This window comes from Lysobacter sp. KIS68-7 (assembly GCF_021284745.1).
Lineage (GTDB): Bacteria > Pseudomonadota > Gammaproteobacteria > Xanthomonadales > Xanthomonadaceae > Noviluteimonas.
In genome coordinates, this window is record NZ_CP089925.1 from 1704663 (window position 1) to 1760478 (window position 55816).

At 67.7% G+C, this 55816-nt stretch carries 56 protein-coding genes (2 of these 56 only partly in view); 39 read left to right on the forward strand and 17 right to left on the reverse strand.

The features are described from left to right. Positions 1-115, forward strand: partial view of a DUF748 domain-containing protein gene (locus tag LVB87_RS08190; protein WP_232897500.1) — the final stretch only. 3002 nt of this gene lie to the left of the window's left edge; the window shows 115 of its 3117 coding nt (coding positions 3003-3117); its start codon lies beyond the left edge, outside the window; the stop codon is at positions 113-115. A 3-nt stretch (positions 116-118) separates the two neighbouring features. On the opposite strand, the gene LVB87_RS08195 is transcribed toward LVB87_RS08190, so the two are convergent. Further along, positions 119-1933 carry a DUF885 domain-containing protein gene (locus LVB87_RS08195; RefSeq protein WP_232897501.1) on the reverse strand — a complete coding sequence of 605 codons (1815 nt, stop codon included), beginning with the start codon at positions 1931-1933 and terminating at the stop codon, positions 119-121. Between the two features lie 101 nt (positions 1934-2034). Here LVB87_RS08195 and LVB87_RS08200 point away from each other — a divergent pair, with 101 nt between their 5' ends. Beyond that, on the forward strand, positions 2035-2928 hold the full coding sequence (locus LVB87_RS08200) for a DUF2785 domain-containing protein (protein ID WP_232897502.1): 894 nt from the start codon (positions 2035-2037) through the stop codon (positions 2926-2928). 33 nt (positions 2929-2961) lie between these two features. On the opposite strand, the gene LVB87_RS08205 is transcribed toward LVB87_RS08200, so the two are convergent. From LVB87_RS08205 to LVB87_RS08220, 4 genes are all read right to left on the reverse strand, one after another. Further along, on the reverse strand, positions 2962-3261 hold the full coding sequence (locus tag LVB87_RS08205; RefSeq protein WP_232897503.1) for a hypothetical protein: 300 nt from the start codon (positions 3259-3261) through the stop codon (positions 2962-2964). A gap of 101 nt (positions 3262-3362) precedes the next feature. Then, positions 3363-4181: a peptidylprolyl isomerase gene (locus tag LVB87_RS08210; protein ID WP_232900515.1), complete on the reverse strand. Its 819-nt coding sequence runs from the start codon at positions 4179-4181 to the stop codon at positions 3363-3365. Positions 4182-4329: 148 nt separating this feature from the next. Beyond that, a complete protein-coding gene (locus LVB87_RS08215) occupies positions 4330-6831 on the reverse strand; it encodes an FtsX-like permease family protein (protein ID WP_232897504.1) in 2502 nt (833 codons plus the stop codon). Beyond that, positions 6828-7541, reverse strand: coding sequence for an ABC transporter ATP-binding protein (locus LVB87_RS08220; RefSeq protein ID WP_232897505.1), 714 nt, complete (start codon positions 7539-7541; stop codon positions 6828-6830). The genes LVB87_RS08215 and LVB87_RS08220 overlap by 4 nt, the downstream gene beginning before the upstream one ends. Before the next feature lie 93 nt (positions 7542-7634). Here LVB87_RS08220 and LVB87_RS08225 point away from each other — a divergent pair, with 93 nt between their 5' ends. From LVB87_RS08225 to LVB87_RS08235, 3 genes are all read left to right on the forward strand, one after another. Then, positions 7635-8273: an arylesterase gene (locus LVB87_RS08225; RefSeq protein ID WP_232897506.1), complete on the forward strand. Its 639-nt coding sequence runs from the start codon at positions 7635-7637 to the stop codon at positions 8271-8273. A 124-nt stretch (positions 8274-8397) separates the two neighbouring features. After that, on the forward strand, positions 8398-8769 hold the full coding sequence (locus tag LVB87_RS08230; protein WP_232897507.1) for a PadR family transcriptional regulator: 372 nt from the start codon (positions 8398-8400) through the stop codon (positions 8767-8769). Then, on the forward strand, positions 8766-9689 hold the full coding sequence (locus LVB87_RS08235) for a sensor domain-containing protein (protein WP_232897508.1): 924 nt from the start codon (positions 8766-8768) through the stop codon (positions 9687-9689). Before LVB87_RS08230 ends, LVB87_RS08235 begins: the two co-directional genes overlap by 4 nt. Positions 9690-9710: 21 nt before the next feature. On the opposite strand, the gene LVB87_RS08240 is transcribed toward LVB87_RS08235, so the two are convergent. Further along, a complete protein-coding gene (locus LVB87_RS08240; RefSeq protein ID WP_232897509.1) occupies positions 9711-10136 on the reverse strand; it encodes a CopD family protein in 426 nt (141 codons plus the stop codon). A gap of 44 nt (positions 10137-10180) precedes the next feature. Between LVB87_RS08240 and LVB87_RS08245 the strand changes: the two genes are divergently transcribed. Continuing rightward, a complete protein-coding gene (locus tag LVB87_RS08245) occupies positions 10181-10771 on the forward strand; it encodes a class I SAM-dependent methyltransferase (RefSeq protein WP_232897510.1) in 591 nt (196 codons plus the stop codon). On the opposite strand, the gene LVB87_RS08250 is transcribed toward LVB87_RS08245, so the two are convergent. Then, a complete protein-coding gene (locus LVB87_RS08250) occupies positions 10768-12396 on the reverse strand; it encodes an alkaline phosphatase (protein ID WP_232897511.1) in 1629 nt (542 codons plus the stop codon). The two genes, LVB87_RS08245 and LVB87_RS08250, sit on opposite strands and share 4 nt — an antisense overlap. A 162-nt stretch (positions 12397-12558) precedes the next feature. Between LVB87_RS08250 and LVB87_RS08255 the strand changes: the two genes are divergently transcribed. Together LVB87_RS08255 and LVB87_RS08260 are read left to right on the forward strand one after the other, a co-directional pair. After that, positions 12559-13887 carry a dicarboxylate/amino acid:cation symporter gene (locus LVB87_RS08255; protein ID WP_232897512.1) on the forward strand — a complete coding sequence of 443 codons (1329 nt, stop codon included), beginning with the start codon at positions 12559-12561 and terminating at the stop codon, positions 13885-13887. Next, complete coding sequence (locus tag LVB87_RS08260; RefSeq protein WP_232897513.1) at positions 13884-14336, forward strand: GNAT family N-acetyltransferase; 453 nt, start codon at positions 13884-13886, stop codon at positions 14334-14336. Before LVB87_RS08255 ends, LVB87_RS08260 begins: the two co-directional genes overlap by 4 nt. A 3-nt stretch (positions 14337-14339) precedes the next feature. Here LVB87_RS08260 and bla read toward each other — a convergent pair whose 3' ends face one another. Beyond that, a complete protein-coding gene (gene bla, locus LVB87_RS08265; RefSeq protein WP_232897514.1) occupies positions 14340-15236 on the reverse strand; it encodes a subclass B3 metallo-beta-lactamase in 897 nt (298 codons plus the stop codon). 11 nt (positions 15237-15247) lie between these two features. Beyond that, positions 15248-15679: a hypothetical protein gene (locus LVB87_RS08270; protein ID WP_232897515.1), complete on the reverse strand. Its 432-nt coding sequence runs from the start codon at positions 15677-15679 to the stop codon at positions 15248-15250. A 110-nt stretch (positions 15680-15789) separates the two neighbouring features. On the opposite strand from LVB87_RS08270, the gene LVB87_RS08275 reads away from it, so the two are divergent. Beyond that, the gene (locus tag LVB87_RS08275) at positions 15790-16281 is read left to right on the forward strand and encodes an acyl-CoA thioesterase (RefSeq protein WP_232897516.1); all 492 of its coding nucleotides are present in this window, start codon (positions 15790-15792) and stop codon (positions 16279-16281) included. Positions 16282-16335: 54 nt separating this feature from the next. On the opposite strand, the gene LVB87_RS08280 is transcribed toward LVB87_RS08275, so the two are convergent. Next, a complete protein-coding gene (locus LVB87_RS08280; RefSeq protein ID WP_232897517.1) occupies positions 16336-17025 on the reverse strand; it encodes a C40 family peptidase in 690 nt (229 codons plus the stop codon). Positions 17026-17178: 153 nt separating this feature from the next. Then, a complete protein-coding gene (locus tag LVB87_RS08285; protein WP_232900516.1) occupies positions 17179-17673 on the reverse strand; it encodes a C40 family peptidase in 495 nt (164 codons plus the stop codon). 171 nt (positions 17674-17844) lie between these two features. Here LVB87_RS08285 and LVB87_RS08290 point away from each other — a divergent pair, with 171 nt between their 5' ends. Next, on the forward strand, positions 17845-18339 hold the full coding sequence (locus tag LVB87_RS08290) for a peptidylprolyl isomerase (protein WP_232897518.1): 495 nt from the start codon (positions 17845-17847) through the stop codon (positions 18337-18339). 160 nt (positions 18340-18499) lie between these two features. Next, positions 18500-19969, forward strand: a complete 1470-nt coding sequence (locus tag LVB87_RS08295) for a DUF418 domain-containing protein (protein ID WP_232897519.1) — start codon at positions 18500-18502, stop codon at positions 19967-19969. Positions 19970-20023: 54 nt separating this feature from the next. On the opposite strand, the gene LVB87_RS08300 is transcribed toward LVB87_RS08295, so the two are convergent. Next, positions 20024-21625: a M4 family metallopeptidase gene (locus LVB87_RS08300; protein WP_232897520.1), complete on the reverse strand. Its 1602-nt coding sequence runs from the start codon at positions 21623-21625 to the stop codon at positions 20024-20026. A 224-nt stretch (positions 21626-21849) separates the two neighbouring features. Here LVB87_RS08300 and LVB87_RS08305 point away from each other — a divergent pair, with 224 nt between their 5' ends. The 3 genes from LVB87_RS08305 to LVB87_RS08315 are packed head-to-tail and all read left to right on the forward strand — an operon-like array spanning position 21850 to position 24090. Continuing rightward, a complete protein-coding gene (locus tag LVB87_RS08305; protein ID WP_232897521.1) occupies positions 21850-23115 on the forward strand; it encodes an FAD-dependent oxidoreductase in 1266 nt (421 codons plus the stop codon). A 10-nt stretch (positions 23116-23125) separates the two neighbouring features. Then, a complete protein-coding gene (gene hutG / locus LVB87_RS08310; protein WP_232897522.1) occupies positions 23126-23908 on the forward strand; it encodes an N-formylglutamate deformylase in 783 nt (260 codons plus the stop codon). Next, a complete protein-coding gene (locus LVB87_RS08315) occupies positions 23905-24090 on the forward strand; it encodes a hypothetical protein (RefSeq protein WP_232897523.1) in 186 nt (61 codons plus the stop codon). Before hutG ends, LVB87_RS08315 begins: the two co-directional genes overlap by 4 nt. A 65-nt stretch (positions 24091-24155) precedes the next feature. Here the strand turns inward: LVB87_RS08315 and LVB87_RS08320 are convergent, their stop codons facing one another. Then, entirely contained in the window at positions 24156-26126 is a 1971-nt protein-coding gene (locus LVB87_RS08320; RefSeq protein ID WP_232897524.1) for a prolyl oligopeptidase family serine peptidase, read from the reverse strand. 108 nt (positions 26127-26234) lie between these two features. Next, entirely contained in the window at positions 26235-28133 is a 1899-nt protein-coding gene (gene parE, locus LVB87_RS08325) for a DNA topoisomerase IV subunit B (protein WP_232897525.1), read from the reverse strand. A 142-nt stretch (positions 28134-28275) separates the two neighbouring features. Here parE and LVB87_RS08330 point away from each other — a divergent pair, with 142 nt between their 5' ends. Genes LVB87_RS08330 through truD form a run of 7 tightly spaced genes read left to right on the forward strand, consistent with a single transcriptional unit; the run spans position 28276 to position 34627 of the window. Then, a complete protein-coding gene (locus LVB87_RS08330; protein ID WP_232897526.1) occupies positions 28276-29961 on the forward strand; it encodes a CTP synthase in 1686 nt (561 codons plus the stop codon). Beyond that, positions 29958-30788 carry a 3-deoxy-8-phosphooctulonate synthase gene (kdsA, locus tag LVB87_RS08335; RefSeq protein WP_232897527.1) on the forward strand — a complete coding sequence of 277 codons (831 nt, stop codon included), beginning with the start codon at positions 29958-29960 and terminating at the stop codon, positions 30786-30788. The genes LVB87_RS08330 and kdsA overlap by 4 nt, the downstream gene beginning before the upstream one ends. A 2-nt stretch (positions 30789-30790) precedes the next feature. Beyond that, positions 30791-32074 carry a phosphopyruvate hydratase gene (eno, locus tag LVB87_RS08340; protein ID WP_232897528.1) on the forward strand — a complete coding sequence of 428 codons (1284 nt, stop codon included), beginning with the start codon at positions 30791-30793 and terminating at the stop codon, positions 32072-32074. 6 nt (positions 32075-32080) lie between these two features. Next, positions 32081-32419: a cell division protein FtsB gene (ftsB, locus tag LVB87_RS08345; protein ID WP_232897529.1), complete on the forward strand. Its 339-nt coding sequence runs from the start codon at positions 32081-32083 to the stop codon at positions 32417-32419. After that, positions 32416-33126 (forward strand): 2-C-methyl-D-erythritol 4-phosphate cytidylyltransferase, encoded by a 711-nt coding sequence (gene ispD / locus LVB87_RS08350; RefSeq protein WP_232897530.1) that lies wholly within the window; start codon positions 32416-32418, stop codon positions 33124-33126. The genes ftsB and ispD overlap by 4 nt, the downstream gene beginning before the upstream one ends. Beyond that, positions 33123-33602 carry a 2-C-methyl-D-erythritol 2,4-cyclodiphosphate synthase gene (ispF, locus tag LVB87_RS08355; protein ID WP_232897531.1) on the forward strand — a complete coding sequence of 160 codons (480 nt, stop codon included), beginning with the start codon at positions 33123-33125 and terminating at the stop codon, positions 33600-33602. Before ispD ends, ispF begins: the two co-directional genes overlap by 4 nt. Then, on the forward strand, positions 33599-34627 hold the full coding sequence (truD, locus tag LVB87_RS08360) for a tRNA pseudouridine(13) synthase TruD (protein ID WP_232897532.1): 1029 nt from the start codon (positions 33599-33601) through the stop codon (positions 34625-34627). The genes ispF and truD overlap by 4 nt, the downstream gene beginning before the upstream one ends. Here truD and LVB87_RS08365 read toward each other — a convergent pair. Beyond that, positions 34624-35196: a Smr/MutS family protein gene (locus tag LVB87_RS08365; RefSeq protein WP_232897533.1), complete on the reverse strand. Its 573-nt coding sequence runs from the start codon at positions 35194-35196 to the stop codon at positions 34624-34626. The genes truD and LVB87_RS08365 overlap by 4 nt on opposite strands. Positions 35197-35256: 60 nt before the next feature. Between LVB87_RS08365 and surE the strand changes: the two genes are divergently transcribed. Genes surE through LVB87_RS08385 form a run of 4 tightly spaced genes read left to right on the forward strand, consistent with a single transcriptional unit; the run spans position 35257 to position 38130 of the window. Then, complete coding sequence (gene surE, locus LVB87_RS08370; RefSeq protein WP_232897534.1) at positions 35257-36039, forward strand: 5'/3'-nucleotidase SurE; 783 nt, start codon at positions 35257-35259, stop codon at positions 36037-36039. Continuing rightward, on the forward strand, positions 36036-36731 hold the full coding sequence (locus tag LVB87_RS08375) for a protein-L-isoaspartate(D-aspartate) O-methyltransferase (protein WP_232897535.1): 696 nt from the start codon (positions 36036-36038) through the stop codon (positions 36729-36731). Before surE ends, LVB87_RS08375 begins: the two co-directional genes overlap by 4 nt. A 2-nt stretch (positions 36732-36733) precedes the next feature. Further along, positions 36734-37348 carry a YqaA family protein gene (locus tag LVB87_RS08380; protein WP_232897536.1) on the forward strand — a complete coding sequence of 205 codons (615 nt, stop codon included), beginning with the start codon at positions 36734-36736 and terminating at the stop codon, positions 37346-37348. Then, positions 37345-38130, forward strand: a complete 786-nt coding sequence (locus LVB87_RS08385; protein ID WP_232897537.1) for a peptidoglycan DD-metalloendopeptidase family protein — start codon at positions 37345-37347, stop codon at positions 38128-38130. Before LVB87_RS08380 ends, LVB87_RS08385 begins: the two co-directional genes overlap by 4 nt. A 15-nt stretch (positions 38131-38145) precedes the next feature. On the opposite strand, the gene LVB87_RS08390 is transcribed toward LVB87_RS08385, so the two are convergent. Then, positions 38146-38520: an Mth938-like domain-containing protein gene (locus tag LVB87_RS08390; RefSeq protein WP_232897538.1), complete on the reverse strand. Its 375-nt coding sequence runs from the start codon at positions 38518-38520 to the stop codon at positions 38146-38148. A gap of 17 nt (positions 38521-38537) precedes the next feature. After that, positions 38538-38873 carry a ribosome assembly RNA-binding protein YhbY gene (yhbY, locus tag LVB87_RS08395; protein ID WP_232897539.1) on the reverse strand — a complete coding sequence of 112 codons (336 nt, stop codon included), beginning with the start codon at positions 38871-38873 and terminating at the stop codon, positions 38538-38540. Between the two features lie 67 nt (positions 38874-38940). Here yhbY and rlmE point away from each other — a divergent pair, with 67 nt between their 5' ends. From rlmE to LVB87_RS08465, 14 genes are all read left to right on the forward strand, one after another. Next, positions 38941-39585: a 23S rRNA (uridine(2552)-2'-O)-methyltransferase RlmE gene (rlmE, locus tag LVB87_RS08400; protein WP_232900517.1), complete on the forward strand. Its 645-nt coding sequence runs from the start codon at positions 38941-38943 to the stop codon at positions 39583-39585. Between the two features lie 19 nt (positions 39586-39604). Continuing rightward, positions 39605-41497: an ATP-dependent zinc metalloprotease FtsH gene (ftsH, locus tag LVB87_RS08405; protein WP_232897540.1), complete on the forward strand. Its 1893-nt coding sequence runs from the start codon at positions 39605-39607 to the stop codon at positions 41495-41497. 95 nt (positions 41498-41592) lie between these two features. Beyond that, a complete protein-coding gene (locus LVB87_RS08410; protein WP_232897541.1) occupies positions 41593-43242 on the forward strand; it encodes a tetratricopeptide repeat protein in 1650 nt (549 codons plus the stop codon). A gap of 4 nt (positions 43243-43246) precedes the next feature. After that, the gene (locus tag LVB87_RS08415; protein WP_232897542.1) at positions 43247-44851 is read left to right on the forward strand and encodes a tetratricopeptide repeat protein; all 1605 of its coding nucleotides are present in this window, start codon (positions 43247-43249) and stop codon (positions 44849-44851) included. A gap of 45 nt (positions 44852-44896) precedes the next feature. Further along, positions 44897-45796 carry a dihydropteroate synthase gene (gene folP, locus LVB87_RS08420; RefSeq protein WP_232897543.1) on the forward strand — a complete coding sequence of 300 codons (900 nt, stop codon included), beginning with the start codon at positions 44897-44899 and terminating at the stop codon, positions 45794-45796. 52 nt (positions 45797-45848) lie between these two features. Further along, positions 45849-47354, forward strand: coding sequence for a sodium/proline symporter PutP (gene putP / locus LVB87_RS08425; RefSeq protein WP_232897544.1), 1506 nt, complete (start codon positions 45849-45851; stop codon positions 47352-47354). Continuing rightward, a complete protein-coding gene (gene miaA, locus LVB87_RS08430; protein ID WP_232897545.1) occupies positions 47344-48306 on the forward strand; it encodes a tRNA (adenosine(37)-N6)-dimethylallyltransferase MiaA in 963 nt (320 codons plus the stop codon). Before putP ends, miaA begins: the two co-directional genes overlap by 11 nt. A 119-nt stretch (positions 48307-48425) precedes the next feature. Then, positions 48426-48707: an RNA chaperone Hfq gene (gene hfq / locus LVB87_RS08435; RefSeq protein ID WP_232897546.1), complete on the forward strand. Its 282-nt coding sequence runs from the start codon at positions 48426-48428 to the stop codon at positions 48705-48707. A gap of 31 nt (positions 48708-48738) precedes the next feature. After that, the gene (gene hflX, locus LVB87_RS08440) at positions 48739-50073 is read left to right on the forward strand and encodes a ribosome rescue GTPase HflX (RefSeq protein WP_232897547.1); all 1335 of its coding nucleotides are present in this window, start codon (positions 48739-48741) and stop codon (positions 50071-50073) included. Between the two features lie 53 nt (positions 50074-50126). Beyond that, entirely contained in the window at positions 50127-51224 is a 1098-nt protein-coding gene (hflK, locus tag LVB87_RS08445; protein ID WP_232897548.1) for an FtsH protease activity modulator HflK, read from the forward strand. Then, positions 51221-52084, forward strand: coding sequence for a protease modulator HflC (hflC, locus tag LVB87_RS08450; RefSeq protein WP_232897549.1), 864 nt, complete (start codon positions 51221-51223; stop codon positions 52082-52084). The genes hflK and hflC overlap by 4 nt, the downstream gene beginning before the upstream one ends. Positions 52085-52216: 132 nt before the next feature. After that, complete coding sequence (locus LVB87_RS08455) at positions 52217-53509, forward strand: adenylosuccinate synthase (RefSeq protein WP_232897550.1); 1293 nt, start codon at positions 52217-52219, stop codon at positions 53507-53509. Positions 53510-53518: 9 nt separating this feature from the next. Continuing rightward, entirely contained in the window at positions 53519-53866 is a 348-nt protein-coding gene (locus LVB87_RS08460) for a hypothetical protein (protein ID WP_232897551.1), read from the forward strand. A 190-nt stretch (positions 53867-54056) separates the two neighbouring features. Then, positions 54057-55816 carry the 5' portion of a M1 family metallopeptidase gene (locus LVB87_RS08465; RefSeq protein ID WP_232897552.1) on the forward strand. Its footprint extends 901 nt past the window's final position, so the window shows 1760 of its 2661 coding nt (coding positions 1-1760); it begins with the start codon at positions 54057-54059; its stop codon lies off the right edge, out of view.

Consider the following 55816-nt stretch of genomic DNA (forward strand, 5'->3'; position numbering starts at 1 on the left):
GCAGGACGCGCTGCTCTCCAGCGGCAAGGTCGATCCCACGCGCGTCTTCGTCGACACGACGAAGACCACGCAGGAGAAGGACGACAAGATCCGGATGGAGCTGGCGCTGGAGTGAGGGTTACTTGATCTCTTCGCCCAACATCATCTCCCGCACGAACCGCACCGGCGGCGCGCCATAGCTCAACACCTGGTCGTGGTAGGCCTTCGCGTTGAACTTGTCGCCTTCCTTCGCTTCCATCGCCTTGCGCAGGTCCAGGTGTTCCGACACGCCGACGAAGTAGGTCGGCAACTGCGCCGACGTGAGCTGCGCGCGCACCCACTTGCCCGCCGCTTCGCGCTCCTGCTGGAAGGTCTGGCGCGTCATCAGGTCCATCGCCTGCTCGCGCGACCAGTGGTCGACATGCACGCCCTGGTCGAGGATCGCATTGCCGATGGTGCGCAGGTAGAACTTGAGCTGCACCAGGCGGAAGAGCGGGTCGTTGTTCATGTAGCCCGCGTCGGCCATCATCCGCTCGCTGTACACGCCCCAGCCTTCGGCGAACAGGCCCGAGCGCAGCACGCCCCGCAACACGTCCTTGTTCTCCGCCGAGTGCGCGCCTTCCAGGTAATGCCCCGGCATCGCTTCGTGGATCGAGAGCAGGTGGATCATGCGCGTGTTGTATTCGCGCAGGAATGAATCGACCTGCTTGTCGTCCCAATCGTCGGGGATCGGCGAGATCGCATAGTAGGTGTCCTGGCCCTTGTCGAGCGGACCCGGCGAATCGCAGTACGCCACCGACACGCCGCGCTGGAACTCCGGCATCAGGATGATCTTGACCGGCGTGTCGGGCACGGTGACCAGGTCCTTTTCGCGCACGAACTTCGTCGCATCGGCCAGCGTCTGCTTGGCGAAGGCCACGACGTCCTCGCGCTTGGGCTTGTCGGCATACGCCAGTTCCAGCGCCGCTTCGATCGCCTTCTGCTGTTCGTCGTCGGTCGGCTTGTCGGGCATCGAGGCCGGCGCGTTCGGCTTGTCCTTCAACACCTGGCGCGCGATGTCGTACATCTGCGCACGCACGCGGGTGAGTTCGGATTCGGCGCGCGTCTTGATCTCCGCGCGCGAGAGCGAGGACATCAGCGCGAACTGCAGCTTTTCGTCGTACAGCTTCTGGCCGATGCGGAAGTCGCCCTTCGCGTTGGGCACGAGCGTCTTGTCGAGCCAGACCTGCTGTTCGGCGACGGCCTGCTTCAGGCCTGCGATGGCGGCATCGAGCTGCTTGCGGTCTTCGCCCGTCAGCTGGTCGGCGTTCGGCGTGATGAACGTGTCCACCAGACTGAGCACGCCGGCGTTCTGCTTCGCCACGGTCTGCGCGTGGATCAGCGGCACGCGCGCGGGGTCGAGGTTGGCGCGCGCTTGTGCGAACAGAGCGGGGATCTTCTGCATGCGCAAGGTCGCCGATTTCAGGCGCTGCGGCATCGGTGCGTAGTCGCGCGCCATGAGGTTGTACAGCGCGCCGCCGGCGAGGCTGTTGTAGACCTGCGGATCCCAGGCCCACGATTGCAGCGTTTCGATGGTCCAGATGTCCGATTGCGCCTGGTTCCGAAGGAGGAGGGCATCGATCTGGTTTTCGCGCGAGAGCGATTTCATGTCGATTGCATCGAGTCGCTTCAGCACGTCCTTGCTGAAGTTCACGAAGCTGCCGCGCCCCGCCTCGCTGAGGTCATCGATCTCGCCGTCGAAACGGTGATCACCGATCTGCGTGGCGCTGACCGGACTGAATTGCATCCAGCCTTCGAGCCAGAACTTCGAAAGCTCGGCGAACTGCGCATCGGCCTGGGACGCTGCAGGGGCGGCGGCCGGTGTCGATTCGGCCGGCGTCGTGGATGCCTGCTGCCCCTGGCACGCGGCGAGGGTGGCGACGAGGAGGGCAGCGGCGAGCATGTTGCGGCGCATCGGGACGGTCCTGGGCGGAAAGGCGCCGAGCATACGCGGGGTGAACGCCGTCGCGCACGGGCCCCTGTTAGGCTGCCCGCCAGCAACCCGGAGACCAGGCCATGCGCAGGACGCTCGCAGTCGTGGCGTTGTTGCTCGGATCGTGTGTCGCCTTGCAAGCGCAGGCCGCCTGTCCACCGGAAGGCCAGACGCGCGAATCGCTGGAGGCGCTGAAAGCCGCGAAGTTCGCGATGGACGATGCTGCGGCGCGGCAGAAGCTCGCGTTGGGGCTGGTGGATTGCCTGGGCGATCCGGATCCCGCGCTGCGCGACGGCCTGGCATTCGAGGCGTTTTCGCACTGGATGCGCGAGGGCGCGTTGAGCGAAGCCACGCTGCGCACCCTGCGCGATCGCTTGTATGAAGGCCTGAAGGCCGACGATCCGGAAGGCTTCCGTCATCCGTTTTCAGCGCTCGTGTTGTCCGAAGTCGCGCGCACCGATCGCGTCAAGCCATGGATGAAGCCGAAGGAGCGCAGCAAGATGGTGGAGATCGCCACGCGTTACCTCGCGTCGGTGGACGACTATCGCGGCTTCGACAACAAGGACGGCTGGCGCCACGGGGTCGCGCACGGCAGCGACTGGCTGCTGCAGCTCGCGCTCATGCCCTCGCTCAACGGCAAGCAGCTCGATCGCATCCTCGACGCGGTGGCGATGCAGGTCGTGCCGGAGAAGCCGCATGCCTACGTGTTCGGCGAACCGGGACGGCTCGGACGCCCGGTGCTGGCCATCGCAAAGCGCGGCATGTACACGCCCGCGCAGTGGGAAACGTGGCTGACGGCGCTGACCCCGAAGCTTGGCGACGAAAAGCTCGCCTACAATGATGAAGCGTGGCTTGCGCGACGCCACGACCTGCTTGCGTTCCTCACCGGGCTGTACCTGGAAGCCGATCGCAGCGAGGACCCTGCGCTGCAGGCGCTGGAAGCGCCCATCGTTGCGGCGCTGAAGACGGTGCCCTGATTCAGGCCAGCGTCGTTCAAACCAGCGTCGCGATCACTCGTCCTCGTCGTCGCCGAATTCCGCGAGCACGTCGAGGTCGAACGCCAGCGCTTCCACCGCCTCACGCACCTTGCGTGCAGTGGAATCGTTGGGCGCTTCGATCTCGACCTCGTGGATGTCCCCGCCGCTGCGCAGGTCGCTGAGGCCGGCCGAACTGGAGTCGAAATCATCCATGTGCGGCATGAGGTCGGCGACTTCCTCGACGTGCTCGATGCCGTCGAGGCTTTGCAGCAGGTTCATGATCGCGCGCGTGTCGTCGTCGCTGCCGGTAACACGCAGTCGCAGGGTAGGCATCGCGGATCTCTCGGAAGTCGGAGGACGGTTCCGAGGCTAGGCAGCGGCAAGCTAACAACGCGTGATGGCGCGCGCCTGGCGGACGCGCGCCATCGCAGCCCTCACTTCGGCGCGCGCACCGGCAGCGGCACGTTGCACAGGTCGATGTGGCCGGCGGGACGCTTGTACCACTCGTCGCGGCGGTTGCGGCGCGATTCCACGACGGTCTCGAAGGTCTTGCTGTCCGTGCGCAGCAGTTGGAGTTGCGTGCGCTCTGCCTCCGGCACCTGGCTCGCGAGTTTCGCCGACACGATCGGCACGTATTGTTCCGGCTTCTCGTAGAACCCGAGCGGGCCCGTGCCGCGCGGCAGCACGCTCAGCAATTCGATGCCTTGCACCACGCGGCCGACCAGCGTGATGTTGCGGTCCAGCATGCGCGGCGATTGCCCCGTGACCGCATACAGCGACGTGCCGTCGCTGCTGTCTGCGGCGACATCGCGCCCCGCGCCGACCATGCCGTAGCAATGCGTGAGCCAGGCCTTGCCGGCCTTCGGATCGCGCGCGGCGGGGAAGCCACCGGAGAAACCGACTTCCGGCGCCCAGCCGTCGACGTCGGGGAGCTTCACGAACGGCACGCCCTTTGCGTCGCGCTCGAATTCCGCCGGCAGGTGCGGCTTCGCGGTGCCGATCTTTTTCTTCTTCGCTTCGTCTTCTTCCGGGTCGCCCCACTGCGCGACGTAGTTGTCCTGCGAACGGATGACGAACAGCCCGTCCCAATAGCCTTCCTTCGCGAGCGTGGCGATGTTGGCGACGTGTTCGAGCGCGAAGTCAGGCGCGAGCTCGATCACCACGCGACCGGTGGGCAACTGGAGATACAGCGTGCGGGCCGGGTCGAGCGTGCGCCAGTCGGAGGCGGGCGAGGCGTCGAGGATGTCCTGCATCGACGCGACCTTGGGCTTCTCCTTCGGCGGATCGGCCGCAAGCGCCGAACCGGTGAGCAGGGTCAGGGCGAGGGCAAGGACCAGGGGACGCTTCGACATCGGGACGGCTCCGGCGAATGGATGCGCCGGAGTCTAGCCCGCCGGCCGGTCAGTTCTGCAATTCGCGCAAGGTGACCGAGGGCGGTGCATCGAGCACGCGGCGCGTGGCGAACAGGCCCGTGGCGAGCGCCGCGAGCATGCCGACTGCACCGCCCACCGCGGCGAGCGTCCAGTTCGGCGACCAGGGGAGGTCGAACACGCGCGTGGCCACGACGCCCGCGAGCAGCGAAGCCGCGATGGCCGCGACCAGCCCCGACAACAAGCCAAGCGCCGCGAACTCCGACGCCTGCGCCAGCCGCAACTGCCGCCGGCTGCCGCCGAGCACGCGCATCACGCCGCCTTCGAGCAATCGTTCGTCCTGGCTCGCGCTGATCGCGGCGAGCAACACCAGCACGCCCGCGGCGAGCGAGAACCAGAAGACCACCTGCACCACCTTCGACACCCGATCCGCCGTGCTGCGCACCTGCTTGAGCACTTCGTCGATGTCGATGACCGTCAGGTTGGGGAACGCGGCCACGGTGTCGGCGGTGAAGCGCGGCGTCTTCGACGTCGGCACGTTCACGGAGGTGATCCAGCTCGCCGGGTACTGCTCAAGCGAACCGGGCGAGGCGATGACGAAGAAGTTCGGCTGGAAGCTGTCCCAGCTCACGTCGCGCAGGCTGGTGATCGTGCCCGCGAAGCGTTGCCCGGCGATATCGAAGACCAGGTGGTCGCCGAGTTTCCAGCCGAAGGAGTCGGCGAATTTCTGTTCGACCGACAACTCGGGCGACTTCGGCGTCGTGTTTCCCCAGAAGCGGCCTTCGACGATGCGGTTGTCGTCGCGCAGCGTGCTCGCGAAGGAGAGGTTGAACTCGCGTTCCGCGCGACGTTGCATGTCCGGATCGTCGGGGAAGCTCGCGCGCGTGATGGCCTTGCCGTTGCGCGCCTGCAGGCGCCCGCGGACCATCGGATACATCGTGGGCGCCTGCAGGCCCTGGCGCGCCATGAAATCGCGCACGGGCTGCAACTGGTCCTGCTGCACGTTGATGATGAAGCGATTGGGTGCACTCGAAGCGAGCGAGACCTGCCAGCGATCGAGCAGGTCGGTGCGCACGAACGTCAGCAGGAGCAGCGCCATCAATCCGATGCCGAGCGCTGAGATCTGCGCCACGGCGGTGCCCGCACGGCGACCGACGTTCGCCAACCCGTAACGCAAACTGCCGCGCAAACGCCCGCGCACGCCGCGCACGCCGAGGATCAGCGCCCATGCCAGGAAGGCAAGGACGGCGAACGTGACGCCGATGCCTCCGAGCATCGCGGTGGCGAGCGCCGGCGAACCGGCCTTCCACCACAGCAACGCAGCCAGACCTGCCAGTCCGGCGATACCGACCAGCCAAGCACTCGGCTCGGTGGGATCCAGGTCGCGACGCAAGACGCGCAAGGCCGGCACGCGGCGCAAGGCGAGCACCGGCGGTGCACCGAAGGCGAACAGCACGACGAGCCCGACCGCGTAGCCCTGCAGGGCCGGAACGATGCCCGCTGGCGGGATCGCGACATCGAGCGTGCGCGCGAGCCACGCGCCGACGCCCCATTGCAGCGCGAACGCGATTGCAACGCCCGCCGTGCAAGCGAACAAGCCGAGCCACAACAACTCGCCGAGGTGCACCAGCACCAGCGTGCGCTGGCTCGCACCCAGGCAACGCATCACCGCGCTGCCGTCGAGGTGGCGCGCACTGTGGCGACGCGCGGCCATCGCGACGGCAATGGAGGCGAGGATGACCGACACGAGCGCGGCGAGCCCGAGGAAGCGGCCTGCGCGGTCGAGCGCCGAGCGCACTTCGGGTCGCGCATCCTCGATGGTTTCCAGGCGTTGGCCGCGCTCGAGGTTCGCACGCGCCAGCGTGGTGAAGTCTTTGACCGCCGAAGGATCGCCTGCGACGACGAGGCGATAGCGCACGCGGCTGCCTTCCTGCACGAGGCCGGTCGCAGGCACGTCGGCGAGCGTGATGGCGACGCGCGGTGCGGCGTCGAAGTAGTCGAAGGCGACGTCGGGCTCCTGCGCGATGAGCGCCGCGATCCGGAATTGCGCGTCGCCGATCGCGATGGTGTCGCCGGTTTTCGCACCGAGCGTCTGCGCGCCGGACACGCTCATCCACGCCGTGCCGCGTGCCGGACCGCCGCGGACGCTGCGTTCCGGGCCGCCGATGCGATCGACGAGCTGGAATTCGCCACGCAAGGGGTACTGCGCGTCGAGTGCGCGCAATTCGCCGAGCTGCAGGTTGTCGCCGACGCGCAGCATGCTGCGGAACTCGAGGGTTTCGGCGTGCTGCAGGCCGGAGGCGTTGGAGGCCTTGCGCACGACGCCCGCGATGGGGGCATCGCCCCGCACCGCTGCGTCGCCGCCGAGCAGGCGGTTCGATTCCTGCGCGAGTGCGCGTTCGGCGCGGTCGGTCACGAAGCCGACCGAGGTGATCGCGACCACGGCGAGCACCACCGCCACGAACAGGATGCGCACGTCGCCCGACGCGAAATCGCGCCGCAACTGGCGCCAGGCGAGCGACCAGGGATTCACGCGTCCACCCGGCGCCCGCTGTCGAGGCGGATCGCGTGGCGGCAGCGCGCGGCGAGGTGTTCGTCGTGGGTGACGAGCACGAGCGTCGTGCCCGCGTCTGCGTTCAACGAAAAGAGCAGGTCGATGATCGCCTGGCCCGTGTGCGTGTCGAGGTTGCCGGTGGGTTCGTCGGCGAACAGCAGCGACGGCCGGGTGACGAAGGCGCGCGCGAGCGCAACGCGCTGTTGTTCGCCGCCGGAGAGCTGGCGCGGATAGTGGCCGAGGCGCGCGCCGAGTCCGACCTTTTCGAGGATGCGGCGGGCCGGGCCCATCGCATCGGGATCGCCGCGCAGTTCGAGCGGCAACATGACGTTCTCCAGTGCGGTCAGCGTGGGCAGCAACTGGAAGCTCTGGAACACGAAGCCGACTTTTTCGCCACGCACCTTCGCACGCCCGTCTTCATCCAGCGTCGACAGCGGCGCGCCGTCGAGCAGCACGGTGCCGGTGGTCGGCGTATCGAGCCCGGCGAGCAGGGAGAGCAGGGTGCTCTTGCCCGACCCCGAGGCGCCGACGATCGCGATGGCGTCGCCGCGTTCGACCGTGAAGTCCACGTCTTCGAGGATGGTCAGCTCGCCGTCGGGCAGCGCGACGCGCTTGCCGAGGCCGCGGACCTCGAGGGCGAGGGGTGTGTGCACGCGCGTTTCAGCGCCGGGTCTGCTTGAATCGGCCATGCTGTGATCGACACCGGAGTGTCGTACCTCGGGAAGGCTGAGATGACGTCGACTTATGCGGCACGCGTTACAGGGATTCAATGGCGGATGGTCATGGCGGCCGCGCTCGCATGGCTTGCGTTGGCCTTGCTCGTTACTACTCCGGTGCGCGCATCAGGCCCCGTGAAGGCCGCACCCGCGACGACGAAGACCGTGCTGGTGATGGGCGATTCGCTGTCCGCGGGCTTCGGCATCGCGGCCTCCCAGAGTTGGGTATCGCTCACCGGCGTGCGCATGGCGAAGACGAATCCGGACTGGCGCGTGGTGAATGCGAGCATCAGCGGAGAAACGACGTCGGGCGGCGCGGCACGCATCGATGCGGAACTCAAGCGCCTTCATCCCCAAATCGTCGTGATTGCCCTCGGGGCGAACGACGGCCTGCGCGGCCTCCCGCTCGCGCAGACGAAAGCCAACCTCGATCGCATGATCCAGGCGTCCAAGGCCGCGAAGGCCCGCGTCCTCCTCGTCGGCATGCACATGCCGCCGAACTACGGGCGCGATTACACGCAGGGCTTCGCCGCGAACTACACCGCGCTCGCGAAGCAGCACGCGGTGCCGCTGGTCCCGTTCCTGCTGGAGCCGATCGTGGCCGACCGCGCCAACTTTCAGGAAGACAACATGCATCCGGTCGCGAGCGCCCAGCCCGCGATCCGCGACCATGTGTGGAAGGCGCTGGCCCCGCTGCTGAAGTAGGCCCGGGGGGCCTCTGACCCGGACCCATTACTGCGGACCCATTACTGCGGACCCATTACTACCGGCACATCCGCTATACCGAACCAGACACTAGTCTGCGCTTCAACCTAGTGGACCTGCCCCCATGGACCGCGAAACCCTCGACCTGGCCCTGCGCAAATTCCAGCGGGAACTGAGTGCCGGCACTGTCTCGCTGGCGCTGCTGGCCGTGCTGGCCGCCGCGCCGGGCCCGATGTACGGCTACCAGATCGCCAAGACCCTGGAACGCAGCGGCGAAGGCGTGCTCAGCGGCAAGCAGAGCGCGCTGTACCCGGTGCTGCGCAACCTGGAATCGGCCGGCTTCCTGCGCAGCCATGTCGAACCCTCCGTCGCCGGTCCGCCGCGGCGTTACTACGAAATCACCGAGCCGGGCCGCACCGCGCTTTCCGAATGGGCCGCTGCCTGGCGCGCCACCCGCACATCCGTCGACTCCGTCCTCGAAGGACTCCTGCCATGAATGCCCCGTCCAACGGCCTGCCGCTGCCGCATTCCATCCCCGAATACCTCGACCAGTTGCGCGCCGCGCTGTCGGGCGCCGATCCGGCGCTCGTGCAGGACGCGCTCTACGACGCCGAGGAGTACCTGCGCTCGGAACTCGGCGAACACCCCGAGCAATCGGAAGCGGAAGTGATCGCGTCGGTGGCGAGCAGCTACGGCGCACCGCATGAAGTCGCGGAGATCTATCGCGACACCGAAGTGCGCGTGCAGACTGCATTGCGCGCGCCGAAGCCCGCGCCGCGTTCGACCCCGCTGGGGCGCTTCTTCGGCGTCGCCGCCGATCCGCGCACCTACGGCGCGTTGTTCTACTCGGTGCTCGCGTTGGCCACCGGCATCTTCTATTTCACCTGGGTGGTCACGGGCCTCTCGCTGTCGGCGGGCCTGGCGGTGCTGATCGTCGGCATCCCGTTCGCGATCCTGTTCCTCGGCTCGGTGCGCCTGCTCTCGCTGGTGGAAGGCCGCATCGTGGAAGCGATGCTCGGCGAACGCATGCCGCGCCGCCCGCTCTACACCTCGCGCGGCAAGACGTGGATGGAACGCATCAAGGACATGTTCACCGACCCGCGCACGTGGTCGACGGTGCTCTACATGGTCGCGATGCTGCCGCTGGGCATCCTGTACTTCACGCTCAGCGTGACGCTGCTCACCACTGCCGTGTCGTGCATCGTCGCGCCCGTACTGCTGGGGTTCGGCGCCTTCGACAACTGGTACCTCGACGACCACCTGGTCTCGTCGACGCTGGGTTGGTGGGAATACCCGATCGTGTTCGTCTTCGGCGTGGCGCTGCTGTTCGGCACGCTGCACCTGGTGCGCGGCATGGGCAAGATGCACGGCCTGTTCGCCAAGCACCTGCTGGTGAAGTCGGCGCAGTACGCCTGACCCGGTGCATCGCTCGCGAAGTCAGAACGCTGGCTTCGCGAGCACCAGGTAGACGATGAAGACGAGCAGGAGCACGGGGATCTCGTTGAACCAGCGCAGCGCTTTCGACGAGGGCAGGGGCTTGCCCTTCTCCACGCCCTTCAGCCAGCGCCCGCCCACCGTGTAGTGCACGAGCATCAGCACGACGAGCCCGAGCTTCGCGTGCAACCACGGCCCCTTGATGCCGAAGTACAGCCACAGCATCAGGCCCATCGCGAAGGCGAAGCCGAACATCATGTGGCCGAAGCGATACAGGCGCTTGCCCATCAGCACCAGGCGATCGCGCACGGCGGGCACGTCGCCGGCCTCGGCGATGTTCACCAGGATGCGCGGCAGGTAGAACACGCCGCCCAGCCAGGCCATGACGAACACGACGTGGGCGGTCTTGATCCAGAAGTAGGCAGCCATCGGCGACTCGGGGGCAGGTGGGCGATGCGCGGTAGGATCGCACGATGCACAAACAATACGATCAGGCTTACTTCGACCGCTGGTACCGCCTGGGCGGCATCGGCGACCGAGCGCGGCTCGCGCGCAAGGTGGCGCTCGCCGTGGCGGCCGCCGAATACCACCTCGAACGCCCCATCCGCACGGTGCTGGACATCGGCGCGGGCGAAGCGGTGTGGCGCGCGCCGCTGCTGAAGCTGCGGCCGGGGCTGCGCTACCTCGGCTTTGATTCCAGCGAGTACGCGGTGCGGCGCTATGGCCGCAGCCGCCAGTTGCACCTGGCACGCTTCGGCGACTTCGAACACCTGCGCCCCTGCGCGCCGGTGGACCTGCTGGTGTGCAGCGACGTGCTGCATTACCTGTCGACGAAGGAACTGGATCGCGGGTTGCCGGGCCTGGCCGAACTGTGCGGCGGCGTCGCATTCCTGGAAACCTTCGCGCGCGAGGACAAGGCCGTCGGCGACGAGCATGACTTCCAGCAGCGGCCTGCGTCCTTCTATCGCAAGCGTTTCGACGCAGTGGGCTTTGCGCAGGTGGGTTCGCACCTGTGGCTGTCGCCCGCGCTGCGCGAGCGGGCGACGGCGCTCGAGATTTCCTAAGGCTTGAACGCAGCCGGCGTCGGCAATTCGACCGGCACGCCGTCTGCGTTGCAGGTGCCGGCTTTGCAGAGGCGTTCGCGCAACGCGGGCGTCGCCTGCACGAGGAAATGGAAGAGCACGTTCTGCTCGACGCTGCCGCGCACCGCGCTCGCACCGGGCCCCTTCGCCCACACGCCGACATCGTCGCCGCCGTGCGTTTCCGCGCCGAGCGGGATGAGGGATTCCTGCAGGTAGTCCTCTTCGTCCGTCGCCACGTGCGTGAGGTCGGGACGCGGCTGGCCAGGCTTCGGCGCAACGTAACCCGGGCCATTCGCATAGCCGAGCGTCGTGTAAGGCAGGCCGAGTTTGTCGAGCGCGTACTCGCCGCCCTTGCTGTCCTCGCCGCTGATGCCACGGACCTTGTCGAGGATCGGATTGCCGCGCTTGGGATAGCCGGCGAAGAACATCGTGTGCGCGTGGTCGGCGGTGACCAGGATGAGCGTGTCGTCATCCGAGGTCGCTTCGTCGGCGGCGCGGATCGCATCGGAGAAGGCGATGGTTTCCTCCAGCGCGCGACGTGCGTTGCCGTCGTGGTGGGCGTGGTCGATGCGGCCGCCTTCGACGACGAGCACGAAGCCCTTGTCCTTGCGCTGGAGCAGGCGCAATGCGGCGGTGGTCAACTGTGCGAGCGTCGGGTCTCCGGCCTTGCGGTCCGCGTCGTAGGGCAGGTGCTGCGGCGCGAACAGGCCGAGGACTTGCGGCGCGTTCGTCTGTTCGAGCTGCGATTCGTTCCAGACATACGCGCCGTTCGGATGCCGTGCCTGCCATTCGGCGACGAGATTGCGGCCGTCCTTGCGCAGGCCCTTCACCGAAGGATCGGCGATGTCGGCGAGCGTGTTCGGCGTGAACTTCGCTCGGCCGCCGGCGAGCGCGACATCGATGCCGTCGCCGAAACCGAACTCGAGGAACTGCCGCGCGAGATCGTGGCATCCCGCTGCGGCGGCTGCGGGAGGCAGGTAACTGTCGTCCTCCCAATTGCGATCGGGGCCGTGCGCGAACACGGAGGCAGGCGTTGCATGCGTGAGGCGCGTGGTGGTGACCACACCGGTCGACAGGCCCGCGCTCTCCGCGAGTTCGACGATGCTCAACAGCGGATTCGCATCCGCTTCCGCGCAATTGCCGCGACGTGCCGCCGGGCCGATGCCGATCACGCCCAGGCGCGTCTTCACGCCCGTGGCGATCGCCGTCATCGTGCCCGCCGAATCCGGCGTCTGGTAATCGGTGTTGTACGTGCGGCTCAGCGCGGTGTTCGGGAAGGTTTCGAAGGAGAGTTGGTTCTCTTCGCCCGGATGCCCGTGGCGCTGGCCTTCCAGGATGCGCGCGGCGGCGACCGTCGGCAGGCTCATGCCATCGCCCAGGAAAATGATCACGTTGCGCGCGCGTCCGGCCATCGCGCCGTTGCCCGCGGCGCGCGCGGCGCCCGAGCGATACCACCAAGCGGCTGTTTCGCCGTCGGGATGGGCGACGGTGGGGACGTCGACTGCGAGGACATCGCCGGTGTGCGCGGCCATCGATGCGGGGACCGGCGCCTGCGTGGCGCACGCGGCGAGGAAGGAGGCACAGGTCGCGAGGGCAAATGCGCGCATGCGTTCAGGAAACTGCGAAGGGCCGCCGATGATAACGGCGCAAACGTTGCGAAATGACGCACCGTTGCGCATTGCGGCACACCGGTGTTCTGCCTGTGCGGTCGAACCCGCCGTCCCGGGCCGGTATGGTCGCTCCTTCGTGTTTCCGGATGGCGTGGTGTGATGGCCCTTGTGTCGGCGTGGTTGAGGATTCCCTTCTGGCAGCGCGTGCTCGGCGGCTTCGCCCTGGGCGCGCTGGCCGGCTGGCTGCTGGGGCCGCAGGCCGCGACGTGGTTCGAGCCGCTGGGCGATGTCTACGTCAACCTGATCAAGATGATCGCGATCCCGCTGGTGTTGTTCGCGGTGATCAATGCGGTCGGTGCGTTGCACGGTCAGAAGTCGATCGCGGCGCTCGCCGGGCGCACCTTCGCGTGGTTCGCCGTCACTGCGGTGCTCGCGGTCTGCGTGGGCCTGGCGGTGGGCTGGATCGTGAAGCCAGGCTTCGGTGTCGGTGCCTTGCAGGTCGCGTCGGATTACACGCCGAAGGAGGTGCCCGGGCCGCTCGACGTGTTGTTCAACATCGTGCCGCAGAATCCTTTCCGCGCGTTGTCGGCGACCACGGCGGCGAAGACCGCGGACGGTACGAGCGTGATCGTGCCGAGCAACGGCACGATCCTGCAGGTGATCTTCTTCGCGGCGCTGATCGGCTTCGCCTTCGTCAGGCTCGGCGAGAAGACCGCAGGCCTGCGCAAGCTCGCGGGCGAAGCGAACGAGATGATGATCCAGGTCACGCGCTTCGTCCTGGAATTCACGCCGCTGGGCACCTTCGGTTTGATCGCGGGGCTGGTCGGCGCGTACGGCTTCGAAAAGCTGTTGCCGCTGGGCAACTTCGTGATCGCGTTGTTCATCGCGTGCATCGTGCAGATCGTGGTCGTGTACGGCAGCCTGTTGCTGGTGCACGGATTGAATCCGTGGAAGTTCTTCCGCGGCGCGGCGCCGGCGATGCAAGTCGGCTTCGTCGCGTCGAGCAGCTTCGGTGCCTTGCCGGTCTCGCTGCGCAGCGTCGTGGGCAACCATGGCGTGGACAAGGACTACGCCGCATTCGCCGTGCCGCTGGGCGCGAGCATCAAGATGGATGGCTGCGGCGCGATCTATCCGGCACTCGCGGCAGTGTTCATCGCGCAGTACTCGGGCATCGAACTGGGGCCGGGCACGTACGTGACCATCGCGCTTGCGTCGGTGCTCGGCAGTTTCGGAACTGCGGGCGTGCCGGGCACGGCGGTGATCATGGCCACCGTGGTGCTGAGCGCCGCGGGCCTGCCGCTGGAAGCGATCGGGTACCTGTACGCGATCGACCGCGTGCTCGACATGATGCGCACGATGACCAACGTCACCGGGCAAATGGTGGTGCCGGTGCTGGTGGCGCAGGAAACCGGACTGCTGGATCGCAAGGTGTACGATGGTCCGCCGCGCGATTTCGCGCTCGAGGATGCGGCGGAAGAACCGGCATGACCGATGACATCGTCCTCGTCGAACGCTTTCCGGACGTCGACGACTACCTGCGCCTGCGTGCCGCCGCCGGCATGCACGAAAAGACCCGCGAGGCCGCGGCGCGCGCGTTGCCGAACACCCTCTACGGCGTCCGCCTGGAGCGCGATGGCCAGATCGTCGCCATGGGGCGCGTGATCGGCGACAACGGGTGTTTCTTCACCGTCGTCGACATCGCCGTTGTGCCGGATCTGCAGGGGCGCGGGCTCGGCAAGCGCATCGTGGCCGCGCTCGACGCGTGGCTGCAGCGCAACGTGCCGCCGTCGGCCTACGTCACGCTGGTGGCCGACGGCGATGCGAAGCACCTGTATGCGAAGTTCGGCTTCGTCGAAAGCGCGCCCGTCGCGGTCAACATGGAATACGTGATGGAAGCCGGCGGGGTGCGCAGCACGGCGCACCTCCAGCCGAAGTAGGGATCAGCGCGCCGCGCGTTGTTTCGCGAGTTCCGCGTCGAAGTTTTTTTCCGCCTTGTCCGCGTAGGCCGTGCACGTCATCGGCCGGGGATGCGCGTTCTTCGCGCCCGGCGTCCAGCCGCTCGCATCCGGGTGCGGTGTGAGCAGCACGTCGCACGGCAGGCCGCGCACGGTCGCGAAGCTCACCTTGTACATATCCACGATGCGCGGGATGCGCGGATTGTCGACGAGCTTGTAGCCCGGTGTGCTCAGGCTGTCGACGTAGGCGATGCGCACCGGCTTGCCGTCGCGCGTGTCGGTCCACGTCCAGCTCAGGCTGCCCGGCGTGTGGCCCGGCGTGAAATGCGCGACGAGCGCGATGTCGCCGATCTGCACCGCCTCGCCATCCTGCAGGAAGCGATCGGTCTGCACGGGCGGGAAGGTGAGGCTGTCGCCGAAGTGGATGTCGTCGGTGCCGCCGCGCGCGAGGATCGCGGCGGACTCGGCGTTGGTGGCCACGCGCGCGCCGGTCGCGCGCTTGAGTGCGGCGAGTGCGCCCGCGTGGTCGGCATGCGCGTGCGAATGCAGGAGCCAGCGGATCTTGTCCGGCGCCACGCCAACCGTGCGTGCGTGCGCGAGCAGCATGTCGGCGGCTTGCGCCAGGCCCCCGTCGATCACCACGGCGCCTTGCGGCGTGTCGATCAGCAACGCACTCAAGCCTTCGGTGCCGATGTACCAGGTGTGGTCGGCGATGCGGAACGGCGCGACGGGCTGGCGCCACGCGTCGTCGGTTTCGTAACGGCCGGATGGCGGAAGCAGGGGCGCCTTGTTCGCATCGGCGGCGAACGCGGAGACGCAGGCGAGCACGGAAATCGCGAAGGCGAAAGCGGGGACGCGCTGCGTCCCGAAGCGATGGCGCATGGGGGAGCCCTTCAGGGGGAAGACGAGGCGCGACGCGGCCTTGCGAGCCACGCGCCGAGCAATGCAGACGGAACGGGAAGGATCAGGCCGAGCGCAGCCATCCACGTCGGATGGCCCGGCATCATCAGGATCATGCCCACGACACCGATGAGCACCACGAGCGAGACCACGATCGCCGCCGACCTCGGCCAGGTGCGCGAGATCCACGCAGCGACGGCGCCACCGGCGAACGCGCCCAGCACCCACGCGACGACGATCGCGACGAGCGCCCCCATCGGGGCGGTGGCGATCAGCGTCGCCATGTCGTTGGTGTTGGCCGGGTCGAGGCCCGGCGGCGGGGGATAGATCCGGTGCCCCATCCATTCGACGCCCATGATCACGAGGAAGGTCACGACCGCGCCTGCCAGCACGCCGAGCAACCAACGCAGGATGGCCTGGAGCATCGATCCGTTCCGCCGTGGAATGCAGCCAGCATGCGGCGCCGTCGCGGGGTCCGCAAGCGGGCGCCCGCATGAAACCGGCGTTGATCCGGCGCAGGCGTAGACTCGCCGCCATGGCCGGCCACGCGCGCTCCCTGACGCTCCGATTCCTCGCCGAACCCACCGACGTCAACTACGGCGGCAAGGTGCATGGCGGGGTGGTGATGAAGTGGATCGACCAGGCCGGATACGCCGCGGCGGTCGGATGGAGCGGGCGCTATTGCGTGACGGTGGCGGTGGGCGGCATCCGCTTCGTCGCGCCGGTGCGCATCTCCGACCTCGTCACCGTGTCGGCGACGCTCGTGCGCACCGGCACCACCTCGATGAACTTCCTGGTGGAGGTGCGCGCGCGCGATCCCATGGGCGGCGACTCGCGCCTGTGCACGCACTGCATCATCGTGTTCGTCGCGCTCGATGGGGTGGAAGGCAAGGCGGTCGCCGTGCCGTCGTGGAAAGCCGACAGCGATTCCGACCGCCGCTTGTCGGACTACGCCGAGAAGGTCATGACCCTGAGCAAGGGCATCGAGGAAACGGTCGCGCGCATCACGCCCGAAGACCTGCCCTGAAACGCAGAAGGCCGCCTTGCGGCGGCCTTCGGAAGAGCGGCGTTGCGACGACGATTACATCGCCACGCGGCGGGCCGAGAGGTAACGGCCACTCCAGTAAGAGGAATACAGGCTGTCCACGCGGACGTCCTTGCCGCGGCTCGGCGCGTGCAGGAAGCGGCCTTCGCCGACATAGATGCCGACATGGCTCACGCGGCCACGCAGGCCGAAGAACACCAGGTCGCCCGGGGCGAGCGCGGCACGGTCGTTGACCGCTTCGCCGCTCTGCGCCATCTGGCGCGACACGCGCGGCAGGTCCATGCCGAGCACGGTGCGGTAGACGTAACCAACCAGGCCGCTGCAGTCGAAGCCGTCGGTGGATTCACCGCCCCAGCGATACGGCGTGCCGAGCAGCGTCATCGCCTTGGTGAGGACGTTCTGGATGCGATCGGTCAGGCGCGGCTTGCCGAGGCTGTCCAACTGCACCGTCGAACCCGGCTCCGCATCGGCGAGGTCGGACAGGTCGCCGAAGATCGGGCGGACGTGCGTGGTGCGGTTGGCGGCGGCCGGCGCAGCGGCAATGGCGGTGGCCGCCACGGCCTGCGTCGAGACATCGGCGGACGGCGCGGTCTGTGCGAAAGCAACGGAAGTGCCACCGGCGCAAAGCGCCGCGCAGCAAAGCAAACGAAGCGCGCCAACGCGGACGCGCTGGCGGAATGCACGGGTGGCGGCGGGCTGGCCTGCGGTCAGGTCGTCGGTCGTCACGAGGTCATCACGGTTTGAAGACCGAGCGACCTTACCGTTTGATGAGGGGGTGAAGGTTCAGATTTCGTTAGGGCGCTGTGAACAAGTGCCCGTTTTTGCTCGACTTTGTGCATTCAGCGACGATCGGCCGCGACCGCTTTCACATGAATGCGCTCAGTGCAGGACCCGTCGGGCGCCGCTGTAGTGGTCCCGCCAGTACGGGCCATCGAGGTGGTCCAGGCGCACCGTGCCGCCGGTGCTCGGCGCATGCACGAAGCGGCCTTCGCCGACATAGATGCCCACGTGCGTGACCGCGCCGCCGCTGGCGAAGAACACCAGGTCGGCGGCCGCAAGGCGTTCGGGCGCGATGCGCGGACCCTGCGAGGCCGCCAGGTCGCGCGCGGTGCGCGGCAACTTCACGTTGGCCATGTCGCGGAAGACATAGTTGACCAGGCCGCTGCAGTCGAAGCCGCCCTCCGGCGTATTGCCGCCGTAACGGTAGGGCGTGCCGACCAGGCCGATGGCGCGCATCAGCACCGCGTTCGCGTGTTCGGGATCTTCCGGCGGCACCACCGGCCAGGTGCGCGGCATCGCCACCGACTTCGGGGGCGCGTTCGAACGCACGGCTTCGCCACCACCGCATGCCGTGAGCAGCGCACACACCGACAGGAGAAGAAGGAAAGCGAGAGGCCCCCGCGCTGGCGCGGGCCGGGCCTTGCCGGGATAATGCGCGGCCCCGCAGGCCGCACGCTGTTCTGGCTTCATCGCCGAGGAGTGTGGCCGCTTTCACGCGGCGCTAGCAAGCGCCCCCTGCCGCCCGATGCTGGGCCCGGACCCCCAATGAAGATCGAAAAAGACCGCGTCGTCCGTTTCCATTACACCGTCAACGAACGCAATGCCCACGAGGCCGGCGAAACGCCGATCGAATCGTCGAAGGACCGCGAGCCGCTCGCCATCCTGTTCGGCCACGGCAACATCATCCCGGGCCTGGAGAAGGCGATGGAAGGCAAGGAAGCGGGCGATTCGTTCGCCGCCGACGTCGCCGCCGCCGATGCCTACGGCGAAGTGCGCGAAGGCCTGAGCCAGCGCATCCCCAAGAAGCACTTCGGCGAACAGCGCCTGGCGCCGGGCATGCAGGTCGTGCTCAACACCAACTTCGGTCCTCGCGCGGTGACGATCCAGAAGGTCGGCATGAGCGTGGTCGATGTCGACCTCAACCATCCGATGGCCGGCAAGGACCTGCACTTCGACGTCGACATCGTCGACGTGCGCGAGGCGAGCGAAGAAGAACTCCAGCACGGCCACGTGCATGGCGAAGGCGGCCACGAGCACTGATCGGCCCCGCAAGGCGACACCTCCGGACGGCCCGCGCATGCGGGCCGTTCGCGTTGATGGGCTGCGCGTCGGGGCAGGGGTGCCGCCGGTTCAGTGACTTCCGGCCGCTGACGGCCGCTCCCGTGCGTGCGCTAATGCGGCCACTCGCGCAGGAGTTTCCATGTCGGACGCACGCTTCACGCCGGTGGCCGTCAACGAACGCATCACGACGCTCGATGTCATCCGCGGCGTCGCCCTGCTCGGCATCTTCCTGATGAACATCGAGTGGTTCAACCGCCCGATCTCCGAACTCGACGTCGGACTTCCGCAAGGCGTCACCGGCATCGACTACTGGGCCGGCTGGTTCGTCCACGTGTTCATCCGCAGCAAGTTCTGGACGATGTTCTCGCTGCTGTTCGGCATGGGCTTTGCGGTGATGCTCTCGCGCGCGCATGCGGCGGGGCGTCCGTTCCTGGGGCCTTACGTGCGCCGCACGCTCGCGCTGGCGCTGTTCGGTTTCCTGCATGCCGTGCTGGTGTGGAACGGCGACATCCTGTTCGACTACGCGATGGGCGCGGCCTTCCTGCTGATCGTCTTCCATGCGAAGCCGAAGGCGATGTTGTGGGTTGCGGGCGTGGCGTTGTTGGGTGCCGCGGTGTTCGGTGGCGCGAAGCTCGCAGGGTACGACCAGGTGGTTTGGGCGCCGTTGCTCGGCATCGGCGTGCCGGTCCTGACGCTGGGACTGGTGGCCTGGGCGATCCGCAAGTGGCCCGCGAACGGCTTGCGCAACGCAGGCCTGACGCTGTTCCTGTTGCCGTGCATGGGCATGATGATCGGTGGCCTCGTCACGCCGCAGACAACCCAGGTCGAACGCGATCGCATCGCCTTGAAGGACGCGCACACGCCGGCCGAAAAGGCGCAGGTGCGCAAGGACCTCGCCGAAGCCGCGAAAGCACGCAAGGAACACGCGGACAAGGTTGCCGAAGAAACGCGCATCACTTCGCGCGGCACCTATGCTGAAAACGTTGCGTTCCGCCTCCAGGAATTTCCGCAGACGGCAGGACAGCACGTCTTCTTCGCGCTGTTCTTCGTGCTCGGCATGTTCCTGCTAGGCGCGTGGTTCATCCGCTCCGGCCTGATGACCCAGCCCGGCATGCACCTCGACCTGTATCGCAAGCTCGCGATGTTCGGCATTCCCTTCGGCATCGGCCTGACCATCGTGGCGGCCGCGATCGCCACGACGCACGTCAAGGGTGTCAACGACGCGCTGTACACCTTCTCGATGGGCCTGGGCATGGTGGCCGCGTTGCCTGCATGCCTCGGCTACGTGGCGGCGATCGTGCTGCTGTTCCATTCGCCGCGCTTCACCCGCTTCATGGCGCTTTTCGCGCCGGCCGGGCGCATGGCGCTGACCGTGTACCTGACGATGTCGGTGATCGGCACGACGGTGTTCTACGGCTACGGGCTGGGGTGGTACGGCATGGGGCGCGCGATGCAACTGGTGTTCTGCGTCGTGGTGTTCGCCGTGCTGCTGGCCGCATGCCACCTGTGGCTCTCGCGCTTCCGCTACGGCCCGATGGAGTGGGTGTGGCGGGCGATCACCTACCTGCGCGCGCCGTCGATGCGGCTGGAGCGATTGCAGCCGGCGTGACCCCGCAAAAGAAAACGGCCCGCATGCGGGCCGTTTCCTGTCGCTCCCTCCCGGTCAGTTCACCGACACGGCGCTCCATGCACGCGCGACCGCGGCGTATTCCGCCGAGCCGCTGCCGTACAGGTCCGCCGCCGCCGACAGCGTGGCCGCGCGCGCCTGCGGATAGTTCGTGCTCGAGGTGAAGTACAGGTCGAGCGCGCGATACCAGATGCGCTGGGCCTTGTCGCGGCCGATGCCGGTCACGCCGGTGTCGCCGTTGCACACGAGCTGGCCTGGGGTGAAGTTGAAACCGGATGGCGAGACGGCGCCCTCTGCGAGCAGGTAGAAGAAGTGGTTCGCCGGGCCCGACGAGTAATGCGGATCGACGCCGCCCAAGCCACCGGCCGGATAGCAATCGTAGGAGGCACCGTTGTCCGCCGCGCTCGGCTTGAACATGTAGCGCAGCGCCTTGGTGTTGTTCGGGTTCGAGGCGTAGATCTTTTCGCCGATCTCGTAGTCCGGCGTATCGAAGGCGTTGTTCGCGAAGAACTCGACCATCGTGCCGAAGATGTCCGAGGTCGCTTCGTTCAGGCCGCCCGAGTCGCCGGAGTAGGCCAGACCCGAAGTCGCCTGCGTCACGCCATGGCTCATCTCGTGGCCGGCGACGTCGATCGCCACCAGCGGGACGTAGCTGCCGCCGCCGTCGCCGTAGTACATCGCATTGGCGTACCACGCGGCGTTGACCCAGCCGTTGCCGACGTGCACGTAGCTCTTCACGCCCTTGCCGTCGTTGAAGATGCCGTTCCGGCCGAAGGTCGTCTTGTAGTAGTCCCACGTGGTCGCGACACCGAAATGCGCATCGGCCGCGACCGTCGCGCGATCGGACAGGGCGTTGTTGCCCCAGGTGTTGTCGCTGTCGGTGAACAGCACCGCGCGGCGCGCCGCCGTCTGGTAGCCGACGTTGTTGCCGTCGTAGGTGGCGCCACCGCCGCGCGTGGTGTCGGTCATGTTGAAGCTGTTGCCCGAGCCCGCGGTGTTCAGCGTGACGTTGCCGTAAATCAGCGAGCGACCGGTGCCGACCGCAGGCGTGCCGCCACCGCCGCCGCCACCCCCGGGTTTCGCCGTATGCACCATGTCCCACTTGTCGAGGATGCGGCCGTTGGCGGCATCGATGAAATAGTGCATCTCGGTCGGCGTCTGGTCCTTCTTCGTGCCGGTGAACACCACTTCATAGGCCAGGCGCGGCGTGGTGTTGCGGGCATAGATGACCTTGCTCGCGGCACGCATGCCGTCGAAGCCGGTGCCGAAGTCGGCGCCCGCGGCGATCGTCGCGTCGTCGCCGGAAATGCGCGCGGCCAGGCCCGGGCGGACCGCGGTCTTCAGGGTCTGGCTGGTCGACTTGAGGACGCCGTTGCGCGAATGCACGACGAAGTCGCCGCCGATCACCGGCATGCCGCGATAGGTGCGTTCGAAGCGAACGTGTTCGGTGCCGTTGGCGTCGACCACGACATCCTTGACGGCGAAAGCGTCGGAGGCGTTGCGGTTGAAGGCGGCGGCGTGGCCGTCGATCAGGCCGAGCGCGCGGCCGACGGCGGGATGGTCGGCCTTCCCGGCCGCGGCAGTTCCCGAGACGAGCGCCAGGGTGATGGCGAAGGTGAGCGTGCGAGTCCGTGACATGCGAAACCCTCGAAATGTGGCAAAGGAAAGGAAGGGCGCCCTCCGGGGCGCCCGACCCGAGAGTCGGACCAATCTGTGACGGACGTCACGCTGCACTGCGACAATCGGCGCTGCGCTGCGGGGCTGGCGGGCGGGGCGCCGGGGGAAGGCGGCCCGGTTGCGCAGGTCGCCCGGAAAGCTCTGCAATGTCATGCTTCTCCGGAGATCACGAATTCAGCGCGTTCATGCAGAGCACGACGGAAGTCGAAACCCTCATCGTCGGAGGCGGTGCCGTGGGTCTGGCCTGCGCGCTTGCCTTGCGCGAGGCCGGCCGCCAGGTGCGCGTGATCGAAGCCACCCGCGTCGGCGCCGGTGCCTCGCACGGCAACTGCGGGACCATCACGCCGAGCCACGCCCCGCCGCTGGCCGCGCCGGGCATGGTGCAGACCGCGTTGCGCTGGATGCTGCAGCCCGACGCGCCGCTGTACATCCAACCGCGCGTGGATCCGCGCCTGTGGCGTTGGCTGCTCACCTTCGCGGGGCGTTGCAACGCGCGCGATTGGGAAACGAGCGCACGCGCGAAGTCGCGGCTCCTCAATGACTCGCGCACGCGCCTGGCCGACTGGATCCGCGACTACGCACTCGACTGCGAATTCGTCGAATCCGGCGAGGACTACGTGTTCCGCGACCCGCGCCGTCGCGACAAGGACCTGCACGAAGTGCCGTTCCTGCGCCAACTCGGCGTGCCGGTGGAAACCTTCGATGGACCCACCTACCAGGCATCGGAGCCGGCGCTCAAGCCCGGCGTCGTCGGCGCGATCCGCTTCACGGGCGATGCCGCGCTGCGGCCGGACAAGTACGTTGCCGAGCTCGCACGCACGCTGCGCGCGCGCGGTGGCGAAATCGCCGAAGGCTGTGCATTCGAAAGCCTCGAACGCCTGCGCGACGGCCGCATGTGCGTGCAGACCACGCAAGGCGCGATCGAAGCGCGCGACGTGGTCATTGCAGCCGGGGCATGGTCGCCGCAACTCGCGCGCGCGATCGGCTTTCCCGCGTTGCGCAACGCGATGCAACCGGGCAAGGGCTACTCGATCACCTACGACCCGCCGTCGCGCGTGCCTTCGCGGCCTTTGATCCTGCGCGAGCGTTCGGTCTGCGTGACGGCCTGGGCGAGCGGCTACCGCCTGGGCAGCACGATGGAGTTCTCCGGCTACGACACCACGCTCAACGAGCGCCGCCTCGCCGCACTGGAGCGCGGCGCCGCCGAATACCTGCACGAGCCCGTCGGCCCGCGCGTGCGCGAACGGTGGTACGGCTGGCGACCGATGAGCTGCGACGACATCCCGATCATCGGCGCGGTGCCGGGCCAGGCGAACCTGTGGCTGGCCACCGGGCACGGAATGATGGGCATCGGCATGAGCACCGGAACGGGCCAGCTCATCGCGGATCTCGTCGCGGGCCGCGCACCGTCGGTCGATCCTGCCCCCTATTCGCCGGCACGCTTCGCCTAGACTCCGCGCCATGGCCGATCTCTTCACCCTGCATCGCGGCACCGCGCCCCTGCTGGTCAGCGTGCCGCACGACGGCAGCGAGATCCCGGCGGAACTTGCCGCGCGCATGACGCCACGCGCACGCATCGCACCCGACACCGACTGGCATGTCGCGCGCCTGTACGAAGTGGCGCTTGCGCTCGGCGCATCGATCCTGCGTCCGCGCTATTCGCGCTACGTCGTCGACCTCAATCGGCCGCCGGACGATGTGTCGCTGTATCCCGGCCAGAACACGACGGGCCTGTGCCCCGCGGTGCAGTTCACCGGCGAGCCCGTGTACGTCGATGGGCAGGCGCCCGACGAAGCGGAAGTCGCAGCGCGCGTCGACACCTACTGGCGCCCGTACCACGCCGCGTTGCAGGACGAGTTGCAGCGCATCCGCACGACGCACGGCCGCGCGCTGTTATGGGAAGGCCACACGATCAAGGGCAGCGACCTCGCGTTCCTGTTCGAAGGGCGCCTGCCGGACCTCAACCTCGGCACCTCGGGCGGTGCGAGCTGCTCGCCCGCGCTGCAGGGCAGGCTCGAAGCCGCGCTCGCGTCGCAGACGGACTACGACTGGGTCGCCAACGGGCGCTTCAAGGGCGGCTACATCACGCGCCACTACGCCGCACCGGGCGAGGGCATCGATGCCGTGCAGCTGGAGATGAGCCAGCGCACCTACATGGACGAAGCCACCTTCGCATGGAGCGACGAACGCGCGCCGCGCGCGCAAGCCATGATCCGCACTTTGCTTACGGCCGCGCTCGCATGAAGAACGACAATCCGTCGGGCCGCAGGTTGCATTTCGCCACCGCCGGCCAGCGTTTGTCCTCGGTGCTGGTGTTCGCCGTGTTCGCCGCGTTGATCTGGGCGGCGTGGAGCGGACGCTACGACCGCGAGGTCAACCATGTCGCGGGGTGGATGCGCACGCACTGGAACGCGCTGGTGCATTGAGCGCGGCAAGCGCGCAAAAAAAGGGCGGCCATCGGGCCGCCCTTTTTTGTTGCATCGTGCGTGTGTTACTTCCCCGTCGCCGCCGTCTGCGCACCCGGACCGATGTACTTGTCCAGGAACTTCTCCATGCGGGTGTACAGCTCCGCGATGTTTTCCGGCTTGGCGAAACCGTGGCCTTCGCCGGCAGCGAGGAATTCCTCTGCCGGATGGCCCGCTTCGCGCAGCGCCGCCGACATCGCCTTGAACTGGTTCAGGTCCGCGGTGTTGTCGGCCTTGCCGTGCACGAGCATGACCGGCACCCCGATTTCCTTCGCGCGCAGGGCAGGCGAGATCTTCGCCAGTGCGGCCGTGTCGGTGCCCAGGGTGCGCTTCCAGAAGCGGGTGCTGCGGTCGCTCTCGCCCTGGTTGCCGTCGGTCTTGCGCATCAGCGGCAGGTCGTACACGCCGACGTAGCCGATGGCGCACTTGTACGTGCCCGGGTTGACGATCGGTTGCATCAGCGCGGAATAGCCACCGAAGCTCGCGCCGAACATGCAGACGCGATTCGGGTCCACCAGCTTGTTGTCGATGGCGTACTTCAGGCCGTCGGTGATGTCGTTCTGGATCTTGTCGCCCCAGCCCAGCCAGCCGGAACGCTCGAACGCGAGACCGCGACCGGATGAACCTCGGTAGTTGATCTGCAACACCGCGTAACCGCGGCTGGCGAGGAACTGCACTTCCGAGTCGAAGCCCCATTCGTCGGCGACGCCGTACGGACCGCCGTGCGGCATGACGACCGTCGGCATCGGGCCGTTGCCCTTCGACGTGTACAGGCCGAACAGCTGCGTGCCGTCGCGCGTGGTGAAGGAGATCGGACGCGTGGTCGCCATCGTTTCCGGCTTCACCCACGGGCGGAACTCGACCAGCTTCTGCGCCTTCTTGGCGGCGCGGTCGTACAGGTACCAGTCGCCGGGGCTGCGGTCGGAGGAAACCGAGAAGAGCACCTTGTTGCCATCGCGGCTGACGTCGTTGAACCACACGATGTTGCCCGGGAAGGACTTCATCAGGCCGGCATGCAGCTTCGCCCACTCCGAATCCATCTTGATGTACTGGATGGAAGGCTTGTCGGTGTTGAAGTACACGGCGAACGGCACGCCGTCGCGGCCTTCGATCATCCAGTTCGCCACTTCGGCGTCCGGACGCCCGGCGAGCTTGGTGCGCGTGCCTGCGGCGAGGTCGATGCGGTATGCCTGCTCGGGCTCCAGGCCATCGGTGACGAAGGCATACAGCGTGTTGTTGTCCGCTTCCCAGCGGCTGTTCCACAGCATGCGGCCGGCGATCGACTTCGGCATCGGCTCCCACGCCGCGCCCTTGGTGCGGCGGTAGGACATCACCGGCTCGTCGTTGTCGTCGAGCGTGCGGCGGATGCGCGCCTCGCCCGTGCGGTCGAACTGGTACCAGGCGAGCTTGTCGCCGCGTTCCACTTCCTTGCGTTCGCCCGTGCGCGTGTCGACGCGGAAGATCACCGTGTCCGGTTCCTTGCCGCAGGTCGCGCAGGTGAAGTCGACCAACGCCATGCCCGGCTGGTCGTCGAGGACCTTGATCACGTCCGCCCAACCTTCGTCCTTGCGCTTGCCGCGCACCAGGCCGGCGTCGGGGACGTAACCGAACAGCACGTCCTGGTTCTTGCCGTTGATGTCGGCAGTCATCAGCTGGCCGGTCGAATACGGGCGCGCCATGAGCGGTTCGAGCTTGGCGCGCGCCACGACGACGCGGTCGTCGGCGGTCCAGGTCACGTCGGAGACGTGTTCCATCTTGCCGAAGCGCAGGACCTGCGTCTTGCCGCTGCCATCGAGCTTGACGATCTGCAGCTGCGTTTCCTGGCCGTCGGCCGTCGGCACCTCGATCGCCGCGTACTCGCCGGTGGGCGAGAGCGTCGCACCCCAGGCTTCCGAGCGCTTGGCGAAATCGGTGATGGGAATCTGCTGGGCCATGGCCGGCGCGGCGACGGCCACGAGCAGCGCGCACGTCCAGCGCGCGAGGGACTTGAATTGCATTGGGTGATCCTTGGAGTGCGTTCGCCTCTCCCCGAGGCGCGCACAGGGTAGCGTCCGACCGCAGGCGCACCAATAGGAAAAAAGCGGGGTGTCCGCTTTCGGTAGCGATCAGACCTCGAGGGTAGCGAGATCGCCCTTGGATTCGAGCCAAGTCTTGCGATCGCCGGCACGTTTCTTCGCCAGCAGCATGTCCATCAGCGAGCGGGTTTCGCCGTCGTCGTCCACGGTGAGCTGGACCAGGCGGCGGGTGTCCGGGTGGATGGTGGACTCGCGCAACTGTTGCGGGTTCATTTCGCCCAGGCCCTTGAAGCGGGTGACGTGCACCGTGCCCTTGACCTTCTCGCGCTCGATGCGCTCCAGCAGCAGGCGCTTTTCCTCCTCGTCGAGCGCGTAAAACACCTGCTTGCCCACGTCCACGCGGAACAACGGCGGCATCGCGACGAACACGTTGCCGGCGGTGACCAGCGCGGGGAAATGCTTGAGGAACAAGGCCGTGAGCAGCGTGGCGATGTGCAGGCCGTCGGAGTCCGCGTCGGCCAGGATGATCACCTTGCCGTAGCGCAGGCCGCTGATGTCGTCCTTGCCGGGATCGCAGCCGATGGCCACCGCGAGGTCGTGCACTTCGGTGGAGGCGAGCACGCTGCCGGAGGCGACTTCCCAGGTGTTGAGGATCTTGCCGCGCAGCGGAAGGATCGCCTGGAAGTCCTTGTCGCGCGCCTGGCGCGCGCTGCCGCCTGCCGAGTCGCCTTCCACGAGGAACAGTTCGGTGCGCGAGAGGTCCTGCGAAATGCAGTCGGCGAGCTTGCCCGGCAGGGCGGGGCCCTGCGTGACCTTCTTGCGGGTGATCTGCTTTTCGGTCTTCAGGCGCGCGCTGGCGCGTTCGATGGCCAGCTGCGCGATGCGCGTGCCCATTTCCACGTGCTGGTTCAGGTACAGCGAGAACGCGTCGTGCGCGGCGCCTTCGATGAAGCCGGCGGCCTGGCGCGAGGACAGGCGTTCCTTGGTCTGGCCGCTGAACTGCGGGTCGGTCATCTTCAGCGAAAGCACGAACGCCACGCGGTCCCACACGTCTTCCGGCGCGAGCTTCACGCCGCGCGGCAGCAGGTTGCGGAAATCGCAGAACTCGCGCAGGGCATCGGTGAAACCCGTGCGCAGGCCGTTGACGTGCGTGCCGTGCTGCGCGGTCGGGATCAGGTTGACGTAGCTTTCCTGCACCAGGTCGCCTTCGGGCACCCAGGCGACGGCCCAGTCGACGATCTCGGTGTCCTTCTTCAGCGAACCGACGAACAACTCCGGTGGCAGCACTTCACGCGCGCCTTCGGCCTGCAGTTCGCCGCGCAGGTAATCGCGCAGGCCGTCTTCGTAATGCCATTCGATGCGTTCGCCGCTGGCTTCGTCGAACAGCTTCACGTGCAGGCCGGGGCAGAGCACGGCCTTGGCGCGCAACAGATGCTTGAGCGAGCGCAGGTTGAACTTCGGGGTATCGAAATACTTCGGGTCGGGCCAGAAGCGCAGGCGCGTGCCGGTGTTCTTCTTGCCGACGGTGCCGACGGTCTCCAGCGCCGAGGCGCGGTCGCCGTCCTTGAACGCCATGCGGTATTCGGTGCCGTCGCGCTTGATGAAGACATCGACGTGCTTGGACAGCGCGTTCACCACGCTCACGCCCACGCCGTGCAGGCCGCCGGAGAAGGTGTAGTTCTTGTTGCTGAACTTGCCGCCCGCGTGGAGGCGCGTGAGGATCAGTTCCACGCCCGGGATTTTCTGTTCCGGGTGGATGTCCACCGGCATCCCGCGGCCGTTGTCGGACACCTCGCAGCTGCCGTCCTCGAACAGGGCCACCTCGATGGTGTCGGCGTGGCCGGCCAGCGCTTCGTCCACCGCGTTGTCGATGACCTCCTGCGCCAGGTGGTTGGGGCGCGCGGTGTCGGTGTACATGCCGGGGCGGCGCTTGACCGGGTCCAGGCCCGACAGGACTTCGATGTCGGCGGCGTTGTAGCGGGAATTCATCGCGTGGGGGATTTGCCGGGGGTACGTCGGACGGGAAGGATAGCGTGAACGGCACGGGCGGCCGGCGGGCCGAAGGGCCTGTGCCAGTCGCGGGCGAGGGCCGCTCCCGGTAGACTACGGCTTTCCGGAAGCCTGATTTCCCATGACGCCCTCAGTTTCCAGGACGCCGCTCGTGTTCGTCACCGGCGGCGTGGTGTCCTCGCTCGGCAAGGGCATCGCTGCGGCCTCGCTGGCCGCCATCCTCGAAGCGCGCGGTCTGCGCGTGACGATGATGAAGCTCGACCCCTACATCAACGTCGATCCGGGCACGATGAGCCCGTTCCAGCACGGCGAGGTCTACGTCACCGACGACGGTGCGGAGACCGACCTCGACCTCGGCCACTACGAGCGCTACGTGCGCACGCGCCTGAGCCGCAAGAACTCGATCACCACCGGCCGGATCTACGAGAACGTGATCCGCAAGGAACGCCGCGGCGACTACCTCGGCGGCACCGTGCAGGTGATCCCGCACATCACCGACGAGATCCGCCGCTGCATCGAAGACGCGACGGCCGGTTACGACGTCGGCCTGGTGGAGATCGGCGGTACGGTCGGCGACATCGAGTCGCTGCCCTTCCTCGAAGCCATCCGCCAGATCCGCACCGAGCGCGGCCCCGAGCATGCGCTGTTCATGCACCTCACCCTGGTGCCCTACATCGCGGCCGCCGGCGAGCTGAAGACCAAGCCGACGCAGCACTCGGTGAAGGAACTGCGGTCAATCGGCATCCAGCCGGACATCCTGCTGTGCCGCAGCGAGCAGCCGCTGCCCGACGGCGAGCGCCGCAAGATCGCGCTGTTCACCAACGTGCCGGAGAAAGCGGTCATCTCCGCCGTCGACCTGGACAACATCTACAAGATCCCGATGTGGCTGCACGCGCAGGGCCTGGACAAGATCGTGGTCGAGCGCCTCGCTCTCGCGGCGAAGGCCGATGCGGACCTGTCCGAATGGGAGGCCGTGGTGGATGCGGCCGAGCATCCGGTCGACGAGGTCACCATCGCCGTCGTCGGCAAGTACGTCGACCACCAGGACGCCTACAAGTCGCTGGCCGAAGCGCTCAAGCACGGCGGCCTGCGCCAGCGCACCCGCGTGCGCCTGAAGTGGATGGAATCCTCCGACGTCGAAAAGGACGGCGGCAAGGCGCTGGAAGGCGTGGACGGCATCCTCGTGCCGGGCGGCTTCGGCGATCGCGGCTTCGAAGGCAAGATCCTCACGGCCAAGCACGCGCGTGAACAGCGCGTGCCGTATTTCGGCATCTGCTACGGCATGCAGGCCGCGGTCGTGGATTACGCGCGCCACGTGCTCAAGCTGGACGACGCCAACAGCACCGAGAACGACAAGCAGAGCAAGCACCCGGTGATCGGCCTGATCACCGAATGGCGCACCGCCTCGGGCGACGTCGAACGCCGCAACGAAGAGAGCGACCTCGGCGGCACCATGCGCCTGGGCCTGCAGGACCAGCGCATCAAGCCGGGCACGCTCGCGCACAAGGTGTACGGCAAGGACGTGGTCGGCGAGCGCCATCGCCATCGCTACGAATTCAACAACCGCTACCGCACGCAGCTCGAAGACGCGGGCCTGGTGGTCAGCGCGAAGTCGATGGACGACCTGCTGGTCGAAATGGTCGAGCTGCCGCAGTCGGCGCATCCGTGGTTCCTGGCCTGCCAGGCGCACCCGGAATTCCTGTCGACCCCGCGCGACGGCCATCCGCTGTTCGTCGGCTTCATCCGCGCGGCACGCGAATACAAAGCCCAGGCGGGCGGCCGCCTGCTGAAGGAGGCGAGCGCATGAAGCTCGCAGGCTTCGAGGTCGGCCTCGACAAACCGTTCTTCCTCATCGCCGGTCCGTGCGTCATCGAGTCGATGCAACTGCAGCTCGACACCGCCGCCACGCTGAAGGAAATCACCAGCGAACTCGGCATTCCCTTCATCTTCAAGTCGAGCTTCGACAAGGCGAACCGCACCAGCGGCACCAGCTTCCGCGGCCCCGGCCTGGAAGAAGGCCTGAAGGTGCTCGCCGAAGTGAAGCGCCAGTTGAACGTGCCTGTGCTCACGGACGTCCACGAATACACGCCGATGAATGAAGTGGCGAGCGTGGTCGACGTGCTGCAGACGCCCGCGTTCCTGTGCCGCCAGACCGACTTCATCCAGAACGTCGCGAACGCGGGCAAACCGGTGAACATCAAGAAGGGCCAGTTCCTCTCGCCCTGGGAAATGAAGCACGTCGCCGCGAAGGCGAAGGCGACCGGCAACGAGCAGATCATGGTCTGCGAACGCGGCGCGAGCTTCGGCTACAACAACCTCGTCAGCGACATGCGTTCGCTGTCGGTGATGCGCGATACGGGCTGCCCGGTGGTGTTCGACGCCACGCATTCGGTGCAGTTGCCCGGCGGCGCGGAAGGCAAGAGCGGTGGCCAGCGCGAATTCGTGCCCGTGCTCTCGCGCGCGGCGATGGCGGTGGGCATCGCCGGCATCTTCATGGAAACGCACCCCGACCCCGACAAGGCGCTGAGCGACGGCCCCAACGCCTGGCCGCTGCCGAAGATGCGCGCGCTGCTCGAGACGCTGCTCGAAATCGACCGCATCACCAAAAAGAACGGATTCCTCGAAAACTCCTGACCATGACAACCATTGCCAAGATCCACGCCCGCGAAATCCTCGACAGCCGCGGCAACCCCACCCTCGAAGCGGAAGTGACCCTCGCCGACGGCAGCTTCGGCCGCGCGATGGTGCCCTCGGGCGCCTCCACCGGCACGAAGGAAGCGGTCGAACTGCGCGACGGCGACAAGACGCGCTACCTCGGCAAGGGCGTGCGCACCGCCGTGCAGAACGTCAACACGACGATCGCCCATGCGCTGCACGGTTTCGACGGCGACCAGGTCGCGCTCGACCACCGCCTGATCGACCTCGACGGCACCGAGAACAAGGGCCGCCTGGGCGCGAATGCGCTGCTGGGTGTTTCGCTCGCCAACGCGCACGCCGTCGCCGCTTCGCGCGGCATGCCGCTGTGGCAGCACCTGGCGAACGGCAATCCCGTCGAACTGCCCGTGCCGATGATGAACATCGTCAACGGCGGCGCGCATGCCGACAACAACGTCGACCTGCAGGAATTCATGGTGCTGCCGGTCGGCTTCGACTCCTTCGCCGAATCGCTGCGCGCCGGCACCGAGATCTTCCACGCGCTGAAGTCGGTGCTGAAGGGCCGCGGCCTGAGCACGGCCGTCGGCGACGAAGGCGGCTTCGCGCCCGACCTGCGCTCGAACGAAGAAGCGCTGGAAACCATCCTCGAAGCGATCGGCAAGGCCGGCTACAAGGCGGGCGAAGACGTGCTGCTCGGCCTGGACGTCGCCTCCAGCGAATTCTTCGACAACGGCAAGTACAACCTCACCGGCGAAGGCAAGCGCCTGACCTCGGAACAGTTCGTCGATTTCCTCGCCGGCTGGTGTGCGCAGTACCCGATCATCACGATCGAAGACGGCATGGCCGAACACGACTGGGCCGGCTGGAAGCTGCTCACGCAGCGCCTGGGCGAGAAGGTGCAGCTGGTCGGCGACGACCTGTTCGTCACCAACCCGCGCATCTTCAAGGAAGGCATCGAGCAGGGCGTGGCGAACGCGATCCTGATCAAGGTCAACCAGATCGGCACGCTGACCGAAACGCTGGAAGCGATCGCGATGGCCGACAAGGCGCGTTACGCCGCGGTCGTCTCGCACCGTTCGGGCGAAACCGAGGACACGACGATCGCCGACATCGCCGTCGCGACCACGGCGACGCAGATCAAGACCGGCTCGCTGTGCCGCTCCGACCGCGTGGCGAAGTACAACCAGTTGCTGCGCATCGAAGAGCAGCTGGGCGGCGCCGCGCGCTACGCCGGCCGATCCGCCTTCGTGTCGCTGAGGCGCTGAGGCTGCATGCGCGTACTTCGCGTCGTCCTGGTACTGCTGATCGCGCTGCTGGCGTGGTTGCAGTACCGGCTGTGGTTCGGCCACGGCGGTGCGGGTGAAGTGCAGGCGCTCTCGACGCAAGTGGAAAAGCAGGCCCGCGACAACGCGGGCCTGCGCCAGCGCAACGCGGAAGTGGCGGCGGAAGTCGAAGACCTGAAGTCCGGCGAAGCCGCGGTGGAAGAACGCGCGCGCAGCGAGCTCGGCATGATCAAGCCGGGTGAAACGTTCTATCGCGTGGTCGAGCCGGCGTCGACTTCGACCGCGCCCCAACCCGACGCGGCCTCCGACAGCGGGGAGTCGCCGTGATCTGGGCGATCGTGCCCGCGGCAGGGCGCGGTTCGCGTTACGGCGGTGCCTTGCCGAAGCAGTACCTGGAAATCGCGGGCGCGCCCTTGCTCGCGTATTCCCTGCGCGCGGTGCTCGCGCATCCTTCCGTCGGCGGTGCGATGGTGGTGTTGTCGGAAGACGACACGCTGTGGCCGGGCTGGACGGAGATCGACGGCAAGCCGGTGCGCACATGCATCGGCGGCGCCGAACGCGCGGATTCCGTGCTCGCCGGCCTGGCGGCATTGCCGGACGATGTGCGGCCCGACGACTTCGTCCTCGTGCACGATGCGGCGCGCCCGCACCTGCGCGCCGCGGACCTTGAACGCCTGCTCGACCTCGGTCGCGGCGATCCGGTCGGCGCCATCCTCGCCGCACCGGTGCGCGACACCTTGAAGCGCGCGGGCGACGACGGCGGCATCGACGCCACCGAATCGCGCGATCGCCTGTGGCGCGCGCTCACGCCGCAACTGTTCCGTCGCCTGCAGCTCACGCGCGCGCTCGAAGCCGCGCGCAACGCTGGCATCACCGTGACCGACGAAGCGATGGCGATGGAACGACTGGGCCATCGCCCGCTGCTGGTGGAAGGCAGCGACGACAATCTCAAAGTGACGACGCCCGCGGACCTGCCGCTGGCCGAGTTCCTGTTGCGCCTTGCGCGCGAACGACGCCTGGGGAGCGCGCCATGAACATCCGGATCGGACAGGGCTACGACGTCCACGCCTTCGGCCCGGGCGACCACGTGATGCTCGGCGGCGTGCGCGTGCCGCACGATTGCGGCGTGATCGCGCATTCCGACGGCGACGTGGTGCTGCACGCCCTGTGCGATGCGATGCTCGGCGCGCTCGCGCTGGGCGACATCGGCAAGCATTTCCCGCCGAGCGACCCGCGCTGGAAGGGGGCCGACAGCCGCCTGTTCGTGCGCCACTGCAAGCAGTTGCTCGCCGAACATCGCTACACGCTGGGCAACGTGGACATCACCGTGGTCTGCGAGCGCCCGCGCATCGGGCCGCATGCGGGCGAAATGCGCGGCCTGATCGCGGCCGACCTCGGCGTCGCCGTGGATGCGATTTCGGTCAAGGCGACGACCACCGAGAAGCTCGGCTTCACCGGCCGCGGGGAAGGCATCGCCGCGCAGGCGGTGTGCCTGCTCGTGCGCGAGTGAACGCTGCGCCGCGCGCGCACGGCGAGGCCGTGCTGACCGCCCGCTTGCGGGTGACGCCGGAAGATTTCCGTGTCGACGAAATCGACGCCTTCGACGCGAGCGGGCAGGGCGAGCACCTGCTGCTCACGATCGAAAAGCGCGGCATGAACACGGCCTTCGCGGCGAAGAAACTCGCAACGTGGGCCGGCATCTCCGAGATGGGCGTGAGCTATGCGGGCCTGAAGGATCGGCACGCGGTGACGCGGCAGCGCTTCACCGTGCACCTGCCGAAGAAGGTCGCGCCCGAACTCGCGCTGCTGGAAGCGGACGATTTCCACGTGATCGATTCGGCCTGGCATGCGCGCAAGCTGCCGCGCGGCGCCTTGTCGGGGAATCGCTTCGTGCTGACCTTGCGCGAGATCGTCGGCGAGCGTGCGCGGATCGAAGCGCGCTTGCAGGCCATCGCGCAACGCGGCGTTCCGAATGCATTCGGTGAACAACGCTTCGGTCGCGCGGGCGACAACGTCGCGCAGGCGCTGGCGATGTTCGGCGGCCGCCGCGTGAAGCGCGAGCAGCGCACGATGTTGTTGTCGGCCGCGCGTTCGGCGCTGTTCAACCGCGCGCTCGATGCGCGGATCACCGACGATTCGTGGGATCGCGCGCTCGACGGCGAGGTGTGGATGCTCGATGGGTCGCGCAGCGTGTTCGGTCCCGAGCCTTTCGACGACACCCTCGCGCAACGCCTCGCTGCCTTCGACATCCATCCGACCGGACCGCTGTGGGGCGCCGGCGACCTGCGCACGACCGACGCGGTCCGCGCGCTCGAACTGCACGCACTCGACGACGAAGAATCCCGCGCATTGCGTGCAGGCCTCGAAGGCGCGGGCATGAAACAGGAACGTCGCGCCCTGCGCCTGCGCCCGCAGGACCTGCAATGGGAATGGCTCGGCGACGACGTGCTGCGCCTTGGCTTCGCATTGCCGCCCGGTTCCTACGCCACCACCGTACTCGCCGAACTGGGCGACTTCGGCAAGATCGACGGCTAGCGTTTCGCCGCCAGCAGCACGAGCACCGCGCCCGTGCCGCCCTGGTTCGCGGGCGCCGAGGCGAAGGCCAGGACGTCGGCACGATGCCGCAATTGCCGGTCGACCAGGTTCTTGAGCACGGGCGCATTGCTGTCGCCGTGCAGGCCCTTGCCGTGGATCACCCGCACGCAGCCAAGGCCTTGCTGCCGCGCGTGGTGGAGGAAGTCGCGCAGCATGGCTTCGGCCTGGCGCGCGTCGGCCCAGTGCAGGTCGATCTCGTCCTGCGAAGCGAAATGCCCGCGCTTGAGCCGCTGCAAGGTGCGTGGCGGCACGTTGTCGCGGCGGTAGGACAAGGCATCGCCGGCCTCGAGCGCATCGGCGGTCAGCGCGCGGCGGAATTCGCTGATCGCCTCCCGCTCGTCGCGCAGGCCCATGCGCGGGGTGGGGCGCGGACGGGGCTTCTCGGGCGGCGGCGCTTGCGCAGGCAACGCGCGCACGGGGCCGATCGCGTCGCGGAACAGCGCGGCGTCGTCCGGTTCGCCCCGGGCGGGCGGGTCTTCCGGCGGACCTTCATGCGTCTTGCGTGCCATGCCACGAGCCTACCGCGATGCTTCGGCTATGATGCGGTCGTCGACGGAAGGACAACAGCTTTGCGCGTATTGGTCAGCAACGACGACGGTGTCGACGCCCCCGGCATCCGGATCCTCGCCCAGGGGCTGCGCGATGCGGGACATCTCGTCACCGTGGTCGCGCCCGACCGTGACCGCAGCGGCGCCAGCAATTCGCTTACCCTCGACGGTCCCGTGCGCGTGGTGGAAATGGAGCCGGGCCGGTTTCGTGTCTTCGGCACGCCCACCGACTGCGTGCACGTGGCGATCACCGGCATGCTCGAAACCGAGCCGGACATCGTCGTCTCCGGCATCAACACCACCGCCAACCTCGGCGACGACGTGATCTATTCCGGCACCGTCGCCGCTGCGATGGAAGGCCGCTTCCTCGGCCTGCCCGCGGTCGCGGTGTCGCTCGCGGCGCACGACCACAACGGCCAGCACTACGAAACGGCCGCCCGCGCCGCGGTGGAAATCATCGCGCGCCTCGCCGTGGACCCGCTGCCGGCCGATACGATCCTCAACGTCAACGTGCCCGACATCGCCTGGGGCGACGTCGCCGGATTCGAAGTCACGCGCCTGGGCAACCGCCATCGCGCCGAGCCGTGCATCCCGCAGCAGGATCCGCGCAACCGCACCTGGTGGTGGATCGGCGCCGCCGGTCCCGAACAGGACGCAGGCCCCGGCACCGATTTCCACGCCGTGCGCACCGGCCATATTTCGATCACGCCGATCCATGTCGACCTCACGCGCTTCCAGGCGCTGGAGCAGGTGGCGAGCTGGGTCGGTGGCCTCGCCGCTTCGTTGCAGGAGCGCCCGGCATGACCGCGCGCATCCATCTGCAACCCGCAGCGGTCGGCATGGGCATGACCTCGCAGCGCGTGCGCGATCGCCTGATCGAACGCCTGCGCGCCAACGACATTTCCGACGAGCGCGTGTTGAACGCGCTGCGTGCGGTGCCGCGCCATCTGTTCGTCGATGAGGCGCTCGCCACGCGCGCCTACGAAGACACTGCGTTGCCGATCGGCCATGGCCAGACGATTTCGCAGCCGTGGGTCGTGGCGAAGATGACGCAGACGCTGCTCGAAGTGCCGCGCCCCGCCGGCGCGCCGACCATGCGCGTGCTCGAGATCGGCACCGGCTCGGGCTACCAGGCCGCGATCCTCGCCGCGCTGGGCCTGGAAGTCTTCACCGTCGAACGCATCGGTGAGCTGCTGCGCACGGCGCGCAAGCGCTTCCGCACGCTCGGCTTCAACATCCGCAGCAAGCACGACGACGGCCGCATCGGTTGGCCGGAACTCGCGCCCTTCGATGCGATCATCGTCACCGCGGCCGCGCCTGCGCTGGTCGATGCACTCACCTCGCAGCTCGCGCCGGGCGGCACGCTGGTGTGCCCGGTCGGCGGCAGCAGCGCGCAATCGCTTGTGCGGTTGCGCAAGGACGACGCCGGCACGGTGGACGAAGCGCAGCTCGCGCCCGTCACCTTCGTGCCGCTCCTGCCAGGGATGGTGGACTGACAATGAAGCTGTTCGGCCCGCTCTACGAACGCACCATCGCGCTCGCACGCCACCCGCGTGCGTCCCTGTGGCTGGTCCTGCTCAGCTTCTTCGAAGCCATCATCTTCCCGATCATGCCGGAAGTGATGCTGGTGCCGATGTGCGTGGCCAAGCCGAAGCGCGGCTTCTGGTTCGCCACGATCAGCCTGGCCGGTTCGATGGTGGGCGCGCTGGTCGGTTACTTCCTCGGGCACTACGCGTTCGAAGCGTTGAAGCCGGTGTTCGCCGCGGTCGGGCTGCTGCACGGGATCGAAGCGGGCATCACGATCGTGCAGGCGAAAATGGCGCAATCGCCGTGGGCGGTGTTCACCTTCCTCGTGCTCGGCGGCTTCATGCCGATTCCGATGAAGGTGTTCACGTGGGCCTCGGGCATCGTGGGCGTGCCGCTGCTGCCGTACATCGCGAGCATGGCGGTGGGGCGCGGCAAGCGCGTGTACCTGCTCGCCCTCGTGGTGCGCCTGGGGGGCGAACGCGCGGAAGAAACCTTGCGCAAGTACATCGAACCGGTGGGTTGGGCGGCGACGGTGCTCGTCGTCGGCCTGGTCGGCTGGCTCATCGTGCGGGCCCACGGCGCATGACGCGCGCGACGCTCGTCCGCTGCATCGCGCTGGGCTTCGTGCTCGCGCTCGCCGCGTGCGGTTCGAGCAAGGTGGTGACGCGCAATACACCGTCGTCGGCGCCGCCGCGCGTGTCGACGCCGAAGTACGGCGCGACCGCGGTGGTGAACCGCGGCGACACGCTGTACGGCATCGCGTTCCGCAACGGCATCGATGTGCGCGACCTCGCGTCCTGGAACGGCATCGGCGCGCCGTACACGATCTATCCGGGGCAGCGGCTGCACCTGTATCCGAAGAACGGCGGCAGCGTGGCGTCCACCGCGCCGCGTCCCGTCGGCACGAAACCGACATCCCCGCGTCCGCCGACGACGGTGCCCAGCGCACCCACGGCACCGCGTCCGGCCCCGCCGCCTGCGGCCCCCGCCACGAGTCCCATTGCGTGGACCTGGCCCGCAAACGGCGATCTCGTCGGCAGCTACGTTTCCGGCGACCAGACCAGGCAAGGCATCGACATCGGCGGCGACGGCGGCGCGCCCGTGCGTGCGGCGGGCGATGGTGTCGTGGTGTATTCCGGCGCGGGCCTGGTCGGTTACGGCGAGCTGATCATCGTCAAGCACAACGATGCATGGTTGTCGGCGTACGGCCACAACCGCATGCGTATGGTCAACGAAGGGCAGATCGTGAAGGCCGGTCAGCAGATCGCGGAAATGGGCCACACGGGCGCCGCGCGCGACATGCTGCACTTCGAGATCCGCTACAACGGCAAGCCGGTGGATCCGCAGGCGTACCTGCCGAAGCGTTGATTCAAGAGCGCTGATTCAAGCGGGGAAAATGAACCCCGCGACCACGCGACGCCCTTCGCCCGCCAGCACGCTGTAAGTGCGCGCAGCCGCCGCGTTGTCCATCACTTCCAGGCCGATGCCCTGCGACAGGCAGGCATGCATCACCGCGGCGGAAGGAAAGCGCTGCGTGGGCCCCGTGCCCAGCACGATCAGCTCGGGCTTGAGCGCGAACAGCGGTGCGAGATCGTCCGGCTGCATCGCCTTCGCATCGACGACGGGCCAGTCTTCCACCAGCGATTCGGGCGCGATGGCGAAGCTGCGTTCGATCGTGCGTTCGTTGACCAGCGCGTGGTGCCCGTCGGCGCCGCGCAGGTACCAGGTGTAATCGGGGCGTTCGAGGTTCAGCTGCATCGCGGCCCGCCGATGCGTCAGCCGCGCGGCAGCACGATGTGGCGCTTCTCGCGGCTCGGCTTGTACAGCACGGCGGTGTGGCCGATGCGCTGCACGAGCGCGGCGCCGGAACGCTGCGCCAGGTCGGCGATCATCGCGTCGCGGACCTCGCGGTCCTCGCCGGCGATCTTCACCTTGATCAATTCGTGCTGTTCCAGGGCATTGCCCACTTCGGAGACCAGCGCATCGGTGATGCCCTTGCCGCCGACCTGGAGGAGGGCCTTGAGGTCATGGGCCTGCCCCCGGAGGAACCGAACCTGGGCGCTCGTCAACACGACGGGGCCTGAAGAGGGGGAAGCGGAAGCGGCAGGCATGGCGAACGACGGGGGCTGAACGGGGGAGGGCGAGGTTATCATGTCGACCCCGCTGGACCTTCCCTGTATGGCCACACGCAGCAAGTCCAGCCAGCGATGGTTGAAGGAACACTTCTCCGATCCCTATGTGAAGAAGGCGCAGGCCGAGGGCCTGCGCTCGCGCGCGGCCTACAAGCTCGAGGAACTGGTGGCGCGCGACCGGCTGCTGAAGCCGGGCATGACGGTCGTGGACCTCGGCGCGGCGCCCGGCGGCTGGTCGCAGTGGGTCCGGGCCGAACTCGACCGGCTGTCGAAAGGCTCGCCCGACAGCGGCCGTGTCATCGCCCTGGACATCCTGGAGATGCCCGGCCTGGCCGGCGTGGACTTCCTTCATGGCGATTTCAGGGATGATGACGTGTTATCACGGCTGGAAGCCGCGCTCGGGGGCGACCGGGTGGACCTTGTCCTGTCGGACATGGCCCCCAATAAGAGCGGAGTGGATGCCGTCGACCAGCCCCGTGCCATGCACTTGGCCGAACTGGCGATGGAGTTCGCCGACCGCCACCTGAAGCCCGGCGGTGCGTTCCTGATCAAGCTGTTCCAGGGCGTGGGCTTCGACGAATACGTGCGGTCGCTCCGGCAGCGTTACGCCAGGGTGGCCATCCGAAAGCCGGCGGCGTCGCGCAAGCGGTCGCCGGAGGTCTACGCCCTCGCGCAGGGCAAACTGAGCTGACTCCCGGGTGGAGTACAGGATGAACGACTTGGCCAAGAATCTGATGTTGTGGGTGGTCGTCGCCGTCGTGCTGATGGTGGTGTTCCAGAGTTTCAGCCCGAAGATGGGTGGCGGGCAGGAAGTCGTGTACTCCGCTTTCGTCGACGACGTTGCGAACGATCGCATCCGCAAGGTCGACTTCTCCGACGACGAGAAGACCATCAAGTTCGAGAAGAAGGACGGAAGCTCCGGCACGACGATCGCGCCGCGTCGGGACGACCGCCTGATCGACGACCTGATCCACCACAAAGTGGAGATCAAGCAGGCCCCGCCGGCCAGCGGCGTCTCGCTCGTCTACATCCTGATCAACGTGCTGCCGTGGCTGCTGTTCATCGGCATCTGGATCTATTTCATGCGGCAGATGCAGCAGGGCGGCGGCAAGGGCGCGATGTCCTTCGGCCGTTCGCGCGCCAAGCTGCTCAACGAAGACCAGACGAAGGTGACCTTCACCGACGTCGCCGGTTGCGATGAAGCGAAGGAAGAAGTCGCCGAGCTCGTCGAGTTCCTGCGCGATCCGGGCAAGTTCCAGAAGCTCGGCGGCAAGATCCCGCGCGGCGTGCTGATGGTCGGTCCGCCGGGTACCGGCAAGACGCTGCTTGCCAAGGCGATCGCCGGCGAAGCGAAGGTGCCGTTCTTCTCGATCTCCGGTTCGGACTTCGTCGAAATGTTCGTCGGCGTCGGCGCCAGCCGCGTGCGCGACATGTTCGAACAGGCGAAGAAGCACGCGCCGTGCATCATCTTCATCGACGAAATCGACGCGGTCGGCCGCCATCGCGGCGCCGGCCTCGGCGGCGGGCACGACGAGCGCGAGCAGACGCTCAACCAGCTGCTCGTGGAAATGGACGGTTTCGAAGGCGGCGAAGGCGTGATCGTGATCGCCGCGACCAACCGCCCCGACGTGCTCGACCCCGCGCTGCTGCGCCCGGGCCGCTTCGACCGCCAGGTCACCGTGGGCCTGCCGGACGTGAAGGGCCGCGAACAGATCCTGCGCGTGCACATGCGCCGCGTGCCGCTGGCCGACGACGTCGAAGCGATGACCATCGCGCGCGGCACGCCGGGCTTCAGCGGCGCCGACCTCGCCAACCTCGTGAACGAAGCGGCGCTGTTCGCCGCGCGCGAGAACGCGAAGGACGTGCGCATGGAGCACTTCGACCGCGCCCGCGACAAGATCCTGATGGGCACCGAGCGCCGTTCGATGGCGATGAGCGAGCAGGAAAAGACGCTCACCGCGTACCACGAAGCCGGCCACGCCATCGTCGGCCGCCTCGTGCCGGAACACGACCCGGTCTACAAGGTCACGATCATTCCGCGCGGCCGCGCGCTCGGCGTGACCATGTACCTGCCGGAAGGCGACAAGTATTCGTACAACCGCACCGCCATCGAATCGATGCTGTGCTCGCTGTACGGCGGCCGCGTCGCCGAGGAACTGATCTTCGGCAACGACAAGGTCACCACCGGCGCGTCCAACGACATCGAGCGCGCGACCAAGATGGCGCGCAACATGGCGACCAAGTGGGGCCTGTCCGAAGAACTCGGCCCGATCGCCTACGGCGAAGAGGAAGACGAAGTGTTCCTGGGCCGCTCGGTCACGCAGCACAAGAACGTCTCCGACGACACCGCGCGCAAGATCGACGAAGTCGTGCACGGCATCCTCGACAAGGCCTACAACCGCACGAAGACGATCCTCACCGAGAACCTCGACAAGCTGCACGTGATGGCCAAGGCGCTGCTGGAGTACGAGACCATCGACGTGCCGATCATCGACGCGATCATGGAAGGCCGCGAACCGCCGCCGCCGCAGGGCTGGACCCGCACGGCGAAGGGCGAGGCGCGCCCGCTGCCGCCGATCGGCGGCCCGGCGGCGCAGACCTGACTCGGCCGTAGTGGCGCGGAAAATGCGTTGATTCACAGACAGGGCTCCTTCGGGAGCCCTTGTTGTTTCAGGTGACCGTCGTTCCAGGAGCAGCAATGCCCGACACGTCCGCCAGCCTGCGTCGCTTCTTCGCCGAATTCCGTCGACGCCGCGTCGTGCGCGTGGCGATCGCCTACCTGATCGTCGGGTGGGTGCTGGTGCAGGTCGCCGACGCGACCTTCGAACCGCTCGGCTTGCCCCCTTGGGCGACGCGTCTGGTGATCGTGCTGCTCGCGCTCGGCTTCGTGCTGGCCTGCGTGCTGTCGTGGATCTACGACATCCAGCCGCACGGGATCGAACGCACGCCGGCCCTGCCCGAAGCGAGCAGTGTGGAAGCCCCCGCGCCTTCGCCCGCGCGTCGCGCTTCCGATGTGGCGCCGCCTGCACCCCCCGCGCCGCCCGACGCTTCCGTTGCGATCCTCCCGTTCTCCGACCTCAGCGAAGCCCACGACCAGGATTACTTCTGCGATGGCCTCGCCGAAGAGATCCTCAACGCATTGGCGAAGGTGCGTGGCCTGCACGTGGCGTCGCGCACTTCGTCGTTCCGTTTCCGCGGCCGCGATGCGGAGCTGTCGGAGATCGGGCGCCAGCTCGGCGTCGCCGCAATCATGGAAGGCAGCGTGCGCAAGGCCGGCGATCGCGTGCGCGTCACCGCGCAGTTGGTGAGTGCCTCCAACGGCTACCACCTGTGGTCGGAGAATTTCGACCGCAACCTGGAGGACATCTTCGCCATCCAGGAAGAAATCGCACGCAACGTCGTCAATGCGGTGCGGCCCACGTTGCAGTCGCCCATCAAGTTCGACCTGGAGAAACGCGCGCCGCGCGACATGCGCGCCTACGAGTTCTACCTGCGCGGGCGCCAGCTCGAAGGACGCACCACGGAGTTGTCGTGGAAGCAGGCGCCGCTGATGTTCCGCCGCGCGATCGAGATCGACCCCGAGTACGCGCAGGCCTGGGCGGGCCTGGCCGATTCGCTGTGCGAGCTGCTGATGTGGCGGCTCGAAGTCGCGCATTCCGGCGCGCTCGAGGAAGCGAAGAACGCCGCGCATCGCGCGCTCGAACTCGACCCCAACCTCGCCGAAGCGCACGTCGCGAAAGCGCACGCGCTGTCGATGTCCGGCGACCACGACGCCGCGACCGAAGCCTACGAACGCGCGCTCTCGCTGGATCCCGGCCTGTACGTGGCGAACTACTACTACGGGCGCGAATGCTTCACGCAGGGCCGCTACCTGCGCGCCGTCGACCTGTTCGAAGCCGCGCACCGTGCGCAGCCCGACGAATTCCAGGCGATCACGCTCGCCGTCAACGCGGCCGATGCGGCGGGCGACGAAGAGCGCAAGAAGCGGCTCGCGATCGAAGGCCTGGCCTGCGCCAGCCACCAGGCGGAGATCGATCCGGAGAATGCACGCGCGCACTACCTCACCGCGGGCCTGATGCAGCACCTGGGCGTCGGCGACAAAGGGCGTGCGGAAATGGAATTCGCGCTGCGCATCCGTCCCGACGATTTCGACGTGCTGTACAACGGCGCGTGCTACTACGCGCTCGGCAACGACCCGGACCGTTCCCTCGACCTGCTCGAGCGCGCCGTCGAACGTGGCGAAGGTTTCCTCGATTGGATCGAGCACGATTCGGACTTCCGCCACGTGCAGCACCTCCCGCGGTTCAAGGCCCTGGTGGCGACGCTCAAGCCGCGCCAGGACGCGTGAGCCGATGCGCGATTGGTCCGCGAGCCTGCGCCGGTTCATCGCCGAGTTCCGTCGGCGCCGCGTGGTGCGGGTGGCGATTGCGTACCTGATCTTCTCGTGGCTGCTCGTGCAGATCGCCGATGCGACCTTCGAGCCGATGGGCCTGCCGCCGTGGTCGTCGCGCTTGCTGATCGTGCTGCTGGCGATCGGCTTCCTGCTTGCTTGCGTGTTGTCGTGGATCTACGACATCCAGCCTTCGGGCATCGAGCGCACGTTGCCCTTGCCCGATGACCCCGCGCCACCCGAAGCCGCGCCACCCGTTAAGATCCTCGACGCCTCCGTCGCCATCCTCCCGTTCGCCGACCTCAGCGAAGCGCACGACCAGGATTACTTCTGCGACGGCCTGGCCGAGGAGATCCTCAATGCGCTGGCGAAGGTGCGCGGCCTGCACGTTGCGTCGCGCACCGCGTCGTTCCGTTTCCGCGGCGGCGGCATGGCGCCGTCGGAGATCGGCCGCCAGCTCAACGTCGCCGCGATCATGGAAGGCAGCGTCCGCAAGGTCGGCGACCGCGTGCGCGTGACCGCGCAGCTGGTGGATGCATCGAACGGCTTCCACCTGTGGTCCGACAATTTTGACCGTAAGCTTGCGGACATCTTCGGGATCCAGGAAGAGATCGCGAGCAATGTCGTCAACGCCGTGCGGCCGGCCTTGTTGCAGTCCGGACCCGCCTTCGACCTGCGCAAGAACGCACCGCGCGACATGCGCGCCTACGAGTACTACCTGCGCGGCCGCCAGTTCGGCGTGCGCATCACCGCGGAGTCGCAGAAGCAGGCGCCGGTGATGTTCCGCCATGCGATCGAAATCGATCCGGAATATGCGCAGGCGTGGGCGGGGCTTGCCGATTCCCTGTGCGAGTTGATGCTGTGGAGGATGGTGCATCGCGACGTCGCGCTCGACGAAGCACGCGCCGCCGCGCAACGCGCGCTGGAACTCGACCCCGGCCTCGCCGAAGCGCACGTCGCCATGGGCCACGCCCTGATGATCGGCGGCGACATCGAAGGCGCGACGGCCTCCTTCGAACACGCGATCAAGCTCGATCCGGAGCTGTACGTCGCGTATTACTACTACGCGCGGCTGTGTTACACGCAGGGCCGTTATTCGCGCGCCGTCGACCTGTTCGAGGCCGCGCACCGCGCCAAGCCAGACGAGTTCCAGGCGCTCTCGCTCGCGGTCGGCGCGGCCGACGCCGCGGGCGACGAGCAACGCAAGAAGCGGATCGCGATCGAAGGCCTGGCCTGCGCGAGCCACCAGGCGCAGATCGATCCGGAGAATGCGCGCGCGCATTACATGACAGCCTCTCTGATGCAGCACCTCGGCGTCGGCGATCGCGGACAGTCGCAGATGGATTACGCGCTGCGCATCCGTCCCGACGATTTCGACGTCCTCTACAACGGCGCCTGCTTTTACGCGCTGGAGGGCCGCACCGACGAGGCGCTCGACCTGCTGGGCCGCGCCATCGACAGCGGCCAGGGCGCGCTGGAATGGATCGAACACGACTCCGACTTCCGCTCGCTGCAGGGCCATCCGAAGTTCGAGCAGATCAAGGCCAGGCTGCGCCAGAAGCGGTGATCGCCTGCGCGTGGTTCAATGCCGGCCTGCGACAGGAGACCGCCGATGTTCGACACCGTCCCCCAGCTCGACTGCAATGGCCGCGTGCTGCGCCTGGATCGCGCCCGCGTCATGGGCATCGTCAACGTCACGCCGGATTCGTTCTCCGACGGCGGCGAGCACGCGACGACGGAAGCGGCGATCGCGCACGGTGTGCAGTTGGCGGAAGAGGGCGCCGACCTCCTGGACATCGGCGGCGAATCCACGCGCCCCGGTGCCGCCGAGGTGTCGATCGAAGAAGAACTCCGCCGCGTGATCCCGGTGATCGAAGGGCTCGTGCGCGCCACGTCGCTGCCGATCAGCATCGATACGTCGAAGCCCGAAGTGATGCGCGCGGCCGTCGCCGCCGGCGCGGGCATGATCAACGACGTCTTCGGCCTGCGCCGCGAAGGCGCGCTCGATGCAGCCGCCTCGCTCGGCGTGCCGGTCGTGCTGATGCACATGCTCGGCGAGCCGCGCTCGATGCAGGCGTCGCCGCAGTACGACGACGTGGTGGCCGACGTGCACCGCTTCCTCGCCGAACGCATCTTCGCGGCGGAGATGGCGGGCATCGCGAAGGCGCGCATCGTGGTCGACCCGGGCTTCGGTTTCGGCAAGACGAGCGCGCACAACATGACCTTGCTCGCGCGGCTGGACAAGATCGCCGAACTGGGCGTGCCGGTGCTTGCGGGTCTGTCGCGCAAGCGCACGATCGGCGAGCTCACGGGGCGCGAGGATCCGCACGCGCGCGTGGCGGGTTCGGTGGCCGCGCACCTGGTGGCGGCGCAGCGAGGCGCGCGCATCCTGCGGGTCCACGACGTCGCGCCGACCGTGGATGCGCTGAAGGTGTGGGAAGCCGTGGCCGCCGTGCCCATGCCCCGCGGCCGCGACGAGAAGCCGACGATCCGCTGGCCCGACGACGACTGACCCGGCGCGGTTCCTGCGGCTACACTCCCCGGGCATCCAGGGGAACCACCGCATGACCGCCAGCACGCCGCTCGTCGTCACCTTCGCCATCTACCTGCTCGCGATGATCGCCATCGGCGTGATCGCGTGGCGCTCTACCCGCAGCTTCGACGACTACATCCTCGGCGGCCGTTCGCTCGGCAGCTATGTCACCGCCTTGTCGGCGGGCGCCTCCGACATGAGCGGCTGGCTGCTGCTCGGCCTGCCGGGCGCGCTGTACCTCGGTGGCCTGTCGGAAGGCTGGATCGCGGTCGGCCTGGTCCTCGGTGCGTGGTGCAACTGGAAATTCGTCGCCGGCCCGCTGCGCGTCTACACCGAGCGCACGCGCAACGCACTCACGCTGCCCGATTACTTCACCCATCGCTTCGACGACCGCAGCCGCGTGCTGCGCGTGCTGTCGGCGCTCGTGATCCTGGTGTTCTTCGCGGTGTATTGCGCCAGCGGCATCGTGGCCGGTGCGCGCTTGTTCGAAAGCGTGTTCGGCGTGCCGTATGCGCAGGCGCTGTGGTGGGGCGCGGCCGCGACGATCCTGTACACGTTGATCGGCGGCTTCCTCGCAGTCAGCTGGACCGACACCGTGCAGGCCTCGCTGATGATTTTTGCGCTGGTGCTCACGCCGGTCGTGGTGATCCTCAGCACTGGTGGCTTCCACGACAGCCTGGCGCTGATCGAATCGGTGAATCCGGCGAAGCTCGATCCGTTCAAGGGCGGGGAGCTGGGACTGGTCGGCATCGTCTCCCTGCTCGCATGGGGCCTGGGCTATTTCGGGCAGCCACACATCCTGGCGCGCTTCATGGCCGCCGACGATCTGCGCTCGATCCCGAAGGCGCGCCGAATCGGCATGACCTGGATGGTGGCGTGTCTGTTCGGCGCGATGGCGGTCGGCTTCTTCGGCAACGCTTACTTCGCCGCGCACGGTGGCGGAGAAGCCGTGCAGGCCAATCCCGAGCGCGTGTTCATCGTGCTGTCGAACCTGCTGTTCAATCCGTGGGTCGCCGGCGTGCTGCTCTCGGCCATCCTCGCGGCGATCATGAGCACGCTCTCGTGCCAGTTGCTGGTGTGTTCGAGCGCGCTGACCGAAGACTTCTACAAGGGCTTCATGCGGCCGAAGGCGAGCCAGCGCGAGCTGGTGTGGTTCGGTCGCGCCATGGTGCTGTCGGTCTCGCTGCTGGCGATCTGGATTGCGCGCGATCCGGACAGCCGCGTGCTCGGCCTGGTGAGCTACGCCTGGGCGGGCTTCGGCGCCGCATTCGGCCCGGTCGTGCTGTTCTCGCTGTTCTGGCATCGCATGACGCGCAACGGCGCGCTCGCGGGCATGGTGGTCGGCGCGGTCACAGTGATCCTGTGGAAGCAGATCGCGGTGGACCAGTACGGCAGCGGCCTGTACGAAATGGTGCCGGGCTTCCTCGCGGCCTCCGTTTCGATCGTGGCGGCCAGCCTGCTTGACCGCGTGCCGGTGGGCGCGGTGCGCGACACGCACGACCAGGTGCACGCGGCGTTGGCGGAGCATGGTTACTGACGAGCGCGAAGACGCACGACCCCGCGCGCTTGCGATCGCGGGGCCGACGGCGTCGGGCAAGACTGCGTTCGCGCTCGCGTGCGCGGCGCGGTATGGCGGCGAGATCGTCAGCGTCGATTCCGCCCTGGTGTACAGAGGGCTCGACATCGGTGCGGCGAAACCGTCGCGCGACGAGCAGGCCGCCGTCCCGCATCACCTGATCGATGTGCGCGATCCGTGGGAGGCGTATTCCGCCGCCGACTTCGCGCGCGACGCACGCATTGCCGTCGACGACATCCTCGCGCGCGGGAAGCTGCCCATCCTCGCCGGAGGCACCGGCCTGTATTTCCAGGCACTGCTGCATGGCCTGGCGCCGATGCCCGAAGCCGATCCGGCCTTGCGCGCGCAGATCGCCGCGGAGGCCGAGCGCGACGGATGGGCGGCATTGCACGCGCAGCTGGCGCAGGTCGACCCCGTCGCCGCCGCGCGCATCCACGCCACCGATCCGCAACGCATCCAGCGCGCGCTCGAGGTGTATCGCACGAGCGGGCGCCCGATCTCGGAATGGCAGCGCATGCACGACGTCGACCGCTTGCCGGTGAAGGTGCTCAAGCTGGCGTTGGCACCGTCGGATCGTGCGGTGTTGCACGCACGCATCGAGGCGCGATTCGACGCGATGCTGCAGGCGGGCTTTCTGGATGAGGTGCGGACGCTGCGCGCATTACCCGCGATGCAGGCGCATCCGGCGCCGCGCGATCTGCCTGCGGTGCGCGCCGTCGGCTACCGGCAGGCATGGGAATTCCTCGACGCGCAGAGCGACGCGGCCACCTTCCGCGAGCGCGCCATCGCCGCCACGCGCCAGCTCGCCAAGCGCCAGTGGACCTGGTTGCGCTCGGAGTTCGACACCTTCTGGTGCGACCCGCAGCGAGACGTGCGTCGCATGGACCGCCTGGTGGCGGACTTCCTCGGCTGAGCCGCCCCGGCCGCCGGGGGTGTACCATCGGCCGGTCGCCGCCGTGGGGAGTGCGGGTCGGGCGATGCGCGGCGCAGGCCGCGGACCACACCACATAACAACAGTTGGGAAATACACCCATGTCCAAGGGCCAATCCTTGCAGGACCCGTTCCTGAACGCGCTGCGCCGCGAACGCGTGCCCGTCTCGATCTACCTCGTCAACGGCATCAAGCTGCAGGGCACGATCGAATCCTTCGACCAGTTCGTCGTCCTCCTGCGCAACACGGTCAGCCAGATGGTCTACAAGCACGCGATCTCCACCGTCGTGCCGGCGCGCAACGTGCGCGTGGGCCCGGGCGGCGGTTACGTGCAGGCCGCCGACAACGGCGGGGACGAGGAAGGCACCGACGAGGCGGAGTGATCGCTCACGCCCCGTGGTGTAAAACCCTCGCATGTTCGAACGTTCAAAGAAGGGCGAGACCGCGCTCCTGATCCAGCCGCACGCGGGTGGTCCGCCCGATGAAGGCGCCGTCGAAGAGTTCGCCGACCTTGCGCGCTCCGCGGGCGCGAAGGTCGCGCACCTGCTCACCGCGCGCATCGACCGCCCGAATCCGGCCACGCTCATCGGCAGCGGCAAGCTCGAGGAAGTGAAGGTCGCCGCCGATGCAAGCGGCGCCGACCTCGTGCTGGTCAACCATCCGCTGAGCCCGGTGCAGGAGCGCAACCTGGAAAAGGCGCTCGAGCGTCGCGTGGTCGACCGCACGGGCCTGATCCTCGACATCTTCGCGCAGCGCGCGCGCAGCCACGAAGGCAAGCTGCAGGTGGAGCTCGCGCAGTTGCGGCACATGGCCACGCGCCTGGTGCGCGGATGGACCCACCTGGAACGCCAGCGCGGTGGTGCCATCGGCCTGCGGGGCCCCGGCGAAACGCAGTTGGAAACCGACCGTCGCCTGCTGCAGAAGCGCGTCGAACAGCTGCAACGTCGACTCGAGAAAGTCGAAGTGCAACGCACGCAGATGCGACGCGCGCGCGTGCGCAGCGAACTGCCGCGCGTGGCGCTGGTCGGCTACACGAACGCAGGCAAGTCGACCTTGTTCAACGCGATGACGGGCGCGGATGCCTACGCCGCCGACCTGTTGTTCGCGACGCTGGACCCCACCGTCCGCCGCGTTGCATTGCAGGGCGGATCGGTGGTGCTCGCCGATACGGTCGGGTTCGTGCGCGACCTGCCGCACGAACTCGTCGCCGCGTTTCGTTCGACGCTGGCCGAAGCGCGCGAAGCCGACCTGTTGCTGCACGTGATCGACGCCGCCGATCCGCTGCGCGAGGAGCGCATCGCGCAGGTGGACGCCGTGCTCGAGGAAATCGGCGCTGGCGAGATCCCGCAACTGCTCGTCTACAACAAGATCGATCGCATCGAGGGCGCCGTGGCCCGCCACGACCTCCCGGGCGATGCCGGCGACGACGGCGACAGCCATGCCCGCTCCACGCGCGAGCGCGTCTGGCTCTCCGCGCGCGACCGCGACGGCATCGACCTGCTGCGGGACGCGCTGGGCTCGCGCCTGGGCCTGCGCCGCGTTTCGGGCGAAGTGCAGCTCCCGCCGGGGGCCGGGCGCCTGCGCGCGCGCCTCCACGAGTTGGGCGCCGTACTGGCCGAGCGCCATGATGAGCACGGCTGGATCCTGAGCCTGGACTTGGCCGAGGCCGACGCGGCGCGCATCGTCGCGCACGCCTACGGCGAACCTTTGCGCCCGCTCTTGCTTGAGGGTGCGGGCACCCCCACCTAGAATCGCCCGGCTCAGGTCGCTTTCGACCCGGGTTCCCCTCCACAGGAGCAGGCATGGCCTGGAACATCCCCGGCGGTTCTTCGAACAAGGACGGCCGCAACCCCTGGCAGCGTCGCGGCTCCGGCGGGTTCGACCGCTTCCTCGATCCGCTGCGCGGCGTCTTCGGTCCCGGCGGGGGCGGCGGCATCGCGCGCTGGATCGGCGTGCTCGCCGTCCTCTGGCTCGCCTTCAACACCTTCGTGCTGGTGACCGAACAGCAACGCGGCGTCGTGCTGCGCTTCGGCCAGTTCGCCCGCGTCCTGCAGCCCGGCCCGCACTTCAAGTGGCCCTGGCCGATCGAGCGCGTCACCAAGGTCGACGCCACCCAGATCAAGACCTTCGGCGACACGGTGTCCGTGCTCACGCGCGACGAGAACATCGTGCGCGTGGAAATCAACGTGCAGTACCGCGTCCGCGATCCGCAGGGCTACCTGTTCAAGACCCGCGACGCCGACAAGGTGCTGCAGCAGGCCGCGCTGAGCACCGTGCGCGAACAAGTGGGCCGCTCCACGCTCGACACAGTGCTCAACGCGCGCGGCACCTTGTCGGTCTCCGCGCGCCAGCGCCTGCAGCAGTCGCTCGATGCGTATCGCACGGGTCTGGTCGTCACCGAACTCAACCTGCCGAACGCGCGCCCGCCGGAAGAAGTGAAGCCCGCCTTCGACGACGTCAACAGCGCGCAGCAGGACAAGGACCGCCTGATCAGCGAAGCGCGCGCCTACGCGGCGCGGGTCGTGCCGACCGCGCGCGGCCAGGCCGCGAAGATCCGCACCAACGCAGAGGGCTACAAGACCGCCAGCATCGCGCGCGCCACCGGCGACGCCGAACGCTTCTCGCTGCTGGTCGACCAGTACCACGGCGCGCCGGACGTTACGCGCAAGCGCCTGTGGCTGGAAACGCTGCAGGAAGTGCTGGGCAACAACAGCCGCCGCATCGTCGGTGGCGACAGTCGCCAGTTGCTGTACGTGCCACTGCCCGGCACCACGGCGCCCGCACAGGCAACGCCTCCGGTCGTGCCGCTCGACCTCGCATCGCCCACCGTCGAAACCACCGGCGCCGACCGCCCCGCGCGCAGCGCTGACCGCCCCGGCCGCGAGGAGCCTGCCCGATGAGAGTGCCCGTCTGGATCCCCCTCGTCGTCGCCGCGCTGCTGGCGCTGCTGGGCTCGGTGTACACCGTGAGCGAAGGCCATGGCGCCATCGTGCTCAACCTCGGTCGCGTCGTGCGCACCGACAGCGGCCCCGGCCTGCACTTCAAGTGGCCGCTGATCGAAAGCGCGCGCGTGTTCGATACGCGCCTGCAGGTGCTTGACGCAGACCCCGAGCGTTACCTGACCTCCGAACGCAAGGACGTGAGCGTCGACTTCTTCGCCATCGGCCAGATCGAAGACCTGCGTGCCTTCTACCGCGCGACCGGCGGCGACGAAACCACCGCGATCGAACGCCTCGCGCCGATCATCAAGGACGCGCTGCGCAACGAGATCAACGCACGCACCTTGTCGGAAGTGGTGTCGGGCGACCGCTCGGAAATCGTCGAGCCCCAGCTGGCGACCATCAACAAGGGCGCGGCGACGCTGGGCGTGCGCATCGTCGACCTACGCATCAAGCAGGTCGACCTGCCGACGGAAGGCGAAGTCATCCGTCAGGTCTATCGCCGCATGAGCGCGCAGCGCCAACAGGTAGCAGCCAAGCTGCGCGCCGAAGGCGACGAGGCGGCCCAGCAGATCTTCGCCACCGCCGACCGCGACAAGCAGGTGATCGAAGCCGAGGCCGAACGCGACGCGCAGAAGCTGCGCGGCGAGGGCGATGCGCAGGCAGCGCAGATCTACGCCGCGGCGGCCAACAAGGACCCGGGCTTCTACGCCTTCCAGCGCAGCCTGGAGGCCTACCGGCAGTCGTTCAAGGACGGCAACACGGTCATCGTGCTCGACAAGAACGACCCCTTCCTGCAGTACATGCGCAGCGACCGCTGAGGTCGGCGGGCCGGCCTTCGGGCCGGTCTTCACGCCAACGGGGTTCCGGCGGGGCCCCGAATGCCGGATAATCCATAAAAGCCGGACGGGCACGCGCCCTCCGGCTTTTTCCGTGCATAAAGGAGCGAAACCGTGGGCCAGTCAGTCGTCGTACTCGGGGCCCAGTGGGGCGATGAAGGCAAGGGCAAGATCGTCGACCTGCTGACCGAGGAAATCGGCGCCGTCGTGCGCTTCCAGGGCGGCCACAACGCCGGCCACACGCTGGTCATCAACGGCAAGAAGACCGTGTTGCACCTGATTCCCTCGGGCATCCTGCGCCCCGACGCGCTGTGCCTCATCGGCAACGGCGTGGTGCTGCACCCCGGTGCGCTGCGCAAGGAAATCGACGAACTCGAAGCCACGGGCGTCGACGTGCGCTCGCGCCTGAAGATCAGCCCGGCCACGCCGATCATCATGCCGTACCACATCGCGCTGGATCAGGCGCGCGAGAAGGCGGCGGGCGGCAAGGCCATCGGCACAACCGGCCGCGGCATCGGCCCGGCGTACGAAGACAAGGTGGCGCGCCGCGGCATCCGCGTGGCCGACCTGAGCTATCCGAAGGAACTCGCGGAAAAGCTGCGCGCCACGCTCGATTACCACAACTTCGTGCTGACCAATTACCTGAAGGTCGAAGCCGTCGACTTCCAGAAGACGCTCGACGAAGCGCTCGCGTTCGGCCAGTACGTCGAACCGATGAAGTCCGACGTCGCCGGCATCCTCCATGAGCTGCGCAAGCAGGGCAAGAAGGTGCTGTACGAAGGCGCGCAGGGTTCGCTGCTCGACATCGACCACGGCACGTATCCTTACGTGACCTCGTCGAACACGACGGTCGGCGGCGCGCTCGCCGGCACCGGCGTCGGCGCGGATGCGATCGATTACGTGCTCGGCATCGCCAAGGCCTACGCCACGCGCGTGGGCGGCGGCCCGTTCCCGACCGAACTCGACGACGAAGTCGGGCAGGGCATCCGCGACCGCGGCCAGGAATACGGGGCCACCACCGGCCGCCCGCGTCGTTGCGGCTGGATGGACATCGTGGCGCTCAAGCGCGCGGTCGCCATCAATGGCATCACCGGCCTGTGCATCACCAAGCTCGACATCCTCGACGGGATGGAGAAGCTGAAGATCTGCGTGGCCTACGAATATCGCGGCAAGCGCACCGAATATGCGCCGCTGGATGCCGCCGGTTGGGAAGAGTGCACGCCGGTGTACCTGGAATTCCCGGGCTGGAGCGAAAGCACGCACGGCATCACCGAGTGGGACAAGCTGCCCGTCGCGGCGCGTGCGTACCTGCGCGCGTTGGAAGAGCTGGCGGGTTGCCCGCTGGCGATCGTGTCGACGGGGCCGGATCGCGACGCGAATATCGTGTTGCAGGATCCGTTTGCCTGACGGCTTGCGATGGATCCCGGACTGACGCCACTGGAAGTCCGGGTCCTTCGCAGATGCATCGCAAAGGCGCCGGCCGAGGTTGCAGAGGAACTCCGGGCGCAACTCGCCGAGGCGACGCTGACCCGCACGCCTGATCGCGCGTTCGGGTATTACGTCGATTTCGAAGTTTCGTCTTATAAGCGCGATCAGGGCGAGGAACCGTTCGTCCTTGAGTGTTCCGGGGGCCATCCCGATGGCCAGAACATCATGTTCTTCATGCTTTATGTGGTGGGCGGCGTCCTGGACTTCCTCGAACTGTCGAGCACCGGCGATTGGCCCGACGATGAGTCGGGCATCGAACTGCACGACGACGTGTGACCGCCCGCCGGGGCCCCTTGACCCTCGCAAAGCTGAAGGACGGCTAGCGAATGTCAACGCCGTGTGCACGCGATGTGCAGAGGGTGGGCTTCGCCATGACTTCCGGCCGAGGGCAGGGCGGCCCGGACCCCGCACCATCGGGCAACTCACTCCCGCCGGTTTGGCGGAACACCCCAACCCAGGACCTCCCATGCGTCGCACGCTCGCCGCTGCCATTACCTTTGCCCTTTCCGTCGCCGCCACGGACGCCTTCGCGCAAGCCGCCATGCCCCGACAGGACACCGCTCCGCCGGTCGTCAACGCGACCACGCAGTTGCCGCGCACCGTGCGCCCGACGCACTACACGATCGCAGTCGTGCCGCACGCGCAGTCGCTCACCTTCGACGGCAACGTCAAGATCGCGCTCGACGTGCTGCAGCCGACCGACAAGATCGTGCTCAACGCGGTCGACATGACCTTCCCGAAGGCCACGCTCAGCGGCGCCAAGGGCAAGCCGATGGCCGCGAAGGTCAGCACGGACAAGGACACGCAGACCGCCACGTTCTCCTTCGACAAGCCGCTCGCCACGGGCAGCTACGTGCTCGAGCTCGACTACACCGGCAAGATCGGCACGCAGGCCAACGGCCTGTTCGCGATCGACTACGAAAACAAGCAGGGCAAGCAGCGCGCGCTGTACACGCAGTTCGAGGCCTCCGACGCCCGCAAGTTCATCCCCTCGTGGGATGAGCCGAACTACAAGGCCGTCTTCGACCTCAGCGCCGACGTGCCGAAGGACTACATGGCGCTCAGCAACATGCCGGTCGCCGAGTCGAAGGACCTGGGCAACGGCCTGCAGCGCGTGAAGTTCCAGACCTCGCCGAAGATGTCGACCTACCTGCTGTTCTTCGGCGTGGGCGATTTCGAGCGCGCGACCAAGCAGGTCGGCGATACGCAGATCGGTGTCGTCGCCCAGCGCGGCTCGGTGGACCAGGCGAAGTTCGCGCTGGATTCCTCGGCCGACGTGCTGAAGGAATACAACGACTACTTCGCCACGCCGTACCCGCTGCCGAAGCTCGACAACGTCGCTTCGCCAGGCCGCAGCCAGTTCTTCGGCGCGATGGAAAACTGGGGCGCGATCTACACCTTCGAATACGCGTTGCTGCTCGACCCGACGATCTCCACGCAGTCGGACAAGCAGGGCGTGTTCTCCATCGCCGCGCACGAAATGGCGCACCAGTGGTTCGGTGACCTCGTGACGATGAGCTGGTGGGACGACCTGTGGCTCAACGAAGGCTTCGCGACGTGGATGGCCGCGCGCACCACGCAGAAGCTGCATCCGGAATGGAACACGGTGCTGGGCAAGGTCAACCAGCGCGAAGCTGCGATGGGCCTGGACTCGGTGGCGACCACGCACCCGGTGGTGCAGAAGGTCGAAACCGTCGAGCAGGCCGCGCAGGCCTTCGACTCGATCACCTACCAGAAGGGCAGCGCCGTCATCGGCATGCTCGAAGGCTACGTCGGCGCCGATGCCTGGCGCGAAGGCGTGCGCGCGTACATGAAGAAGCACGCGTACGGCAACACGGTGTCCGATGACCTGTGGAATGCGGTGCAGGAAGCGTCCGGGACGCCGATCGTCGACATCGCGCACGACTTCACGCTGCAGCCGGGCATCCCGCTGATCACCGTGGAATCGGCGACCTGCGCCGGCGGCAAGACCACGCTGCACCTGAAACAGGGCGAATTCACGCGCGACCGTCCGGGCAAGCAGTCGCTGGCCTGGCGCGTGCCGGTGATCGCGCAGTCGGTCGGCGGCCAGCCGGTGCGCACGGTGGTGCAGGGCGGCACGGGCACGCTGGAAGTGCCGGGTTGCGCGCCGGTCGTGCTCAACGCCGGCCAGAGCGGTTACTACCGCACGCTCTACACGCCGCAGCACTTCGCCACCATCCGCGACAAGTTCACTTCGCTCGCGCC

Coding starts and splice junctions, on each gene's coding strand:
- LVB87_RS08195 (WP_232897501.1), bottom strand. CDS start 1,933: ATGCGCCGCAACATGCTCGCCGCTGCCCTCCTCGTCGCCACCCTCGCC.
- LVB87_RS08200 (WP_232897502.1), top strand. CDS start 2,035: ATGCGCAGGACGCTCGCAGTCGTGGCGTTGTTGCTCGGATCGTGTGTC.
- LVB87_RS08205 (WP_232897503.1), bottom strand. CDS start 3,261: ATGCCTACCCTGCGACTGCGTGTTACCGGCAGCGACGACGACACGCGC.
- LVB87_RS08210 (WP_232900515.1), bottom strand. CDS start 4,181: ATGCAGGACATCCTCGACGCCTCGCCCGCCTCCGACTGGCGCACGCTC.
- LVB87_RS08220 (WP_232897505.1), bottom strand. CDS start 7,541: ATGGCCGATTCAAGCAGACCCGGCGCTGAAACGCGCGTGCACACACCC.
- LVB87_RS08225 (WP_232897506.1), top strand. CDS start 7,635: ATGGCGGCCGCGCTCGCATGGCTTGCGTTGGCCTTGCTCGTTACTACT.
- LVB87_RS08230 (WP_232897507.1), top strand. CDS start 8,398: ATGGACCGCGAAACCCTCGACCTGGCCCTGCGCAAATTCCAGCGGGAA.
- LVB87_RS08235 (WP_232897508.1), top strand. CDS start 8,766: ATGAATGCCCCGTCCAACGGCCTGCCGCTGCCGCATTCCATCCCCGAA.
- LVB87_RS08240 (WP_232897509.1), bottom strand. CDS start 10,136: ATGGCTGCCTACTTCTGGATCAAGACCGCCCACGTCGTGTTCGTCATG.
- LVB87_RS08245 (WP_232897510.1), top strand. CDS start 10,181: ATGCACAAACAATACGATCAGGCTTACTTCGACCGCTGGTACCGCCTG.
- LVB87_RS08250 (WP_232897511.1), bottom strand. CDS start 12,396: ATGCGCGCATTTGCCCTCGCGACCTGTGCCTCCTTCCTCGCCGCGTGC.
- LVB87_RS08255 (WP_232897512.1), top strand. CDS start 12,559: ATGGCCCTTGTGTCGGCGTGGTTGAGGATTCCCTTCTGGCAGCGCGTG.
- LVB87_RS08260 (WP_232897513.1), top strand. CDS start 13,884: ATGACCGATGACATCGTCCTCGTCGAACGCTTTCCGGACGTCGACGAC.
- bla (WP_232897514.1), bottom strand. CDS start 15,236: ATGCGCCATCGCTTCGGGACGCAGCGCGTCCCCGCTTTCGCCTTCGCG.
- LVB87_RS08270 (WP_232897515.1), bottom strand. CDS start 15,679: ATGCTCCAGGCCATCCTGCGTTGGTTGCTCGGCGTGCTGGCAGGCGCG.
- LVB87_RS08275 (WP_232897516.1), top strand. CDS start 15,790: ATGGCCGGCCACGCGCGCTCCCTGACGCTCCGATTCCTCGCCGAACCC.
- LVB87_RS08290 (WP_232897518.1), top strand. CDS start 17,845: ATGAAGATCGAAAAAGACCGCGTCGTCCGTTTCCATTACACCGTCAAC.
- LVB87_RS08295 (WP_232897519.1), top strand. CDS start 18,500: ATGTCGGACGCACGCTTCACGCCGGTGGCCGTCAACGAACGCATCACG.
- LVB87_RS08300 (WP_232897520.1), bottom strand. CDS start 21,625: ATGTCACGGACTCGCACGCTCACCTTCGCCATCACCCTGGCGCTCGTC.
- LVB87_RS08305 (WP_232897521.1), top strand. CDS start 21,850: ATGCAGAGCACGACGGAAGTCGAAACCCTCATCGTCGGAGGCGGTGCC.
- hutG (WP_232897522.1), top strand. CDS start 23,126: ATGGCCGATCTCTTCACCCTGCATCGCGGCACCGCGCCCCTGCTGGTC.
- LVB87_RS08315 (WP_232897523.1), top strand. CDS start 23,905: ATGAAGAACGACAATCCGTCGGGCCGCAGGTTGCATTTCGCCACCGCC.
- LVB87_RS08320 (WP_232897524.1), bottom strand. CDS start 26,126: ATGCAATTCAAGTCCCTCGCGCGCTGGACGTGCGCGCTGCTCGTGGCC.
- parE (WP_232897525.1), bottom strand. CDS start 28,133: ATGAATTCCCGCTACAACGCCGCCGACATCGAAGTCCTGTCGGGCCTG.
- LVB87_RS08330 (WP_232897526.1), top strand. CDS start 28,276: ATGACGCCCTCAGTTTCCAGGACGCCGCTCGTGTTCGTCACCGGCGGC.
- kdsA (WP_232897527.1), top strand. CDS start 29,958: ATGAAGCTCGCAGGCTTCGAGGTCGGCCTCGACAAACCGTTCTTCCTC.
- eno (WP_232897528.1), top strand. CDS start 30,791: ATGACAACCATTGCCAAGATCCACGCCCGCGAAATCCTCGACAGCCGC.
- ftsB (WP_232897529.1), top strand. CDS start 32,081: ATGCGCGTACTTCGCGTCGTCCTGGTACTGCTGATCGCGCTGCTGGCG.
- ispF (WP_232897531.1), top strand. CDS start 33,123: ATGAACATCCGGATCGGACAGGGCTACGACGTCCACGCCTTCGGCCCG.
- LVB87_RS08365 (WP_232897533.1), bottom strand. CDS start 35,196: ATGGCACGCAAGACGCATGAAGGTCCGCCGGAAGACCCGCCCGCCCGG.
- LVB87_RS08375 (WP_232897535.1), top strand. CDS start 36,036: ATGACCGCGCGCATCCATCTGCAACCCGCAGCGGTCGGCATGGGCATG.
- LVB87_RS08380 (WP_232897536.1), top strand. CDS start 36,734: ATGAAGCTGTTCGGCCCGCTCTACGAACGCACCATCGCGCTCGCACGC.
- LVB87_RS08385 (WP_232897537.1), top strand. CDS start 37,345: ATGACGCGCGCGACGCTCGTCCGCTGCATCGCGCTGGGCTTCGTGCTC.
- LVB87_RS08390 (WP_232897538.1), bottom strand. CDS start 38,520: ATGCAGCTGAACCTCGAACGCCCCGATTACACCTGGTACCTGCGCGGC.
- yhbY (WP_232897539.1), bottom strand. CDS start 38,873: ATGCCTGCCGCTTCCGCTTCCCCCTCTTCAGGCCCCGTCGTGTTGACG.
- rlmE (WP_232900517.1), top strand. CDS start 38,941: ATGGCCACACGCAGCAAGTCCAGCCAGCGATGGTTGAAGGAACACTTC.
- ftsH (WP_232897540.1), top strand. CDS start 39,605: ATGAACGACTTGGCCAAGAATCTGATGTTGTGGGTGGTCGTCGCCGTC.
- LVB87_RS08410 (WP_232897541.1), top strand. CDS start 41,593: ATGCCCGACACGTCCGCCAGCCTGCGTCGCTTCTTCGCCGAATTCCGT.
- LVB87_RS08415 (WP_232897542.1), top strand. CDS start 43,247: ATGCGCGATTGGTCCGCGAGCCTGCGCCGGTTCATCGCCGAGTTCCGT.
- folP (WP_232897543.1), top strand. CDS start 44,897: ATGTTCGACACCGTCCCCCAGCTCGACTGCAATGGCCGCGTGCTGCGC.
- putP (WP_232897544.1), top strand. CDS start 45,849: ATGACCGCCAGCACGCCGCTCGTCGTCACCTTCGCCATCTACCTGCTC.
- miaA (WP_232897545.1), top strand. CDS start 47,344: ATGGTTACTGACGAGCGCGAAGACGCACGACCCCGCGCGCTTGCGATC.
- hfq (WP_232897546.1), top strand. CDS start 48,426: ATGTCCAAGGGCCAATCCTTGCAGGACCCGTTCCTGAACGCGCTGCGC.
- hflX (WP_232897547.1), top strand. CDS start 48,739: ATGTTCGAACGTTCAAAGAAGGGCGAGACCGCGCTCCTGATCCAGCCG.
- hflK (WP_232897548.1), top strand. CDS start 50,127: ATGGCCTGGAACATCCCCGGCGGTTCTTCGAACAAGGACGGCCGCAAC.
- hflC (WP_232897549.1), top strand. CDS start 51,221: ATGAGAGTGCCCGTCTGGATCCCCCTCGTCGTCGCCGCGCTGCTGGCG.
- LVB87_RS08460 (WP_232897551.1), top strand. CDS start 53,519: ATGGATCCCGGACTGACGCCACTGGAAGTCCGGGTCCTTCGCAGATGC.